Annotated in this window: 55 protein-coding genes and 2 rRNA genes (1 of these 57 cut by a window edge); 37 read left to right on the plus strand and 20 right to left on the minus strand. The window is 71.9% G+C overall.

Annotation, left to right across the window (positions count from 1 at the left end):
• The 13 genes from LV79_RS27740 to LV79_RS27800 form a co-directional block, all read left to right on the plus strand.
• A 23S ribosomal RNA gene (locus tag LV79_RS27740) occupies positions 1–110 on the plus strand; the annotation flags it as partial.
• Between the two features lie 115 nt (positions 111–225).
• Positions 226–342 (plus strand): 5S ribosomal RNA (gene rrf, locus LV79_RS27745).
• Positions 343–2,238: 1,896 nt separating this feature from the next.
• Positions 2,239–3,354, plus strand: a complete 1,116-nt coding sequence (locus LV79_RS27750) for a tetratricopeptide repeat protein (RefSeq protein WP_253841234.1) — start codon at positions 2,239–2,241, stop codon at positions 3,352–3,354.
• Positions 3,347–4,333: an HAD-IIA family hydrolase gene (locus LV79_RS27755; protein ID WP_253841235.1), complete on the plus strand. Its 987-nt coding sequence runs from the start codon at positions 3,347–3,349 to the stop codon at positions 4,331–4,333. Before LV79_RS27750 ends, LV79_RS27755 begins: the two co-directional genes overlap by 8 nt.
• A 294-nt stretch (positions 4,334–4,627) precedes the next feature.
• Complete coding sequence (locus LV79_RS27760) at positions 4,628–4,939, plus strand: hypothetical protein (RefSeq protein WP_253841897.1); 312 nt, start codon at positions 4,628–4,630, stop codon at positions 4,937–4,939.
• Between the two features lie 4 nt (positions 4,940–4,943).
• Positions 4,944–5,750, plus strand: coding sequence for a TlyA family RNA methyltransferase (locus tag LV79_RS27765; protein ID WP_253841236.1), 807 nt, complete (start codon positions 4,944–4,946; stop codon positions 5,748–5,750).
• Positions 5,747–6,670, plus strand: coding sequence for an NAD kinase (locus LV79_RS27770; protein WP_253841237.1), 924 nt, complete (start codon positions 5,747–5,749; stop codon positions 6,668–6,670). The genes LV79_RS27765 and LV79_RS27770 overlap by 4 nt, the downstream gene beginning before the upstream one ends.
• A gap of 43 nt (positions 6,671–6,713) precedes the next feature.
• Positions 6,714–8,519 (plus strand): DNA repair protein RecN, encoded by a 1,806-nt coding sequence (recN, locus tag LV79_RS27775; RefSeq protein WP_253841238.1) that lies wholly within the window; start codon positions 6,714–6,716, stop codon positions 8,517–8,519.
• 262 nt (positions 8,520–8,781) lie between these two features.
• A complete protein-coding gene (gene steA, locus LV79_RS27780) occupies positions 8,782–9,966 on the plus strand; it encodes a putative cytokinetic ring protein SteA (protein ID WP_253841239.1) in 1,185 nt (394 codons plus the stop codon).
• On the plus strand, positions 9,963–10,904 hold the full coding sequence (locus tag LV79_RS27785) for a copper transporter (protein ID WP_253841240.1): 942 nt from the start codon (positions 9,963–9,965) through the stop codon (positions 10,902–10,904). The genes steA and LV79_RS27785 overlap by 4 nt, the downstream gene beginning before the upstream one ends.
• A gap of 175 nt (positions 10,905–11,079) precedes the next feature.
• Positions 11,080–11,736: a hypothetical protein gene (locus LV79_RS27790; protein WP_253841241.1), complete on the plus strand. Its 657-nt coding sequence runs from the start codon at positions 11,080–11,082 to the stop codon at positions 11,734–11,736.
• A 166-nt stretch (positions 11,737–11,902) separates the two neighbouring features.
• Positions 11,903–13,600, plus strand: a complete 1,698-nt coding sequence (pyrG, locus tag LV79_RS27795) for a CTP synthase (RefSeq protein ID WP_253841242.1) — start codon at positions 11,903–11,905, stop codon at positions 13,598–13,600.
• Positions 13,597–14,232, plus strand: coding sequence for an NUDIX domain-containing protein (locus LV79_RS27800; protein WP_253841243.1), 636 nt, complete (start codon positions 13,597–13,599; stop codon positions 14,230–14,232). The genes pyrG and LV79_RS27800 overlap by 4 nt, the downstream gene beginning before the upstream one ends.
• A gap of 138 nt (positions 14,233–14,370) precedes the next feature.
• Here LV79_RS27800 and LV79_RS27805 read toward each other — a convergent pair whose 3' ends face one another.
• Complete coding sequence (locus LV79_RS27805) at positions 14,371–14,880, minus strand: DUF1707 domain-containing protein (RefSeq protein ID WP_285470383.1); 510 nt, start codon at positions 14,878–14,880, stop codon at positions 14,371–14,373.
• 58 nt (positions 14,881–14,938) lie between these two features.
• On the opposite strand from LV79_RS27805, the gene xerD reads away from it, so the two are divergent.
• The 10 genes from xerD (at position 14,939) to LV79_RS27855 (ending at position 22,507) form a co-directional block, all read left to right on the plus strand.
• Complete coding sequence (xerD, locus tag LV79_RS27810) at positions 14,939–15,874, plus strand: site-specific tyrosine recombinase XerD (RefSeq protein WP_253841244.1); 936 nt, start codon at positions 14,939–14,941, stop codon at positions 15,872–15,874.
• Positions 15,875–15,968: 94 nt separating this feature from the next.
• Positions 15,969–16,292 carry an ArsR/SmtB family transcription factor gene (locus tag LV79_RS27815; protein ID WP_372495490.1) on the plus strand — a complete coding sequence of 108 codons (324 nt, stop codon included), beginning with the start codon at positions 15,969–15,971 and terminating at the stop codon, positions 16,290–16,292.
• Between the two features lie 132 nt (positions 16,293–16,424).
• A complete protein-coding gene (locus tag LV79_RS27820) occupies positions 16,425–17,351 on the plus strand; it encodes a ParA family protein (RefSeq protein WP_253841245.1) in 927 nt (308 codons plus the stop codon).
• A complete protein-coding gene (locus tag LV79_RS27825; RefSeq protein ID WP_253841867.1) occupies positions 17,285–17,602 on the plus strand; it encodes a hypothetical protein in 318 nt (105 codons plus the stop codon). Before LV79_RS27820 ends, LV79_RS27825 begins: the two co-directional genes overlap by 67 nt.
• Positions 17,599–18,429, plus strand: a complete 831-nt coding sequence (locus LV79_RS27830) for a segregation and condensation protein A (RefSeq protein WP_253841246.1) — start codon at positions 17,599–17,601, stop codon at positions 18,427–18,429. The genes LV79_RS27825 and LV79_RS27830 overlap by 4 nt, the downstream gene beginning before the upstream one ends.
• The gene (scpB, locus tag LV79_RS27835) at positions 18,422–19,285 is read left to right on the plus strand and encodes an SMC-Scp complex subunit ScpB (RefSeq protein WP_253841247.1); all 864 of its coding nucleotides are present in this window, start codon (positions 18,422–18,424) and stop codon (positions 19,283–19,285) included. The genes LV79_RS27830 and scpB overlap by 8 nt, the downstream gene beginning before the upstream one ends.
• On the plus strand, positions 19,275–20,012 hold the full coding sequence (locus LV79_RS27840; RefSeq protein WP_253841248.1) for a pseudouridine synthase: 738 nt from the start codon (positions 19,275–19,277) through the stop codon (positions 20,010–20,012). The genes scpB and LV79_RS27840 overlap by 11 nt, the downstream gene beginning before the upstream one ends.
• Positions 20,013–20,229: 217 nt before the next feature.
• Positions 20,230–20,796: a DUF4240 domain-containing protein gene (locus LV79_RS27845; RefSeq protein WP_253841249.1), complete on the plus strand. Its 567-nt coding sequence runs from the start codon at positions 20,230–20,232 to the stop codon at positions 20,794–20,796.
• 38 nt (positions 20,797–20,834) lie between these two features.
• Positions 20,835–21,308, plus strand: a complete 474-nt coding sequence (locus LV79_RS27850) for a cation:proton antiporter regulatory subunit (protein WP_253841250.1) — start codon at positions 20,835–20,837, stop codon at positions 21,306–21,308.
• A gap of 14 nt (positions 21,309–21,322) precedes the next feature.
• Positions 21,323–22,507 carry a cation:proton antiporter gene (locus LV79_RS27855; RefSeq protein WP_253841251.1) on the plus strand — a complete coding sequence of 395 codons (1,185 nt, stop codon included), beginning with the start codon at positions 21,323–21,325 and terminating at the stop codon, positions 22,505–22,507.
• Between the two features lie 164 nt (positions 22,508–22,671).
• On the opposite strand, the gene LV79_RS27860 is transcribed toward LV79_RS27855, so the two are convergent.
• Genes LV79_RS27860 through LV79_RS27870 form a run of 3 tightly spaced genes read right to left on the minus strand, consistent with a single transcriptional unit; the run spans position 22,672 to position 24,949 of the window.
• Complete coding sequence (locus tag LV79_RS27860) at positions 22,672–23,832, minus strand: DUF1015 family protein (RefSeq protein WP_253841252.1); 1,161 nt, start codon at positions 23,830–23,832, stop codon at positions 22,672–22,674.
• 40 nt (positions 23,833–23,872) lie between these two features.
• Entirely contained in the window at positions 23,873–24,289 is a 417-nt protein-coding gene (locus LV79_RS27865; protein ID WP_253841253.1) for a hypothetical protein, read from the minus strand.
• Between the two features lie 36 nt (positions 24,290–24,325).
• Positions 24,326–24,949, minus strand: a complete 624-nt coding sequence (locus tag LV79_RS27870; protein ID WP_253841254.1) for a class I SAM-dependent methyltransferase — start codon at positions 24,947–24,949, stop codon at positions 24,326–24,328.
• 87 nt (positions 24,950–25,036) lie between these two features.
• On the opposite strand from LV79_RS27870, the gene LV79_RS27875 reads away from it, so the two are divergent.
• Positions 25,037–26,845: an NACHT domain-containing protein gene (locus LV79_RS27875; RefSeq protein WP_253841255.1), complete on the plus strand. Its 1,809-nt coding sequence runs from the start codon at positions 25,037–25,039 to the stop codon at positions 26,843–26,845.
• On the opposite strand, the gene LV79_RS27880 is transcribed toward LV79_RS27875, so the two are convergent.
• From LV79_RS27880 to LV79_RS27915, 8 genes are read right to left on the minus strand one after another with little or no spacing between them, the layout of a single operon-like run.
• A complete protein-coding gene (locus LV79_RS27880) occupies positions 26,846–27,943 on the minus strand; it encodes an acyl-CoA dehydrogenase family protein (RefSeq protein WP_253841256.1) in 1,098 nt (365 codons plus the stop codon).
• Positions 27,927–28,361 carry a RidA family protein gene (locus LV79_RS27885; RefSeq protein WP_253841257.1) on the minus strand — a complete coding sequence of 145 codons (435 nt, stop codon included), beginning with the start codon at positions 28,359–28,361 and terminating at the stop codon, positions 27,927–27,929. The genes LV79_RS27880 and LV79_RS27885 overlap by 17 nt, the downstream gene beginning before the upstream one ends.
• On the minus strand, positions 28,358–29,176 hold the full coding sequence (locus tag LV79_RS27890; RefSeq protein WP_253841258.1) for an enoyl-CoA hydratase family protein: 819 nt from the start codon (positions 29,174–29,176) through the stop codon (positions 28,358–28,360). Before LV79_RS27890 ends, LV79_RS27885 begins: the two co-directional genes overlap by 4 nt.
• 19 nt (positions 29,177–29,195) lie before the next feature.
• Complete coding sequence (locus LV79_RS27895) at positions 29,196–29,882, minus strand: SDR family NAD(P)-dependent oxidoreductase (protein ID WP_253841259.1); 687 nt, start codon at positions 29,880–29,882, stop codon at positions 29,196–29,198.
• Positions 29,879–31,405 (minus strand): benzoate-CoA ligase family protein, encoded by a 1,527-nt coding sequence (locus tag LV79_RS27900; RefSeq protein ID WP_253841260.1) that lies wholly within the window; start codon positions 31,403–31,405, stop codon positions 29,879–29,881. The genes LV79_RS27895 and LV79_RS27900 overlap by 4 nt, the downstream gene beginning before the upstream one ends.
• A gap of 10 nt (positions 31,406–31,415) precedes the next feature.
• Entirely contained in the window at positions 31,416–32,177 is a 762-nt protein-coding gene (locus LV79_RS27905; protein WP_253841261.1) for a creatininase family protein, read from the minus strand.
• On the minus strand, positions 32,174–34,099 hold the full coding sequence (locus LV79_RS27910; protein WP_253841262.1) for an FAD-dependent monooxygenase: 1,926 nt from the start codon (positions 34,097–34,099) through the stop codon (positions 32,174–32,176). Before LV79_RS27910 ends, LV79_RS27905 begins: the two co-directional genes overlap by 4 nt.
• The gene (locus LV79_RS27915; RefSeq protein WP_253841263.1) at positions 34,099–34,890 is read right to left on the minus strand and encodes an LLM class flavin-dependent oxidoreductase; all 792 of its coding nucleotides are present in this window, start codon (positions 34,888–34,890) and stop codon (positions 34,099–34,101) included. Before LV79_RS27915 ends, LV79_RS27910 begins: the two co-directional genes overlap by 1 nt.
• A gap of 80 nt (positions 34,891–34,970) precedes the next feature.
• Between LV79_RS27915 and LV79_RS27920 the strand changes: the two genes are divergently transcribed.
• The 4 genes from LV79_RS27920 to LV79_RS27935 are packed head-to-tail and all read left to right on the plus strand — an operon-like array spanning position 34,971 to position 38,859.
• Positions 34,971–35,771, plus strand: a complete 801-nt coding sequence (locus LV79_RS27920) for a PaaX family transcriptional regulator (protein ID WP_253841264.1) — start codon at positions 34,971–34,973, stop codon at positions 35,769–35,771.
• Positions 35,768–36,655 carry a tryptophan 2,3-dioxygenase gene (locus LV79_RS27925; protein ID WP_253841265.1) on the plus strand — a complete coding sequence of 296 codons (888 nt, stop codon included), beginning with the start codon at positions 35,768–35,770 and terminating at the stop codon, positions 36,653–36,655. The genes LV79_RS27920 and LV79_RS27925 overlap by 4 nt, the downstream gene beginning before the upstream one ends.
• On the plus strand, positions 36,652–37,806 hold the full coding sequence (locus LV79_RS27930) for an aminotransferase class V-fold PLP-dependent enzyme (protein WP_253841266.1): 1,155 nt from the start codon (positions 36,652–36,654) through the stop codon (positions 37,804–37,806). Before LV79_RS27925 ends, LV79_RS27930 begins: the two co-directional genes overlap by 4 nt.
• 33 nt (positions 37,807–37,839) lie before the next feature.
• Complete coding sequence (locus tag LV79_RS27935) at positions 37,840–38,859, plus strand: cation diffusion facilitator family transporter (RefSeq protein ID WP_253841267.1); 1,020 nt, start codon at positions 37,840–37,842, stop codon at positions 38,857–38,859.
• Between the two features lie 19 nt (positions 38,860–38,878).
• Here LV79_RS27935 and LV79_RS27940 read toward each other — a convergent pair whose 3' ends face one another.
• Together LV79_RS27940 and LV79_RS27945 are read right to left on the minus strand one after the other, a co-directional pair.
• Positions 38,879–39,271: an ATP-binding protein gene (locus LV79_RS27940; RefSeq protein WP_253841268.1), complete on the minus strand. Its 393-nt coding sequence runs from the start codon at positions 39,269–39,271 to the stop codon at positions 38,879–38,881.
• Between the two features lie 56 nt (positions 39,272–39,327).
• Entirely contained in the window at positions 39,328–40,233 is a 906-nt protein-coding gene (locus LV79_RS27945) for a Ppx/GppA phosphatase family protein (protein ID WP_253841269.1), read from the minus strand.
• Between the two features lie 170 nt (positions 40,234–40,403).
• On the opposite strand from LV79_RS27945, the gene LV79_RS27950 reads away from it, so the two are divergent.
• Positions 40,404–41,363, plus strand: coding sequence for a DNA polymerase domain-containing protein (locus LV79_RS27950; protein ID WP_253841270.1), 960 nt, complete (start codon positions 40,404–40,406; stop codon positions 41,361–41,363).
• Between the two features lie 47 nt (positions 41,364–41,410).
• A complete protein-coding gene (locus LV79_RS27955) occupies positions 41,411–42,796 on the plus strand; it encodes a PIN-like domain-containing protein (RefSeq protein ID WP_253841271.1) in 1,386 nt (461 codons plus the stop codon).
• Positions 42,797–42,886: 90 nt separating this feature from the next.
• On the opposite strand, the gene LV79_RS27960 is transcribed toward LV79_RS27955, so the two are convergent.
• From LV79_RS27960 to LV79_RS27970, 3 genes are all read right to left on the minus strand, one after another.
• Positions 42,887–43,207, minus strand: coding sequence for a hypothetical protein (locus LV79_RS27960; RefSeq protein ID WP_253841272.1), 321 nt, complete (start codon positions 43,205–43,207; stop codon positions 42,887–42,889).
• A 40-nt stretch (positions 43,208–43,247) separates the two neighbouring features.
• Entirely contained in the window at positions 43,248–44,600 is a 1,353-nt protein-coding gene (locus LV79_RS27965) for an acyltransferase (RefSeq protein WP_253841273.1), read from the minus strand.
• 132 nt (positions 44,601–44,732) lie between these two features.
• Entirely contained in the window at positions 44,733–46,037 is a 1,305-nt protein-coding gene (locus tag LV79_RS27970) for a glycoside hydrolase family 18 protein (RefSeq protein WP_253841274.1), read from the minus strand.
• Positions 46,038–46,266: 229 nt separating this feature from the next.
• On the opposite strand from LV79_RS27970, the gene LV79_RS27975 reads away from it, so the two are divergent.
• The 3 genes from LV79_RS27975 to LV79_RS27985 are packed head-to-tail and all read left to right on the plus strand — an operon-like array spanning position 46,267 to position 48,840.
• Positions 46,267–47,193: a hypothetical protein gene (locus LV79_RS27975; protein WP_253841275.1), complete on the plus strand. Its 927-nt coding sequence runs from the start codon at positions 46,267–46,269 to the stop codon at positions 47,191–47,193.
• Complete coding sequence (locus LV79_RS34665) at positions 47,168–48,193, plus strand: sensor histidine kinase (RefSeq protein WP_253841276.1); 1,026 nt, start codon at positions 47,168–47,170, stop codon at positions 48,191–48,193. The genes LV79_RS27975 and LV79_RS34665 overlap by 26 nt, the downstream gene beginning before the upstream one ends.
• On the plus strand, positions 48,190–48,840 hold the full coding sequence (locus LV79_RS27985; protein WP_253841277.1) for a response regulator: 651 nt from the start codon (positions 48,190–48,192) through the stop codon (positions 48,838–48,840). The genes LV79_RS34665 and LV79_RS27985 overlap by 4 nt, the downstream gene beginning before the upstream one ends.
• On the opposite strand, the gene pip is transcribed toward LV79_RS27985, so the two are convergent.
• The 3 genes from pip to LV79_RS28000 all read right to left on the minus strand — a co-directional run bounded on the left by pip (position 48,827) and on the right by LV79_RS28000 (position 51,889).
• Positions 48,827–49,777, minus strand: a complete 951-nt coding sequence (gene pip / locus LV79_RS27990; protein WP_253841278.1) for a prolyl aminopeptidase — start codon at positions 49,775–49,777, stop codon at positions 48,827–48,829. The genes LV79_RS27985 and pip overlap by 14 nt on opposite strands.
• Before the next feature lie 101 nt (positions 49,778–49,878).
• Complete coding sequence (locus tag LV79_RS27995; RefSeq protein ID WP_253841868.1) at positions 49,879–50,403, minus strand: methylated-DNA--[protein]-cysteine S-methyltransferase; 525 nt, start codon at positions 50,401–50,403, stop codon at positions 49,879–49,881.
• 16 nt (positions 50,404–50,419) lie between these two features.
• Positions 50,420–51,889 (minus strand): DNA-3-methyladenine glycosylase 2, encoded by a 1,470-nt coding sequence (locus LV79_RS28000; protein WP_253841279.1) that lies wholly within the window; start codon positions 51,887–51,889, stop codon positions 50,420–50,422.
• 300 nt (positions 51,890–52,189) lie between these two features.
• On the opposite strand from LV79_RS28000, the gene LV79_RS28005 reads away from it, so the two are divergent.
• The 4 genes from LV79_RS28005 to LV79_RS28020 form a co-directional block, all read left to right on the plus strand.
• On the plus strand, positions 52,190–53,497 hold the full coding sequence (locus LV79_RS28005; RefSeq protein ID WP_253841280.1) for a B12-binding domain-containing radical SAM protein: 1,308 nt from the start codon (positions 52,190–52,192) through the stop codon (positions 53,495–53,497).
• A gap of 12 nt (positions 53,498–53,509) precedes the next feature.
• Positions 53,510–55,741: an ATP-grasp domain-containing protein gene (locus LV79_RS28010; protein WP_253841281.1), complete on the plus strand. Its 2,232-nt coding sequence runs from the start codon at positions 53,510–53,512 to the stop codon at positions 55,739–55,741.
• Positions 55,742–55,746: 5 nt separating this feature from the next.
• Complete coding sequence (locus LV79_RS28015; RefSeq protein ID WP_253841282.1) at positions 55,747–56,292, plus strand: hypothetical protein; 546 nt, start codon at positions 55,747–55,749, stop codon at positions 56,290–56,292.
• 69 nt (positions 56,293–56,361) lie between these two features.
• A protein-coding gene (locus tag LV79_RS28020) for a GlxA family transcriptional regulator (RefSeq protein WP_253841283.1) crosses the window boundary here: on the plus strand, positions 56,362–57,091 show its 5' portion. The gene runs 239 nt beyond the window's last position; only the first 730 of its 969 coding nucleotides appear in the window; the start codon lies at positions 56,362–56,364; its stop codon lies beyond the right edge, outside the window.

Below are 57,091 nucleotides of genomic sequence, written 5' to 3' on the forward strand. Positions count from 1 at the left end.
ACCTTTGAGTGGTTAAGGCTCCCAGTAGACGACTGGGTTGATAGGCTGGAGATGGAAGCCTCGTGAGGGGTGGAGTCGACCGGTACTAATAGGCCGAGGGCTTACAACAAAGAAGCTACGCATCCACTGTACGGTGTCTGAGACACCAACCACTCCACGCCTGGGGTCGACCAGTATATGTCTGGGCGCCTGGTGTGGGTCGAGGTTGTGATTGTTTCATAGTGTTTCGGCGGTCATAGCGGTGGGGAAACGCCCGGTCCCATTCCGAACCCGGAAGCTAAGCCCACCTGCGCCGATGGTACTGCACTCGTGAGGGTGTGGGAGAGTAGGACGCCGCCGGACAATCATTCCCGAAAGGGCCTGTGGTGAGGCACGTGTAACGTGCGTCAGACCACGGGCCCTTTTCGGCATGTCGGAGCAAGGTGCGGGCAGCCCCGCAAGCGGGAGGATCAGGTGTCGGAGTTCGGTCGACGCAGCGGCGGGGACCGCAGCGACAACGAGTCAGGTCGTCGGCCCGAGGCAGGCGATACCCCCCGACGCGGCGCTGACCGCGGCGACAACCGCTCTGGTTCGGACCGCGGCGGCTACAACAAGACTGGCGGGTACAAGTCCGACCGCGGTGGGTACCGCGGCTCGGACCGGGACTCGCGCCCCAGCGGCGACCGTGGCGGCTACCGCTCCTCGGACTCCGACCGGGGTTCCCAGGACCGCGGCGGCTACCGAGCCAGCGGCAGCTCCGACCGTGGTGGTTACCGCCCGGGTGGCGGCTCCACCGGCGGCGGCTACCGCTCCAACGACTCCTCGCGTGGCGGCCCCCGGTCCGACGATCGCGGCGGCTTCCGCTCGGGCGGTTCGGATCGCGGCGGCTCCCGCTTCGGTTCCGACCGTGGCGGCTACAAGTCCGACGACCGTGGCGGATCCCGCCCCAGCGGCTCCGATCGCGGTGGTTACAAGTCCGACGATCGCGGCGGCTCGCGGTCCTCGGGTGGCTACCGCTCTGACGACCGGGGCGGCTCGCGCTCCAGCGGTTCCGATCGGGGCGGTTTCCGTTCCGATGACCGTGGTGGTTCCCGCTTCGGCAGTTCTGACCGTGGCGGTTCGCGCCCGACGAGTTCCGACCGTGGTGGCTATCGGTCGGACGACCGTGGCGGCTCCAAGTTCGGCGGTTCGGATCGCGGCGGCTACAAGAAGTCCTCCGACGATCGCGGGGGCTCGAAGTTCGGTGGTTCCGACCGGGGCGGCTACAAGCCCGCTGACCGGGGTTCGCGCCCGACGGGTTCTTCCGACCGGGGCGGTTACCGCTCTGACGACCGAGGCGGCTCCAGGCCCGGTAGCTCAGATCGCGGCGGCTACCGGTCCGATGATCGTGGCGGTTCCAAGTTCGGTGGCTCGGACCGCGGTGGGTACAAGCCCGCTGACCGGGGTTCCGACCGCGGGGGTTACCGGTCGGATGACCGTGGCGGCTCGAAGTTCGGCTCTGACCGCGGTGGCTACAAGTCGGACGACCGGGGCGGATCTCGCTCGGGTGGTTCGGACCGTGGTGGCTACCGGTCCGACGACCGCGGCTCGCGGCCCGGCGGCTCCGACCGTGGCGGTTCGCGTTCCGGCGGTTCGGATCGTGGTGGTTTCCGTTCGGGTGGTTCGGATCGCGGCGGTTACAAGTCCGACGACCGTGGCAGCTCGCGTCCCACGTTCCGCTCTGATGACCGCAAGTCTGACGACCGTGGCGGCTTCCGCTCCGGTGGGTCCGACCGTGGCGGTTACAAGTCGGACGACCGGGGCGGATCCCGCCCCAGCAGCTCCGATCGCGGCGGCTACCGGTCGGACGACCGTGGTAGCTCGCGTCCCAGCTTCCGTTCGGACGATCGCAAGTCCGATGACCGTGGCGGCTCGCGTCCGACGTTCCGTTCTGATGACCGCAAGTCTGACGACCGGGGTGGCTCGAAGTTCGGCAGCTCTGACCGTGGTGGCTACAAGTCCGGCGATCGCGGTGGATCGCGCTCGGACCGTGGTGGCTACCGGTCCGATGACCGTGGCAGCTCGCGTCCGACCTTCCGTTCCGATGACCGCAAGTCTGACGACCGGGGTAGCTCGCGTCCCACCTTCCGCTCGGACGACCGCAAGTCCGGTGACCGGCCGCAGCGCTCCGACGACCGGGGTCCCCGTGACGGCGAGCGTTCGGGGTTCCGGGCGTCGGGCCGTGGGCACTTCCGGGCCGACGACGTCGAGCCGGACCTCGTGTCGACCGAGACCCCGGGTGCCGCGCCGGAGCGCGCCGACCGGCCGGTCGAGCGCCGCGAGGACAGCAGGGACACCCGCTTCGCCGAGGTGACCGGGCGCCGGGACCGGCCGCAGCGGGACTCGGGCGACCGGGACGCCGCGCCGGTCGAGTACGGGCCCGCGCTGCCCGAGGGCGCGGACTACTCCGCGCTCGACGTGGAGGCCCGGGCCGGGCTGCGCAGCCTGCCCAAGTCGCTGGCCGAGCTGGTCGGCAAGCACCTGGTCGCCGCGGGCATGCTCGTGGACGAGGACCCGGAGCGGGCCCTGGTGCACGCCAGGTTCGCGCGGGAACGCGCCGCCCGGGTCGCCGTGGTCCGCGAGGCCGCCGGCCTGACCGCCTACCACGCGGGGGAGTGGGCCGAGGCCCTCTCCGAGCTGCGGGCCGTCCGCCGGATGAGCGGCGGCAACGCCTACATCGCCGTGATGGCCGACTGCGAGCGCGCGCTCGGCAGGCCGGAGCGGGCCCTGGAACTGGCCAAGGAGGCGGGCCGCGACCTGCCCGCCGACGTCGCGGTGGAGCTGCGGATCGTCAGCGCCGGTGCCCGTCGGGACATGGGCCAGCTCGAGGCGGCTGTGGTCAGCCTGCAGGGGCCGGACCTCGAGGCCAAGCGCCGGGACCCGTGGAGCGCCCGCCTGTTCTACGCCTACGCCGACAACCTGGCCGCCGCCGGGCGCACCGAGGAGGCCATCCGCTGGTTCCTCAACGCCGCCCAGGCCGATGACGACGAGGACACCGACGCCGCCGAGCGCGCGTTCGAGCTGGGTGCCGACGAGTCCGAGATCGCCGCCGCGCTGCCGGGCGAGACCGTCGAGGTCGAGGACGAGGGCGCCGAGCTGTCCGAAGTAGACGACGAGTCCGGTGACGACGAGGCCGATAGCGCTACCGACGCCGACGACACTGTCGACGACAAGAGCGCCGACGCCGACGAGAACACCGTCAGCGACAAGGACTCCGCGGACGACGTGGACGACACGGCTGCGGACGACGACAAGACTCCTGGCAGCGACAACACCCCCGGCGATGACAAGAGCGCTGTGGGTGACAAGAGCGGTAAGGACGCCGTGGATGGCTGATCGGCTGCTCGACGCCTACGACGCCTTGTTGTTCGACCTGGACGGCACCGTGTACCGCGGTGGCCAGGTCATCGACGGGGCGGCGGAGGCCGTCGCGGCGGCCAGGGCGGAGCGCACCACGGTGCGCTTCGTCACCAACAACGCCTCGCGCTCCCCGGACCAGGTCGCCGAGCACCTGACCCGGCTCGGGGTGTCCGCGACCGCCGACGAGGTCAGCACCAGCGCCCAAGCGGCCGCGGTCGTCCTCGCCGGACGGCTGGAGCAGGGTGACCACGTCCTGGTCCTGGGGACCTCCGCGCTCGCCGCCGAGATCACCGGGGTCGGTCTGGTCCCGGTGCGTACGGCCGACGGCGCGCGGGCGGTCGTGCAGGGTCTGTCGCCGGACCTCAGCTGGAACGACCTGGCCGAGGCTTCGGTCGCCATCCGCGCGGGCGCCCTGTGGGTCGCCTGCAACGTCGACCGCACGCTTCCGACCGAGCGCGGCCTGTTGCCCGGCAACGGGTCCCTCGTCGCGGCGCTGCGGCACGCGACCGAGCAGGAACCCGAGGTGGCGGGCAAACCGGCCACCCCGTTGATGGACGAGTCGGTCCGCGCCTCAGGGGCCCGGCACCCGCTCGTCGTCGGCGACCGGCTCGACACCGACATCGAGGGCGCCGTCGCCGCGGGCCTGGACTCGCTGCTGGTGCTCACCGGCGTGTCCACCGCCGCCGACGTCATCGCCGCCGGACCCGAGGCGCGCCCCACCTACATCGCCGCCGACCTGGGCGCGATCACCGCCCCCGCCGATGACCTGGCGATCGGCCCCAAGCCGGGCTGGGACCTGCGCAGCGGACCCGACGAGATCGCCGTCACCGGCGACGGCGACCCACTCGACCTGCTCCGCGCCCTCTGCGCCGCCAGTTGGGCCTTCCCCACGCCCCCACCCATCACCGGCGACCACCCCGCGCTCGCCACCCTTGGCCTCACCGCTCCCCGCTAACGCATATCGCGCTCGCCGTCAGAGCCGCCCGGCGCTCTCAACACCCCTTGTGGACCCGGCTCCGGACCAGATGTCCACAACCCCCCGAACCATCCACAGGCCACCCGCGGACCCCTTGACACCACCCCGGTTCCGATAGGCTCGAACGTGGGACCTCAGACCCCGGGAGGGTGGGCCCCACCACGCGAGTTGATCATGGTCGGCGCGGCGTCGGGGGGTTCGTGCCGCGGGTCTGGTCGCGGGCGGTTCGCGCTCGGCGAAGCAGTACCCATCGGCTAGCGTGGAGGAGTGCAGGTGGACCTCACCCCGACCCCGGGGCCCCGGATCCCCGGGTCCCCGGTGCCCGGACCCCCGAACCCCGGACCGCCGTCGCCGGGGCTGATGAGGCCTGGACCGCCGTCGTCCGGACCGGTGGCGCAGGCCCCGATGACGCCGGGCTCGATGGCGCCGGGGCCGCCGCGGGATCCGGTCCGCGACGAGGCGATCGCCGACGCGGTCGCCGGGCTCGACGGGTTGGACGCGCTGCCGGTCGCCGAGCACGTGGAGCGGTTCGACGCGGTGCACGTCGCGCTCACCGCCGCGCTCGCCAGCATCGACAAGGTCTGACGCGGTGCCCAGGAGGGCGCGGCTGGACGCCGAACTGGTCCGCAGGGGGCTGGCCCGCTCCCGCGACCACGCCAGTGAGCTCATCGCCGCGGGGCGGGTGACCATCCGCGGCACCGTCGCCAGCAAACCGGCCACCGGCGTGGAGACCGACGCCGCCGTGGTGGTCAAGGACCTCGACGACGACCCGGGCTGGGCCTCGCGCGGCGCGCACAAGCTGCTCGGCGCGCTCGACGCGTTCGCCGTCGCGGTCGAGGGCCGCCGCTGCCTCGACGCGGGTGCCTCCACCGGGGGGTTCACCGACGTCCTGCTCCGCCGCGGCGCCACCCAGGTCGTCGCCGCCGACGTGGGGCGCGGCCAGCTGGTGTGGCGGTTGCAGAACGACGCCCGCGTCGTGATCAAGGACCGCACCAACGCCCGCGCGATCACCCCCGACGACATCGGCGGCGAGGTCGACCTGGTCGTCGCCGACCTGTCGTTCATCTCCGCGCGCCTGGTCATGCCCGCGCTCAGCGGCTGCCTGCGCCCCGGCGGCGACCTGCTGCCGATGATCAAGCCGCAGTTCGAGGTCGGCAAGGAGCGCCTCGGCACCGGTGGTGTGGTGCGCGAGCCCGAGCTGCGGGTGGAGGTCGTCTCCCGGGTGCTCGTCGCCGCCGGTGAGCTCGGCCTGCGCGTGCACGGGGTGGTCGCCAGCCCGCTGCCCGGGCCGTCGGGCAACGTCGAGTACTTCGGCTGGCTGCGCCGCGGTGAGCCGCTGGCCGAGGCCGAGGTGGCGGACCTGGTGGCGACCGCCGTGCAGGAGGGACCGCAGTGACACAGGGCACCGGGCAGATCCGCGACACCGAGCGGCCGCCGCGCGAGATCCTGCTGGTCGTGCACACCGGCAGGCCGGAGAACCGGCGGGTGGCCGAGAAGGTCGCCAGCTGCTTCGCCGCGGCCGGGGTGCGGCTGCGGGTGGTCGACGAGGAGGCCCCCGACCTGGACCCGTCCTGCTACAGCCGGGTGGTGCCGGTCGGGCCGGAGGCCGCCGTGGGCACCGAGCTGGTGTTCGTCCTCGGTGGCGACGGGACGCTGCTGCGCGCCGCCGAGATGGCCCACCCCGCCGGGGTCCCGGTGCTCGGGGTCAACCTGGGCCGGGTCGGGTTCCTGGCCGAGGCGGAGTCCGACGCGCTCGCCGAGACGATCGAGCTGGTCGTCGAGCAGGGCTACCTGGTCGAGGACCGGATGACCGTCGACGTTCGGGCGTACCTCGGTGACGAGCTGCTCGCCGACACCTGGGCGCTCAACGAGGCCAGCGTGGAGAAGAGCAGCCGCGAGCGGATCCTGGACGTGCTGGTTGACGTGGACGGCCGCCCGGTGTCCTCCTTCGGCTGCGACGGCGTGCTGTGCGCCACCCCCACCGGCTCCACCGCGTACGCCTACTCCGCGGGCGGTCCCATCCTGTGGCCGGACGTGCGGGCCATGCTGGTGGTCCCCAGCAACGCGCACGCCATGTTCGCCCGGCCGCTGGCGGTGTCGTCCAAGTCGGTCGTCGGCATCGAGATCGACCCCGACGGTCAGCCCGCTGTGCTGTGCTGCGACGGCAGGCGCACCTTCGACATCCCGCCGGGAGCCCGCATCGAGGTGCGCGGCGGTCGGCAGCCGATCCGGCTGGCCCGGTTGCGTGACGAGACGTTCACCGAGCGCTTGGTCGACAAGTTCGACCTGCCCGTGCACGGCTGGCGGACGCGGTGAACCTGTGGGCGGGCGGTTACCGCGATCACCGGGAGCCGCTAGGGTGCGCCCTGTGCTAGCCGAGATGCGCATCCAGGACCTCGGCGTGATCGACGAGGCCACGCTCGAGCTCCACCCGGGGTTCACCGTCGTGACGGGGGAGACCGGCGCGGGCAAGACGATGGTCGTGACCGGCCTGCACCTGCTCTCCGGTGGCCGGGGCGAGGCGTCGCGGGTCCGCAGCGGGAAGCCCAAGGCCGTGGTCGAGGGCCGCTTCGAGGGGCTCGAGGGCACGCCTGCGGCGGCCGTGGCCACCGAGGCGGGCGCCGAACCCGAGGACGACGGCAGCCTCATCACGCTGCGCAGCGTCAGCACCGACGGCCGCTCCCGCGCCCACGTCGGGGGCCGCTCGGTCCCGGTCGGGGTGCTGCAGGACCTGGCCGAGCAGCTGATCGCGGTGCACGGGCAGAACGACCAGCTGCGGTTGCTGCGCCCGGCCGAGCAGCGCGGGGTGATCGACCGGTTCGCCGGTGCCGAGATCGCCGACGTGCTCACCGAGTACCGGTCCGTGCGGGAGCAGTGGCTCGCGGTCACCGCCGAGCTCGACGACCGGACCCGCCGCGCCAAGGAGCTGGCCCGCGAGGCCGAGATCCTGCGGATGGGCCTGGAGGAGATCACCGCGGTCGACCCGCAGCCGGGTGAGGACACCGAGCTGGTGGACCGCGCCCGCAGGCTCGCCGACGCCGACCAGCTGCGCGAGGCCGCGACCGGCGCCAGCTACGCCGTCTCCGGTGCCGCCGACGGTGACCCGGACGCCCCCGGCGCCCTCGGGCTGATCGGCGAGGCCCAGCGCCGCGTCGCCGGGTCCGACGACCCGAGGCTGCGCGAGCTCGAACCCCGCCTCGCCGAGGCCGCCGTGCTGCTCACCGACGTGGGCGCCGAGCTGACCGCGTACCTCGACAGCCTCGACGCCGACCCGGCCGTGCTGGAGCAGGTGCTGGCCAGGCAGGCCGAGCTCAAGGCACTGACCCGCAAGTACGCCGCCGACGTCGACGGCGTGCTGACCTGGGCCCGCGACGCGGTCGACAAGCTCTCCGGGCTCGACACCTCCGAGGAGGCCCTCGGCGAACTGGCCGCGCGCAAGGCCGCCCTGGCCACCGAACTCGGCGCGCTGGCCGCCACCCTGACCCAGGCCCGCTCGGTCGCCGCCGACGCGCTGGCCAAGGCCGTCACCGACGAACTCGGCGGCCTGGCGATGACCCACTCCAGCGTGCAGATCTCCGTCCGCCCCCGGCCCGCCGAGGCGAACGACCCGCTCGCCCTGACCGTCGGCGGAGTCGACCTGCACGCGGGCGCCGACGGCGTCGACGACGTCGAACTCCTCCTGGTCGCCCACGACGGCGCCCAGCCACTCCCGGTGCACAAGGGCGCCTCCGGCGGCGAACTCTCCCGGGTCATGCTGGCCATCGAGGTCGTCCTCGCCCACACCGACCCGGTCCCGACCCTTGTCTTCGACGAGGTCGACGCGGGCGTCGGCGGCCGCGCGGCCGTGGAGATCGGCCGCAGGCTGGCCAGGCTCTCCCGCAGCCACCAGGTGATCGTCGTGACCCACCTGGCCCAAGTGGCCGCCTTCGCCGACCGCCACCTCATCGTCGACAAGGGCATCCACGGCGGCGTAACCCGCAGCGACGTCCGCACCCTCGACGACAGCGAACGCGTCGTCGAACTCGCCAGAATGCTCGCGGGCATGGACTCCACCGAAACCGGCCGCGCCCACGCCGAAGAACTCCTAGGCGTAGCCGAAGGCGAAAAACACGACTGGAAGCTCAGCGGCAAACCCCGCCCCACCCGCAAGAAGCGCCAGTCCTAGCCCTAAAGCACCCGCCACCGACGTTGGCCGACACGCGCTCCACGAAGGCGCTGGTGCCAGGCCGGCTCGATGGGGTGGACTTGTTTGTGTGGGGGGACGGCGTCTACCGTAGCGACGCGAAGGCACGAGAGCCGGACTTCCTCCAGCCCCCCGCCCACCCGCAGCGAGAGCGGCGAAGCCTACCGCCACACTTCATGCTCCGTTCAGACCAGTGCGGCGTGGCGAACGGACTAATCCCGCTCGGTTTGTCACCATCGGTCGCATGAGATTCTCGGGTTTGCTCAGCCGCTCACAGCCGCCGCGCCCCGGGATCACCGGGCCCGCCCGGGTCGACCGGCGCACCGGTGACCTGCTGCGCAGGCTCGACCCCGGCGACGTCGTCGTCCTCGACCACCTCGACCTGGACCGCGCCACCGCGGACGCCCTGCTGCGCGCGGAGGTCGCGGGCGTGGTCAACGCCTCGCCGTCGATCTCCGGGCGGTTCCCGAATCTGGGGCCGGAACTGCTGGTGAACGCGGGCATCCCGTTGATCGACGGTGTCGGCCAGGAGGCGCTGCGCACCATCAAGGAGGGCAGCAAGGTCCGGCTGCACGAGGGCGCGGTCTACGTCGGCGACCGGGAGGTGGCCAGCGGGACGCGGCAGACCGCGGAGACCATCGCCGACCAGATGATCGAGGCCAAGGCCGGGATGTCGGCGCAGCTGGAAGCGTTCTCCGCCAACACCATCGAGTTCCTCCGCCGCGAGCGCACCATGATCCTCGACGGCATCGGCGTGCCCCAGGTCCCGGTGCTGATGCGCGGCAGGCAGGTCGTCGTGGTCGCCCCCGGGCTCGACCACGTGGCCGACCTGCGCGGCCTGCGCCGCTACATCGCCGAGCACCGCCCGGTGCTCATCGGCGTCGAGTCCGGCGCGGACGCGTTGCGCGCGGCGGGCCACCGGCCGGACGTGATCGTCGGCGACCCCGACGGCTTCGCCACCGAGACACTGCGCAGCGGCGCCCGGGTCGTGGTGCCCGCCTACGTCGACGGGCACGCGCCCGGCCTTGGTCGCGTGCAGGACCTGGGCATCGAGGCGGTCACCTTCCCGGCGTCGGGCAACGCCGAGGACCTGGCGCTGCTGCTGGCCGACGCGCACGAGGCGACGCTGGTCGTCGCGGTCGGTTTCCAGGCCACGTTGCGCGAATTCCTCGACCGGGGCCGCTCCGGGTCCAACCCGTCGACCTTCCTGACCCGGCTCAAGCTCGGTGCCAAGATCGTCGACGGCAAGGCCGTTGCCACGTTGCACCGCAGCCGGGTCTCCGCGGCCGCGGTGGCCGTCATGGTCGGTGCCGCGCTGCTGGCCATCACCGCCGCCATCGCGGTGTCCGGGGTCGGCTCCGCCTACGGGGAGTGGTTCACCGACACCTGGTCCGCGGCGTTCTCCTGGGTGAAGGGGCTGTTCTCGTGATCACCTTGCGCTACCACATCACCTCCATCGCCGCGGTCTTCCTGGCCATCGCCGTCGGCGTGGTGCTGGGCTCGACGACGCTGAGCCGGTCGCTGCTCTCCGGGCTCAACACGGAGAACTCCGACCTGGGCACCCAGGTCGCCCAGCTCGAGCAGGACCGCAACGCGCTCAACGCGCGGCTGGCCGACGGCGACTCGTTCGCGGGCGCGATCGGCCCGCTCGCGGTGCGCGGCGTGCTGGACAAGCGCACCGTCGTGCTGATCACCACCGCGGACGCGCGCCCGGCCGACCGCGACGCGGTGAAGGCGCTGGTGACCGCCGGGGGTGGCAGCGTCACCAGCGAGCTGCAACTCACCGACGCGTTCGCCGACCCGGCCAAGGCCGACCAGCTCAAGGAGATCGTGATCCGGTTGCTCCCGGCGGGCGTGCAGCTGCCGACCGCGACGGACCCGGGCACGCTCGCGGGTGGGCTGCTCGGTCCGCTGCTGCTGATCAGCAAGGCGGACAACAAGGAGCAGGCCTCCCCGGAGGAGGCCGCCGCCGCGGTCGTCGGGCTCACCGAGGGCGGGTTCCTCGCCGCCGCGCCGGAGGTCAAGCCCGCGCAGCTGGCCGTGGTGCTGACCGGTGGTTCGTCCACAGGGGACGACGCGGGGGACAAGGCCGCGACGATCGCCCGGTTCGCCACCCAGGTGGACCGCTCCGGCGCGGGCGCGGTGCTGGCCGGGGGAGCGGGCTCGGCCGAGGGTTCCGGTGCCATCGGCGTGGTCAGGGCCGACACCGCGGCGACCTCGATCGTGTCCACAGTGGACAATGTGGACACGCCTGCGGGCCGGGTGGTCGTGGTGCTGGCGCTGGCCGAGCAGGTGGCCGAGCGGGCGGGCCGCTACGGCAGCGCGGGCAACGCCCAGGCCGCCGCGCCCGGCGCCCCCTCCGAGTAAAGCCGTCGCCCGGGCGGGTGACGTCGTCGCGCGCGGTCATGAGCATCCCTCACCAACGAGCGAATGGGGCTCCCGGACGGGTAAGGATCATGATCAGCTGGTCATTTTCCGACCGTCGAAACCGATGACGCCCGTGGTGGAAGTCCGTTCCGCCACGGGAGGTCAAGGAGCAATGATGGGGCACATCACCAAGGCGCGGCTCGCGTTCACCGCGGCAGCCGCGTTCACCGCGTTGATCGCGACCGGCACCCCGGCGCTGGCCGTCGCCGCGCCGGGCACGGCGCACATCGGGTCGGCCACGCTGGTCCGGCTGGGCGTCCCCACGACCCTGCAGCCCATCGCCCAGTGCTCGGTCACGGGCCAGGCCACGGGGTCCTCCGGCGTCGTCAGCGCCGCCGGGGTGAAGTTCGGTGGTGGCACCTCGTCGTGCACCACCAGAGTCGTCGACGCCGACGAGGGCCTGACCGAGACCAAGTCCGAGGCCACCGGCTCGAACTTCGAGCTGTCCGCGCTGGTGCTGCTCGGCGGCCCGCGCATCAAGATCAGCACCTGGAAGGTCAGCTGCGTCGGCGACAACGAGGGCTCCACCGCGGGCTGGTCCTTCGGCGGGCTCACCGGTCTGACCGCGCTGCCCAACCCGCTGCCGACCAACTACGTGCGCGAGCTCAAGGGCGCGCTCAACGAGACCCTGGCGACGATCACCTTCAAGGAGGTGACCACGCCGTCGGACGGCAGCATCACGCTGAACGTGGCGCACATCCGGTTCCAGCCGCCGTCGGGCATCTCCGGCGACGTCCTGATCGGCGCGACGACCTGCTCGCCGACCCCCTGACCCGATCCGCGGCCCCGCCACCGCCCCCGGGCGACACGGCGGGGCCGCGCGCTGTGCGGACCTGCGCGCGGCTGGTGTTAGCATGAAACCCCGTGGACCGGCGCGGTCATTGAGCCGCGGCCAGCGCGACACCGCCACCGCGATCTAGACCACGGGAGCCCTCTTGGTGCAGCACGCTCGGACGACCAAGCACGTCTTCGTCACCGGAGGCGTCGCCTCCTCGCTCGGCAAGGGCCTCACCGCCTCCAGCCTCGGTCAACTGCTGACCGCGCGGGGCCTGCGGGTGACGATGCAGAAGCTCGACCCCTACCTCAACGTGGACCCGGGGACGATGAACCCGTTCCAGCACGGTGAGGTGTTCGTCACCGAGGACGGCGCCGAGACCGACCTGGACATCGGCCACTACGAGCGGTTCCTCGACCGCGACCTGGCGGGCACCGCCAACGTGACCACCGGCCAGGTGTACTCGGCGGTCATCGCCAAGGAGCGGCGCGGCGAGTACCTCGGTGACACCGTGCAGGTCATCCCGCACATCACCGACGAGATCAAGGCCAGGATCCGGGCGATGGCCGAGCCAGACGAGCAGGACCGGGCGCCGGACGTGGTGATCACCGAGGTCGGTGGCACGGTCGGCGACATCGAGTCGCTGCCGTTCCTGGAGGCCTGCCGCCAGGTCCGCCACGACGTGGGCCGCGACAACGTGTTCTTCCTGCACGTGTCGCTGGTGCCCTACCTGGCGCCCTCCGGTGAGCTCAAGACCAAGCCGACGCAGCACTCCGTCGCCGCGCTGCGCAACATCGGCATCCAGCCGGACGCGATCGTCTGCCGCGCCGACCGGGAGATCCCGGCCGGGCTCAAGCGCAAGATCGCGCTCATGTGCGATGTGGACACCGACGCGGTCGTGGCCGCGCCGGACGCCCCGTCCATCTACGACATCCCGCGGGTGCTGCACGGCGAGGGCCTCGACGCCTACGTGGTGCGCCGCCTCGGGCTGCCCTTCCGCGACGTCGACTGGACGGTGTGGGGCAACCTGCTCGACCGGGTGCACAAGCCGACCGAGACGGTGCGGATCGCGTTGGTGGGCAAGTACGTCGACCTGCCCGACGCGTACCTGTCGGTGACCGAGGCGTTGCGCGCCGGGGGGTTCGCGCACCGCGCCAAGGTCGAGGTCGTGTGGGTCCCGTCGGACGCCTGCGAGACGCCCGCCGGTGCCGCGGCCGCGCTGTCCGGGGTGGACGGTGTACTGGTGCCCGGCGGGTTCGGGGTGCGCGGCATCGAGGGCAAGGTCGGCGCCATCACCCACGCCCGCACGCACCGCGTGCCGATCCTGGGGCTGTGCCTCGGCCTGCAGTGCATGGTGATCGAGACCGCGCGCAACCTGGCCGGGATCGCGGGCGCCAACTCCGCGGAGTTCGCCGACGACACGACCGAGCCGGTGATCAGCACCATGGCCGACCAGCAGGACGTCGTGTCCGGCGAGCGGGACATGGGCGGCACCATGCGGTTGGGGTCGTACCCGGCGGCGCTGGCGGCCGGGTCGGTGGTGGCGGGTGTCTACGGTGAGCGCGAGATCACCGAGCGGCACCGGCACCGCTACGAGGTCAACAACGCCTACCGCGAGCGGCTCACCCAGGCCGGGGTGCTGTTCTCCGGCACCTCGCCGGACGGGCGGCTGGTGGAGTTCGTCGAACTGCCCGCCGAGACGCACCCGTTCTTCGTCGGCACCCAGGCGCACCCGGAGCTCAAGAGCCGCCCGACCCGCCCGCACCCGCTGTTCGCCGGGTTCGTCGGCGCCGCGCTGACCTACCTGCGCGCCGAGCGGCTCCCGGTCGACCTGGACGAGCCGGTGGCGGTGGACGCGTGAGCGCGGGCGAGCCCGAGGCCGGGACGCACGTGTTCGACGTGGTGTCCACACGCGACATCCACGTCGGCCGGATCCTGGCGCTGCGCCTGGACGAGGTCGCCATGCCGGGCGGGACGACCGCCAACCGCGAGGTCGTCGAGCACCTCGGCGCGGTCGCCGTGGTGGCGGTGGACGACGACGGCGCGGTGGCGCTGATCCACCAGTACCGGCACCCGGTCGGCGCCCGGTTGTGGGAACTGCCCGCCGGGTTGATCGACCACGCCGACGAGGACCCGCTGGAGGCGGCCCGCCGGGAACTGGTCGAGGAGGTCGGACTCGCCGCCGCGACCTGGTCGGTGCTGGTCGACATCGCGGTCTCGCCTGGTTTCACCGACGAGGTCGTGCGCGTCTACCTGGCGACCGGCTTGTCCACCGTGGACCGCGTGCTCCTCGGCGAGGAGGAAGCCGACCTGGTCATCGCCCGGGTCCCCCTCCCCGAAGCCGTCCGCCGCGTCCTGGCCGGAGAGATCACCAACGCCGCGGCGGTGGCCGGACTGCTGGCGGCCCAGGCCGTCACCACCGGCGTCGTCGAGGCCCGCCCGGCGGACGCCCCCTGGTCAGGCAGACCAACCGCCTTCGAACGCCGGACCTAGAGCCGATCACGGACGGCGGGGGTCAGTCGCACAAGCGACGACCCCCGCCGCCGTTCGGTATTTCACAGGTCCGAACGCCGGGCCTAGAGCCGATCGCGGCCGGTGTGCGAACGCCGGAGCAAGTGCGGGGTGTGGACCTCAGTCGCGCAGGCGGCGGCCTTCGCCGTCGCGGCCGCCGTTGGCGAGCAGGATGATGCCGTCGACGATGCACCAGATCCAGAGGCCGCCGCAGGTCAGCAGTTGCAGGACGGCGATGGCGTAGTGGCCGGTGTAGAAGCGGCCCGCGCCGAAGGGGAGCAGGATCTGCAGGAGGCCCGCGACGGTCTTGGACCTGTCCGACATCACCTCGTCGTACGGGGAGACGCGGCCGTACATCGGGTTCGGCGGCGGGTAGTACGGCAGCGCCGGTGGTGGGGTCGGGGCGGCCCAGGTCGGTGGCACGAGGAACGGCGGGTGCGGTGCGGGCAGGTCGGTGAACAGGGCCCGCAGGTCGGCCCGGGTCACCGCTTCCGCGGCCGCGCCGACGCGCTGTTCGTACTCGGCGATGGGCAGCCTGCCCTGGGCGAAGTGCTCCCCGAGTGCGCGCATGGAGTCCTCGCGCTCGGTGGTGCCCACGCGCACGGCGTCGGGGCCATCGGGGACGGTCACACCGAACACGATACGTGATCACCATCGCCCGTTCGGCTGGTCCGGCTAGGCTCGCGCCATGGATCGGGGCGGCGGGGGCACGGTGGTGTCCGCGCTGCGCACCTACCTCGACCACCTCGCCGTCGAGCGCGGGACCGCCACCAACACCCTCGACGGGTACACCCGGGACCTCAACCGCTACCTCGACCACCTCGCCGGGCACGGCGTCCGGGACCTGGTGGACGTGGGGGAGCGGCACGTCACGTCCTTCCTGGTGCTGCTGCGCGAGGGCGACGCCGACCACCCGCCGCTGGCCGCCTCCTCGGCGGCACGGGCCGTGGTCGCGGTGCGCGGGCTGCACCGGTTCGCGGTCCGGGAAGGACTCGTCGAGCACGACGTCGCCCGCGCCGTGAAACCGCCGACCCCGCCGCGACGGCTCCCCAAAGCGCTGCCGGTGGACGACGTGCTGCGGTTGCTCGAAGCGCCCTCCGGGGACACCCCCGGCGAACTGCGGGACCGCGCGCTCCTGGAAGTCCTCTACTCCACCGGCGCCCGCATCTCCGAGGTCGTCGGCCTCGACCGCGACGACATCGACGCCACCGAGCGCACGGTCCTGCTCGACGGCAAGGGCGGCAAGCAGCGGCTGGTCCCAATCGGACGACCCGCGCTGGAGGCGCTCGACGCGTACTTCGTGCGCGCGCGCCCCGGGTTCGCCGCCGCCGGGCGCGGTACCGCCGCGGTGTTCCTCAACCGCCGGGGTGGGCGGCTGTCGCGGCAGAGCGCGTGGAACGTGCTCAAGGCCGCCGCCGAGCACGCCGGGATCGCCGTCCCGGTGTCCCCGCACACCCTGCGGCACTGCTTCGCCACCCACCTGCTCGAGGGCGGCGCCGACGTCCGGGTGGTGCAGGAGCTGCTCGGGCACGCCTCGGTGACCACGACGCAGATCTACACGCTGGTCACCGTGACCACCCTGCGTGAGGTCTACGCCACGGCGCACCCGAGGGCGATCGGCTAGTCGGGAGCACCGCGTGCGCGGTTGAGGTGAAAACTCCCGAAGTCAACCTGTTTTCGATGATCCTTCCCCTACTCTGTTCCGCCGGAGGTGCGCGATGGGCGCGATGGGCGAGGTGGACGAACCGGGGATGGAGCGGCTGACCCTGCCGGAGGTGCTGCACGCGCTCAGCGACCCGACCAGGCTGGCCGTGGTGACCCAGCTCTCGGACGCGGGTGAGCTGTCGTGCGGGCACCTGGAGGTCTCGGTGGCCAAGTCGACGCTGTCGCAGCACCTGCGGGTGCTGCGCGAGGCGGGGGTGACCCACACCCGCCGCGACGGCAACCAGCGCTGGCTCTCGCTGCGCCGCGACGAGCTGGACCGCCGGTTCCCCGGGCTGCTGGAGTCGGTGCTCGGCGCCGTCGTGCGGGCCGAGGGCTGAGGGAACCAGCCGGTGCGGCTTGACAACCGGCTCGACAGGTGCGACCCGCACCGGCGAGCCGCGTTGGTGGCTGACCGGCACCCCCTTACGCTGCGCGTGAGAGCAACGCAGGCGACAAGGAGCTAGATCGCCATGTCGACACTTCCGCACGGGGGTGCCGTGGAGCTGAGTATCGCGCCGCGCGCAGCCTCCGACGCTGACGACGACGGCCCGGAGGAGGTGAGCGGTACCGGGATCGGCCCGACCGGTCGGCCGAGGCGGCACATCCCCGAACCGGCGCTGCTCGACCACCACGGTCCGGCGCGCGTGCTGGCCATGTGCAACCAGAAGGGCGGCGTCGGCAAGACGACGTCGACGATAAACCTGGGTGCCGCGCTGACCGAGTTCGGCCGCCGCGTGCTGCTGGTGGACTTCGACCCGCAGGGCGCGCTGTCGGTCGGCCTGGGCATCCCCGCCCACCAGCTCGACCGCACCATCTACAACGTGCTCATCGAGCGCTCGGTCGGCATCGAGGACGTCGTGCTGCGCACCGGCGTCGAGAACATGGACCTGCTGCCCAGCAACATCGACCTGTCCGCCGCCGAGGTGCAGCTGGTCTCCGAGGTCGGCCGCGAGCACTCGCTGCTGCGCACCATCCGGCCGGTGCTCGACTCCTACGACTACATCCTGGTCGACTGCCAGCCCTCGCTCGGCCTGCTCACCGTCAACGCGCTGGCCGCCGCCGACGGCGTGCTCATCCCGCTGGAGTGCGAGTTCTTCAGCCTGCGCGGGGTGGCGCTGCTCATCGACACCATCGAGAAGGTGCGCGAGCGGCTCAACCCGAAGCTGGAGATCACCGGCATCCTGGCCACCATGTTCGACCCGCGCACGCTGCACTCGCGCGAGGTGATGGCCCGCGTCGTGGAGGCGTTCAAGGACACCGTGTTCGACACCGTCATCAACCGCACCGTGCGGTTCCCGGAGACGACCGTGGCCGGTGAGCCGATCACCACCTGGGCGCCGCGCTCGGCGGGGGCCAAGGCCTACCGCCAGCTCGCCCGCGAGGTGATCGCCCGGTGACCAACCCGCTCGACCCGGTCCCCCGCGGCACCCCGCGCCAGAAGCACAGCTCGAAGATCACCGTCTACGTCTCCGACGAGGAGCTGCTCGCCCTCGAGCAGGCCAGGCTGACCCTGCGCGCCGGGTTCGGCGTCGCCGTCGACCGGGGCCGGGTGGTGCGCGAGGCGGTCGCCACCGCGCTGGCCGACCTCGCCGAGAACGGCGCGGACTCGGTGCTGGTGCGCAAGCTGCGCCAGGACGGCGGCCAGTGACCGAGGAGGAACCCGCGGTCGCGGTGAGCGGTCGGTTCACCGTGCGGCTGTCGAACTTCGAGGGCCCGTTCGACCTGCTGCTGCAGCTGATCTCCCAGCACCAGATGGACGTCACCGAGGTGGCGCTGCACCGGGTCACCGACGACTTCATCGCCCACATCCGCTCGCTCGGCGACGACTGGAGCCTGGACGAGACCACCGAGTTCCTGGTCGTCGCCGCCACCCTGCTCGACCTCAAGGCCGCCCGGCTGCTGCCCGCCGGTGACGTCGAGGACGAGGAGGACCTGGCGCTGCTGGAGGCCCGCGACCTGCTCTTCGCCCGGCTGCTGCAGTACCGGGCCTACAAGCAGGTCGCCGCGCTGTTCAGCGAGCTGGAGGCCGGGGCGCTGCGCCGCTACCCGAGGTCGGTGGCGCTGGAGGACCGCTTCCAGGAGCTGCTGCCGGAGGTCATGATCGGCGTCGACCCGCAGCGCTTCGCCGCCATCGCGGTCGCGGTGTTCCGGCCCAAGCCGCCGCCGGTGGTCTCGCTCGACCACCTGCACATGGGGCGGGTGTCGGTCCGCGAGACCGCGGCGCTGCTGCGGGTCCGGCTGGCGGAACTGGGCAAGGCGAGCTTCGCCGAGCTGGTCGCCGACTGCGAGCACACCATCGAGGTGGTGGCCCGGTTCCTGGCGCTGCTGGAGCTCTACCGCGAGGCGACCGTGCTCTTCGAACAGGTCGACCCGCTGGGGGAACTGCACGTGGAGTGGACCGGTGGGCCGCTGACCGAGGCTGAGGCCGGGGTCGAGGCGGCGCCGGTGGGCACCGAGGACGAGGACTATGGCTGACGACCTGGCTGACGACAACTTGGCTGGCACTGACCTGGGCACGACCGCTCCCGACCCGGCGGCCGACGGGGCACCTGGTGACGTGACCCGTGACGGCGATGACGCGGCTCCGGGTGCTGAGCCGCTCGACGGTGATGTGGAGCCGTTGGGGGGTGGCGCGGGCGCGGTGGACGACGGCGTCGACGCGGCCGGGACCGACGCCGCCGGTGTGACCGTGGACTCAGCCGACGGCGCCGCTGTGGTCGCCGCCGAGGCCGCCGCCGAGCCGGACACCGACGACCTGGTGCAGACCGGGACCGGGTTCCCCGACCTCACCGAGGACGCCGACCTCGACGCCGCGCTGGAGGCCGTGCTGCTCGTCGTCGACTCGCCCGCAGAGACGGAACTGCTGGCCACAGCGACCGACCAGCCCGTCCGGCGGGTGCGGGAGGCACTGCGGCGGATCGCGGCCCGCTACACCGAGCAGGGCAGCGGGATCGACCTGCGCCGGGTCGGGGAGGGGTGGCGGCTGTTCACCCGCGACCGGTTCGCGCCGGTCGTGGAGAAGCTGTTGCTCGACGGGCAACGGGCCAAGCTCACCAGGGCCGCTTTGGAGACACTGGCCGTCATCGCCTACCGTCAGCCAGTGACCCGGTCCCGGGTCGCCGCGGTGCGCGGGGTGAACGTCGACGGCGTCATCCGCACCCTGGTGGTGCGCGGGCTGATCGAGGAGACCGGGACCGATCCCGAGACCGGTGGGATCCTGTACCGCACGACCGAGTTGTTCCTGGAGCGGTTGGGGCTGTCCTCGCTGGAGGACCTGCCCCCGATCGCCCCGTTGCTGCCAGAAGTGGATGCGATCGACGATGTCAACTAGCCCCCAGGGCATCCGGCTCCAGAAGGTCCTCTCCAGCGCCGGTATCGCCTCCCGCCGCGCCGCCGAGGACCTCATCGACCAGGGGCGGGTCAGCGTCGACGGCGAGATCGTGCGCGAGCAGGGCAAGCGCGTGGACCCCGACGCCGTGGTCATCCACGTCGACGGCGTGCGCGTCGTGGTCCGCGAGGACCGCGTCTACCTCGCCCTGAACAAGCCGAGCGGTGTGCACAGCACCATGGAGGACGACCGCCGCCGCCCGTGCGTCGGCGACTACATCCGCGACCGCGCCGACCGCCTCTTCCACGTCGGCAGGCTCGACGCCGACACCGAGGGCCTGCTGCTGTTCACCAACGACGGCGACCTCGCGCACCGCCTCATGCACCCGTCGTTCCAGGTCCTCAAGACCTACCTCGCCGAGGTCCACGGCCCCGTCGCCCGCGACGTCGGCAGGCGCCTGCGCGACGGCGTCACCCTCGACGACGGCCCCGCCCGCGCCGACTCCTTCCGCCTGGTCGACAGCTACGCGGGCAAGGCCCTCGTCGAGGTCGTCCTGCACGAGGGCCGCAAGCACATCGTCCGCCGCATGCTCGAGGAGGTCGGCCACCCCGTCCTCAAACTCGTCCGCACCCAGATCGCCGACGTCCGCCTCGGCAACCAGCGCCCCGGCTCCATGCGCGCCCTCAACCGCACCGAGGTAGGCGCCCTCTACACCGCCGTGGACATGTAGGTCTCCTGCACTGGTCCACGGCCCGCCTTGCGTTTGGTTCACCTCGCGCTTGGCCCACGCCGTGTTCGGCAGGTTCCACGGTCGTGACCAGAGTTCGATGCGCTCGGCCCGCACCGTGTTCCGCGCGCGAGCGCTCGGGGCGTGCTGTGGTCGGGTGGTGACGGACGGTGTGGGAACGGTGTCGGGGTGTCGGTGGGGCACGGCATGATCTCCGGGTATGACCGACGAGGCGTTCTGGCAGTTGATCGGGCGGGCGGTGGAGCAGCCTGGGGACCGGGATGAGCGCGCGGAGTGGGTGACCGAGGAGTTGACGCGGTTGCCGGTGGCCGGGGTGGTGGAGTTCGCGCGGCGGTTGGCTGTGGTGTGCGGGGCGGCGGACACGTGGACGATGTGGGCCGCGGCTCGGGTGGTGGCGGACGGGTGTTCTGCTGAGGGGTTCCGGTCGTTCCAGCTGTGGTTGTTGACGTTGGGGCGGGTGGTGTTCGAGCGGGCGGTGGTGGACCCGGACAGCCTGGCCGAGGTGGCGCAGGTGCGGGCGTTGGCGGCCAGGCCGATGCGGGAGTGGTCCGATCAGGACTGGCCGGAGTGGGAGAGCCTGGACTTCGCCGCGCACGAGGCGCACCAGGAGGTGACCGGCGAGGAGTTCGGGCTGGAGCGGCTCGGGTTGGCCGTCGCGGCGTCGCGGCCGGGGGCCGATGCGTGGGACATCGCCGACGAGGACGAGGTGGCGGTGCGGCTGCCGCGACTGTCCGCGCTGTTCGCCGACCGGCACGCGACCGCCTGAGGGAACGAAACGGGCAGCGGACTTGTTACCGTGGTGTGGTGAACGTCGAGGTGACCCCGCTGCCGGGGATCGGAACCCGCCATGACTTCGTGTCCAGGACCGGGCGCCGGATCGGTGTGATCACGCACCGGGACGGCCACTTCGACCTGGTCGTGTCCCGCCACGACGACCCGGACTCCTGCGTGGCCTCCATCCCGCTGACCGTGGAGGAGTCCGCCGCGCTGGCGAACCTGCTCGGCGCGCCGAACCTGGTCGCCCAGCTGCGCGACCAGGCGCCCGGGGTGAGCACCCGGCAGCTGCCGATCGCGCCGAACTCGCCGTACGACGGCCGCACCCTCGGGGACACCGCGCTGCGCACCAGGACCGCCGTGTCGGTGGTCGCGGTGGTGCGCGCGGGCACCGTGCACCCGTCGCCGCAGCCCGACTTCGCGCTCGGCGGTGGTGACTTGTTAGTCACGGTCGGCACGGCGGATGGCCTGGCCAAGGCCACCGAAGTCCTCGAACGCGGCTGAGCGGGGCAAGGCACTTGCACGATTCCTCCATCTCGTTGATCGAGCTGGGCGCTGTCTTCTTCGGGCTGGGTGTGCTCGGACGGCTGGCCTGGCGCATCGGTGTGTCCCCGATCCCGCTCTACCTCATCGGCGGCCTGGCCTTCGGCGCGGGCGGGTTGGTGCCTTTAGAAGGCATCGAGGGGTTCACCGAGATCTCCAGCGAGATCGGCGTGGTGCTGCTGTTGCTGCTGCTCGGCCTGGAGTACTCGGCCGCGGAGCTGGTGACGGGGCTGAAGCGGTCGTGGGTGGCCGGTCTCGTGGACATCGCGCTCAACGCGCTGCCCGGCGCCGCGGTCGCGCTGTGGCTCGGGTGGGGCCCGGTCGGCGCGCTGGCGATGGCCGGGGTCACCTACATCTCGTCGTCGGGCATCGTGGCGAAGGTGCTCAACGACCTGGGTCGGCTGGGCAACCGGGAGACCCCGGTCGTGCTGTCGATCCTGGTCTTCGAGGACCTGGCGATGGCCGTCTACCTGCCGATCCTGACCGCGCTGCTGGCGGGCGCGACGCTGCTCGGCGGGCTCACCGCGGTCGGCGTCGCCTTGGTCGCGGTCACCGTCGTCCTCGTGGTCGCGCTGCGCTTCGGCCGCTACGTCTCGGTGCTCGTGGACAGTCCCGAGCCCGAGGTGTTCCTGTTGCGAGTGCTGGGTGCGGCGTTGCTCGTCGCCGGGCTCGCGTCGCAACTGCAGGTGTCCGCCGCCGTCGGTGCGTTCCTGTTGGGCATCGCCATCTCGGGGTCGACCGCGGAGAACGCCACCAAGCTGCTCGAACCGCTGCGCGACCTGTTCGCCGCGATGTTCTTCGTGGTGTTCGGCCTCAACACCGACCCGCGCAGCATCCCGCCGGTGCTGGGCTTCGCGGTGGCGCTGGCCGTGGTGACCACGGCGACCAAGATCGGCACCGGCTGGTTCGCCGCGAGCAGGCAGGGCATCGCCACCCTGGGCAAGGCGCGGGCGGGCGCCGCGCTGGTGGCCAGGGGCGAGTTCTCCATCGTCATCGCCGGGCTGGCGGTCAGCGCGGGCGCCGTCGACAGCCAACTCGCGGCCCTGGCCACCGCCTACGTGCTGCTGATGGCCATCCTCGGCCCCGTCGCCGCGCGCGTCGTCGAGCCGGTCACCCGGCTGTTCCTGCCCAAGCCCAAGCCCAAGCCCGCCGCGGCCTAGGCGCTGTCCTGCAAGTCCGGCACGCGCTATCCGCGCCCGCGCGGCCCCTGGCCGCACGGCCGGAAAACCCGAGTACAACCCGGTACGGGCGGCTTCCCGTCCGCGCACCCAGGAACCACGCGGATCACGAATCCCACCCACCGGACTTACAGGACAGCGCCTAGTCACCGGTCCAGGTCCGCCAGGAGCAGCCCGCTGCGCGGCTTCGGTGTGAAGTAGGTGCTCTTGCGCGGCATCCGCCCACCGGCGGCGTGCACGGCGAGCACCTGTGCGAGCGGAACCGGCGCCAATCGCAACACAGCGTCCACTTCGACATCGGGCGCGCGACCGTCGGGCAGCGGTCGCACGTGGGTCCCCTCCGGATCAAGCCGCAGCGCGTCGTGCAACAGCAGCGTCTCGACCTGCGCGTGGTCGATGGCGGTCGACGGCGGCAACTCCACGCACAGGGTCCGGCCGTGCGTCTCGACGACCACCGATCCCGGGTGCTCCGGCGGGGTCGCGGCTGGCACCTCGCGCACGTCGAGACCGACCGCGCGCCAAGCGGTGGCCAGGGAGTCGGCGTCGTGCCCGGTGCCGGTGATGACCCGGTGGTAGCCGCCGATGCGCAGCCCAGGACCGGCGGTGACGAGCGCCAGCAACCCGCCCAGGTCCGCGGCGGCGGCCGCGGCGACCCGGTGGTTGCCGTCGGCGACCATCAACGGCCGCGCCGCGATCACCGCCAGCACGGCGTCCTGGACCGGGCCGGGACCGAGCAGCCACACCCGGTGCCTGCGCCCCGCGCTGTCCACTGTGGAGATCGCGGGCGCCCCGGCCGCCGCGATGGCCTGGTCGACGGTGTCGGTGAGCACCTGCCCGTCGACGACCGGGATCAGCAGCGCGGCACTGGTGGCGCACCCGAGTCCGGTGAGGACGGCGGCGCGCTCGGCCACGACCTCCGGGTAGACCTGTTCGCTGTGGCGGACCCACGACACGCCGTCCGCGCCCACCGCCGCCGGGTCGACCAGGCAGAGCACCCCGGTGGCCGACCCGTCCGGACCGTCCACCCGGTAGGGCGCGATCACGTCGGCCACCGGCCGGTACGCGGTGCGGGTCAGCTCCCGCAGGGTCCGGCGCGCGTCAGCGAGGACGTCGAGCAGGTCCCGGTTCGCGGCCAGCGCGGCGGGCGTGCGGTGCGGGTGCTGCACGGCCAGCAGCGATCCCCGGGTCCCCGGCCGCGCCAGGGCCGCCACCACCCGGTCGGCGTCCGCGAACTCGTCGACGTCCGGCCCGGGCACCTCGCCGCGGACCACCCACCCCCGCCTGATCGGGCGGACCCATTCGGTCATGCCCGCTATCGTGCCCCACGGTTGATCAGCTCCGCCAAGGTCACGCCGCCTGGACCAGGATGTAGACCACGGTCGCACCACCCTCGGTGACGAACCGGACAGAACGCCGCACGTCGGTGTCCTGCGGGGACACCCCGGTCGCGGGATCCGGGTGCCAATCCGCGTCGGCGTCACTGGCTGGGTTGCGGAACGCCCCTTGCACGGCCGTGGGCTCGCCCAACCCGTTGTCCCGCCGGAACCGCTCCTCCGACCCAACCCGCACCCGGGCGGAGAGGTGCCACTCCTGGAAGTACGAGTACCACCCCGCCACCAACTCATCGCCCGCCGCGAACCCCAGATCCGACACCTTGGCAACCTCATCCAACGACACCGCACGCGGCGGATCACCCAGCGTCACCCGCTCACCGGCCCCACACCCGGCCACCAGCACCACGACGACCACCCACCACATCCGCATACCCGGTGGGACACCCCCACACGGTGGTCGGTTCCCTCACCCACCTCGGAAGACGGGCTTACTCCCCACAACCCCGTGCACAAGCGGCCCGAACCGGATCACCTCGACCTCGCCGAAGCCCGCGTCCGCTAGAGCCATCGCGACCGTGCTGATGTTGTTCGCCGCCAAGCCAACCGCGCCCGGTCCGCGCCCCAGGTAACCCAGGTTCGGGCGCAACTCGACGATGAGGACCTTGCCGCCGGGACGCAACGTAGTGAAGGCCCGCTTGAGGATCTCCGGGCGGTGGGCGCTGGGGAAGTCGTAGTAGGCGAGGCACGAGACCACCGCGTCGACGGAGCCCGCTGGCGCCTGGTACTCCTCGGCGGCAGCGACGACGAACCTGCAGTTCGCCCCCGCCTGGCTCGCCGCGTGCCGAACCATGGCGGGGGAGGTGTCGACCCCGACCGCGTGGCCGCCCGGCCCGCACACCTCACCGGCGAGCGCGGTCAGGATTCCCGGGCCGCACCCCAGGTCGAGAACCGCGTGCCCGGGCCGCACTCCGGCGACATCCAGCATCGACCGGTAGCAGCGTCGGCGGCGACCGAGGAACACCGCCGCGGAGAAGAATCGGTACACCTCCGGATAGGCGTAGGGGTCCACTACCCACCGCTTCACGACCACGCGCTGATCTCCGTTGCCCTCGGGTGCTCCCGCGCCGATGGTAAGATCATTCCCGCTGGCGACCACTGGTCCTGGAGGCACACCTGCGTGAGAACCGCACAACGCCGCCGGATCGCTCTCGGGCTCGTCGTGGTGGGCACCATCGCCCTTGTCTACGCCGGGTACATGCTGACCGGCGGCAGGATGGATGTCGGCGACAAGACGTCGAGCATCGTCGGCGCGGTGATGGGGTTCTTGTCACTGGCGCTCGGTCTCATCTCACTCATCCTCCAAATGCGGGCCGTTCCGCCGCTGGACGAGACTCTCGCGGCTGTCGCAGGCGATACCGCCCGCCGGTGGCGCGATGAGTTGACCACCCGCGGTATCGACCGGCCGCTCATGACCCGGTGGTCGACCGTGGGTGCGGGCACCGTTGAGGGGCGCGTGCTGCGGGACCGGGGCAGCGGCGACATCACCGAGGTCGAAAGCCGGTGGCGGGAGCTCAAGCACCCGCTCCTGGTCGTCGTGGGCGCGCCCGGTGCGGGCAAGACATCGCTGCTCATGGTCTTGGTGGAGGCGTTGGCCCGCAACCACAGCCCCGGCGACCCCGTGCCCGTCATGCTCGACCTCTCCGCGTGGCCCAACAGCAACCTGCCCAAGTGGATCGTCGGGGAGGTCGCGAAGCAGTGGGGCGTGTCCGCCAAGACCGCGGCGGTGTTGTTCGACCGAGGCAAGGTCTTGCCGGTGCTCGATGGTTTGGACGAACTGCAACCCAAGCGGCACAAGACCGCTGTGGAAACAATCTCCCAGTGGTCGGGTGGGGTTCGGCCCTGCGTCGTCGCGTGCCGTGTCAAGGAGTACCTGGAAGCGGTCGCCGCCTACGGCGAACAGATGGTGGGCGCCACCGTGGTGGAGGTGCAGCCGCTGGAGACCAAGGATGTCGCGGTCTACCTCAGCAGCAGCGCGTTGCCATCGAACCGGTGGAGTGCGGTCGTCGAACACTGCGTCGAGGATCCCGAGGGTGATCTCGCCAAGGTCCTCCGCAGGCCGCTGATGGCCTACTTGGCCCGCAACGCCTACCGCGATCCGTCGACCGACCCGACTGAACTGACCACGTTCTCGTCGAAAGCCGCGATAGAAAAGCATCTACTCAGCCGCTACATCCCCAGTATGTACGACGAACGCCTGTGGTCGCACACCACATCCCGCTACACGACGGCGCAGGCCCTCAAGTGGCTGACCCCGCTGGCGGTCGACTCCCAGTACCACAGCTTGACGAACCGGAACCTCCCCGCGATCGGTTGGCACACCGCCGTCGGAGCATCGGCGATCGCGGGGCTGATCGGCTGGGCATCTCGCGGCCTGCTGCCGCCGACCGCGTTGACCGCGTTCGCGTTGGCCGCGACCTTTCTCGTGACCCTCGTCTGCGTTGGCGCGTTGATGGGCAAGGTGTCCTGGGGTATGGCTCTGTTTACCGGCTTCCCCGGCGTTGCTGTGATTGTCGGGTCGATGACGTGGTGGCACATCCCTGTGGCCGTAGCGACTCTTGTTGGTCTGGTCGCGGTGGGTGGCATCAGCGCGCGGGCCGGTCCTGAAACGGTGCGGAAGGCGCGATGGATCTATCCGGCTCTGGCTGTCGCTGTCGTGATAGCCGCACCGGTGGTGCTTCTGGTGTTGGCGTCGAACAGTGTCGAGGTCCTGATCGGGTACGCGGCCATGGGGGCCGTGGTTTTGCTGGTCATCTTCCTGCTACCGCTCCTGCGTTACCTCAACTACGCCATGGCTGCGCTGCTCGGGCGTGTGCCGTGGCGGCCTGAGGAGTTCCTCCGCGACGCGCATCGGCGAGGGGTGTTGCGCAAGACGGGCGATGGCTACCGGTTCCGGCACGAGTACCTGCGTGACTACCTGGCCCCGTGATCAGCGGCGGAAGAGGCTGCGGGCGATGATTTCGCGTTGGATTTCTGAGGTGCCTTCGTAGATGCGGGGGGCGCGGACTTCTCGGTAGAGGTGTTCGAGGAGGTGGCCGCGTTCCAGGGCTTGGGCGCCGTGGACCTGGATGGCCAGGTCTACGGCTTGTTGGGCTGTTTCGGTTGCGAAGAGCTTGGCCATGGCGGAGCGGGCGGCGGTGGTGCCGGGGGCGGCGTCGTAGGCGGTGGCGGCGTCGTGGACTAGGAGGCGGGCGGCGTGCAGGCGGGTGGCGACGTCGGCCAGTTGGTGGGTGATGCCCTGGAAGGCGGACAGGGGTTTGCCGAAGGCCTCGCGGTGGGTGGCGTGGGTGACGGCGGCGTCGAGGGCGGCCTGGGCCATGCCGACGGCGAAGGCGCCGACGCTGGGGCGGAACATGTCCAGGGTGCGCATGGCCACGGTCCAGCCGCCGTCGAGGTCGCCGAGGATGTTGGCGCGGGGGACGCGGGCGTCGGTGAAGCGCAGGCGGCCGATGGCGTGGGGCGAGATCAGGTCCAGCGGGTCGCCGTCGAGTCCCGGGGTGTCGCGGGGGACGGCGAACGCGGTGATGCCCTTGGCGCCGGTGTCGCTGGTGCGGGCGAACACGGAGTAGACGTCGGCCTCGGGGGCGTGCGAGATGTAGGTTTTCTCGCCGGTCAGCAGGAAGTCGTCGCCGTCGGGGACGGCGCGCAGGCTCAGGTGGGCCGCGTCGGAGCCCGCTCCCGGCTCGGTCAGGGCGAACCCGACAGCAGCGTCACCGGCGGCGATCCGGGGGATCCACGCGTCAACCAATTCCTGACTGCCCGCCAGCACGATCGGATACGCGCCCAACCCCTGCAACGCGAACGCCGTCTCCGCTTCCGTGCAGTGCCGGGCGAGCGCCTCCCGGATCGCGCACAGCACCACCGCTTTGGCGGGCCGGTCGAAGATCTCCGCCAGCACACCGTGTTCAGCCAACGCCTTGAGCAGCCCCCGGTTCAACCGCCCCGGCGTACCGCTCTCCGCCGCTGTCCTCAGTGGACCTTGAGCCAGCTCCGCGCACCGCGCGCCCAGCTCATCCAGCTCGGTCATCAGGGGCACCTTCCGCGGCGGGGATGACGGCGGTCGCGACCAGTTCGATCATCGCTTCGTCGTCGAAGAGTTGGGTCACGCCGAGCAGCGCCACCGCTGGGTAGTGACGGCCGAAGTGCTTGCGCCACAACGGCCCCAGCTCCGGCAGCGCTGCCTTGTACGCGGCGACATCGGTGACGTAGATGATGAACGACACCAGGTGCTCGGCCCGGGACCCCGCGGCCTCCAACGCCAGCACGACATTGCCCGCGGCTTGGTCGAACTGAGCGGCCATGCCCGAGCCGACGATCGCGCCCGTGCTGTCCTGCGCCGTCTGACCACCGAGGTGAACGGTGCTCCCCGGCGCGGCGACGACGGCGTGGGCGAAGCCGACCGGCGGCGCCAGGTCGGGGGCGGTGACGATCCTGTGTGGAGTCATCGGCCCCGCCACACCGGCTTGCGCCCAGCCGACCAGGCCGCGTAGAACTCGGCGTGGTCGGTGGACTTCATCAGCAGGGCCTGGCTGATCGCCTCCAGTTCGATCGACGACGCGAGGTCCAGGTCCTGCTCGCGCGTCAACAGAACCTTCGTCATCGAGTACGCCAACGCCGGCCCCTCCGAGAGCCTGCGCGCCAGGGACGCGGCAGCGGCGGGCAAGTCGTCCACGACCGTCCCCAAGCCCAACTGCTCGGCCCGGGCCGCGTCGACCTTCTCGCCCAGGATCAGCAACTCCGTCGCCCGACCGAGGCCGATCAGGCGCGGCAGCAGGTAGGCCGATCCCATGTCCGCCCCGGCGAGCCCGACCTTGGTGAACAGGAACGCGAACGTCGCCTCCTTCGCCAGCAACCGGAAATCCGCCGCCAGCGCCAGCACCGACCCCGCGCCCGCAGCGACCCCGTTCACCGCCGCGATCACCGGCATCGGGCACTCCCGCAGCGCGCGCACGACCGCGCCGGTCATCCGGGTGAACTCCAGCAGCTCGGCCGCCGCCATCGACTGGAGCTCGCCGATGATCTCCTCGACGTCGCCGCCCGAGCAGAAGCCGCGCCCGGTTCCCTGGAGCACCAACACCTTCGCGTCACCGCGGTGCGGCAGCTCGGCCACCAGGTCGCGCAGGTCCGCGTAGACGTCGAAGGTCAGCGCGTTCAGCTTCTCCGGTCGGTCCAGGGTCACCGTCGCGACCCCGTCCACCACGGTGAACCCGAAGTGGCCCCACTCGCCGGTCACCCCAGGCGACGCCCGGAACGGGCTCATCGAATCCCTCCAACACCGGTCACTGGACTCCTCCTCCGTCGAGCACGAGCGACTGCCCGTTGACCGCGCCCGCGTGCGGCGCGGCCAGGAACTCCACCGCGAACGCCACCTCGTCCGGCTCCAGCAGCCGCCCCAGTGGCGACGCCGACGCCAGCGCGGCCTCCGCGTCGCCCGGGGTGCGGCCGGTGCGGTCGACGATGGTGCGCACCGCCTCGGCGGCGATGTCGGTGCGGGTGAACGTCGGGCAGACCGCGTTCGACGTCACCCCTGTCCCGGCGACCTCGGCGGCGACCGCGCGCATCAGCCCGATCGCGGCGTGCTTGGCCGACGAGTACGCGGCGGTGTAGCGCTGGCCGACCTTGCCCGCCGTCGACGCCACGAACACGACCCGGCCGCTGTCGCGCTCCAGCATCCCCGGTAACACCGCCCGCGTGCACAAGAACCCGCCCAGCGCGTTCACGTCGTGCTGCGTGCGCCACTGCGCCACCGTGGTCTTGCCCAGCGGCGCGCTCGACGCGATCCCGGCGTTGTTCACCAGCACGTCGACCGGTCCCAGGTCGGCGAACAGCGCCGTCACCGCCGCCTCGTCGGTGATGTCGCAGTCGGCTCGCCCCAGTGCGAACACCTCGTCGCCCGCGGCGCGGAACCGGGCGGCCACGGCCGCGCCGATGCCCCGGGTACCGCCGGTGACCACGACCCGTCTCATAGGGACACATCCAACGCGCGCAACGCCCTGCGGTCGAGCTTGCCGTTCGTGGTACGCGGGAGAGTGTCCACAAAGACCACTCGTTCGGGGGTCTTGTGCGGTGACAACCGCTCCCGGACGTACAGCCGCAGGTCTTCCTCGGTGGCCTCCCCGGTGACCACCACGAACGCGTACGGCCGGATCAACCCGTCGCGGTTGTGCCCGAGGACGGCGCACTCCACGACGTCCGGGTGCCCGATCAGGCAGTGCTCGATCTCGCTCGGGGCGACCCAGATCCCGCTGACCTTCAACAGGTCGTCCGCGCGCCCCCGGTAGTGGAACTCGCCGTCAGGGTCCCGCGAAACCAAGTCTCCCGTGTGGACGGTGTCGCCACCGGGGAAGGTGACGGCCGACTTCGCGGGATCGCCGACGTACCCGGACGCCACGGTGGCCCCGGTGATCTCCAGGGTCCCCACCTCGCCGTCGGGGACGTCGCTCCCGTCCGGGTCGACCACCCGGGCCGTGTAGCCGGGCACCAGCGAGCCGATGCTGCCCGACCGCGCCGTGCCCGGCCGGTTGGAGATGTAGATGTGGTACGCCTCCGACGAGCCGATCCCGTCGATCACCTCGACGCCGAAGGTGTTGTCCCACTTGCGGTGCAGCTCGGGCGGCAGCGCCTCGCCCGCCGATGTGCACAGCCGCAGGCAGCTCAGGTCCTGGTCGGCGGCCAGCGGGTGCGCGATCATCGCGGCCATCATCGTCGGCACGTTGACCAGCACGGTCGGCCGGTGCTCGGCGATCAACGCGAACACCCGCTCCGGCGTGGTGCGTTCCGGGAACACGATCCCGGCCCCGCCGACACCGAACGGGAACAGCGCGGTCAGGTCGCGTGCGTAGCCGAAGAAGAGCTTCGGCACCGGCAACACGATGTCGTCCTCGGTCAGCCCCAGCACGCCGCGTGCGTACCACTCGTGGCTGTTGAGCGGACTCTGGAACCCGTGCGGGCAGGCTTTCGGCGCCCCGGTGCTCCCCGTGGTGAACTTCCACAACACCACGTCGTCAGCACCGCGCGGCACCACATCCAAAGTGGACTCGGCTCCGGCGGCCAGGGCATCGAGGTCGTGTTCGTTGTCGCGTAACTCCTGTCCGCCGACCACCAGCACGACCCGGTCGGCGATCCCCGCCTCGCGCAGGCGATCGAGCGTCAACGAGTCCGCGATCACCACCGTGGCCTCGGTGTACCCGAGGAAGTACGCGTAGTCCTTGGCCGTCAAGAACGTGTAGACCTCGGCGGTGACGGCACCGACCTTCTGCGCCGCGTACCAGGAGGCGACGAACTCCACGCCGTCGGACAGGGCTAGTAGCACCCGATCCCCTGGCCGGACCCCGAACGAGAGCAGCACGTTGCCGATCCGGTTGGTGAGCCCGGCGAGGTCGGCGTACGAGGTGGGGCCGGTCGGGCCGAGCAGGGCTGGGCGGTCCGACCGGCCGAGGTCGAGGTTGCGGTCCAGGAAGTGGTCGGCGAGGTTGAGCTGGGTGGGCACCGGGCTCCTCTCAACGCACGTGGTCGTGGCAGGCGGCCCGGATGGCCTCGACCAGCAGGTCGGTCAGCCGGGCGAACGTGTCGTGCCCCTCGGCGGCGCTGGCCTCCGCCGGGGCGCCGCAGTAGGCGTCGGTCATGCCCATCTCGTGGAAGCCGTGCGCCCCAGCACCCATCGCGGCGGGCATGTCGACCCGCACCGGCGGAAGGCTTGCCATGGCTGCGGTATCGACCAGGTGTGGGTGGTCGGCGAGCACGAGCGAGGTCTCGTAGCGGCCCGCGTGGCAGGACCCGGACTGGAACTCCTCGGTCAACCGGGCGACGGCCGCGCGGCGCAGCAGGTCGAGATAGGACGTCTGGATTTCCTTGTCGGCCAGGGTCTTCACCGCTGTCCGCAGCGCGCTCACGTGGCCGGGCTCGAAGTGGTTGTTGACGATGACCACCCGGGGGAAGCCCTGGGCGGCCAATGACGAGCAGATCTCGACCACCAGCGCGTGCAGCGTCTCCGCGCTGATCCCGACCGCTCCCGCGAACGCCGACCCGAACTCGGTCACCCCGTAAGAGAGCGTGGGCAGGATCTTCACCGTGATCGCCGGGTCGTCGGCGAACAGGTCCGCCGCCCGCGCGCACATGCCTGCGGAGATGATCGGGTCGGTGTCCAGTGGCGCGTGCGGACCGTGTGGTTCCACCGCGCCGACCGGCAGCAGCAGAACGGTCGTGTTCTCCCGCAGTGCGGCGGCTTGTGGTGAGGTGAGGTCGGCGAACTGGTGGCTCACGGCGCCTCCGTGAGCACGCACAGGTCAGCCCTGCCCGCCGCGACGACCGTGTTGACCTCGTCGAGCGTGGTCAGGTATCCGCCGACGAGCGTCGGGATGCCCGCCTCGTTGCGCACCCGGTCCGACAGCGTCGTCAGGTACCCGCGCCGGTACTCCGGGCGGAAGTCCGGCGTCGTGTGGCCCGCGCGGACGTGCACCAGGTCCGTGCCGTGCGCGTGCAACTGCCGGGCGAACGCGATCCCGTCGGCCACGCTCGTCCCGCGCGGCGCCCAGTCCGTCACCGCCAGCCGGACGGACAAGGTCCGGGGGAAGGCCGCCCGAACGGCGTCCAGCACCGACAGCGGGAACTTGTGCCGGTCGCCCCACTCGTCGGTGCGCTTGTTCGTCAACGGTGAGAGGAACCCGGCGAGCAGGTGTCCCTCCGCCATGTCCAGTTCCAGCAAGGCGAACCCGGCCTCGGCCGCCTGCGCGGCGTGGTCGGCAAACGCTTGCCTGACCGCGTCCAGGTCCGCCAGCTCTACCGGCACCGGCGCGCCAGGGCCGTAGGGGATAGGGGACGCGGCGGCCGGGGGAGTGGCTGCTGCCCGAGCGCCCGCGTGCGTGAGCCGAACCCCCAGTGGCGCATCGATCCCTTGCCACGCGGGCAAAGGAAGGGAGTCCGCCAGCCGCCCCTGGTCTGTTACCGCGACAGGCCCGGTCAGGACGAGCCCGTACCCGTCGGCGGCCTTGCGTGCCGCATCGTCCGGTGTGGACGCTTCGGCCACCAACCGGTTGGCGAACCCGCCGAACGGGGCGAACACCGGCGGCGGCGCGATGGCCCGGCCCGCGATCCACGAGTCGACCCGCCGCACCAGCCGGGGATCCCGTTGCGCCAGGTTGGCGTGGGAGACGCGACCGCTGCGCGTGAGCAGGTTGACCGCGAACTGGACCGGTTCGAACGACGTGTAGTTGGCCGTCCGCCCGAAGTACGCCGCGCTCTCCGCCGCCGCCTGCTGGAACCGTTCGACGGCGGGCTGTCGTTCGAGTTCGTAGTCGGTGAGCGCGGCCTCCAGCGACGGCGTCCGCTCCAACGAGTTCGCCAGCGCGATCGCGTCCTCCATCGCCAGCTTCGTGCCGGACCCGATGGAGAAGTGCGCGGTGTGCGCGGCGTCGCCCAGCAGCACCAGGTTCCCCTTGTGCCAGCTCCCGCACCGGATCAACGGGAAGTCCAGCCACTGCGAGCGGTTCGAGCGCAGCCGCGACCCGGCCAGGTCGTCGGCGAAGAGGCGCTCGCAGAACGCGATGCTCTCCGCCTCCGACGCGGTGTCGAGCCCCGCGCGCCGCCACACCGGTTCCGCGCACTCCACGATCCAGGTGCTGGTGTGCTCGTCGAACGGGTACGCGTGCGCCTGGAACAGGCCGAACTCGGTCTCCCGGAAGGCGAAGGTGAACGCGTCGAGCACCAGGTCGGTGCCGAACCACACGTACTTGCCGCCCTGGGTGGACACCGAGGCCCGGAAGTGGCGTTGCCGGGTCTTGCTGTTGGCCCCGTCGGCCGCGACCCGCAGGTCGGCGGCAGGCGGTTCGTCCACTTCGGACTCGAACCGCAGGTCCGCACCCAGCTCGGTGGCCCTGGCCTGCAGGATCGCCAGCAGGTGCCGCCGGGCGATCGCGGTGAACGAGTGGCCGGTGGAGCGCACGACCTCGCCCCGGTGCCGGATGTCGATGGTCGACCAGCGGGCGAACGAGTCGGTGATCTCCAGGTGCGTCGGCGGGTCGGCCTCGCGCAGCGCCCCCAGCGTCTCCTCGGAGAACACCACGCCCCACCCGAAGGTCGCGTCCGGCGCGTTGCGCTCGTGCACGGTGACCCCGTGGCCCGCTTTGCGAAGCAGGATCGCCAGGTAGAGCCCGGCGGGCCCGGCGCCGAGGATCGAGACGTCCATCAGAGCGCCTCGGCCAGTCGGTCGATGTCGGCGACGTCGAGCGTGGTCGGGAACAGGATCAGCTCGTCGCAGCCCGCGTCGGCGTAGCCCCGGATGTAGTCCTTGATCGCCCGCACGCTGGTCAACGCCCCCGCCGCGATCTTGTCGGCGAACGGCCCGGTGAAGGCGTAGTAGTCACTGAGGTAGTCCCGGCCGCGATCCGGGTCGCTCACCGCGAGGTAACCCTGGCCCCACAGCGCGGGATCGCCGGACCGGCCGTGGTCGTACCAGGCGGCCCGTGCCTTGGTCGCGGCGGAGGCGAACGCGCGGGGCGGACCGCCCCCGTGGGCGTATCCGTCGGCGTAGCGCGCCATCCGGGCCAGCGCCGAGCCGGAACTGCCGCCCACCAGGATGTCCATTTCGGACCCGCGCAGGTGCGCGAGCTGCGACGACAAGGTCGCCCCACGGGTGGACGGGTCGACCCCGGCCGCCTCGTAGTCGTCTTGCCTGGCGCCGATGCCCAACCCGAGGGTGAACCGCCCGCCGGAGATCTCGTGCACCGACTGGGCCTGCTTGGCCAGCACACCGGCCGGGCGCAGCGGGCCGATCGCGATCATCGTGGCCAGCTTGATCCGCTCCGTCACCGCACCGGCGGCGGTCAACGCGATGAACGGGTCGACGCTGTCGTAGCGCAGCCGGTCGAGCACCGCGAGCGTGCTGAGCCCGGCGGCCTCGGCGCGCCTGGCCCAGTCGAGCACCGTCGTGCCGTCCCGCGCGGGGACCGTGTTGGGGAGTCCGATACCGACCTTCACCAGCGTCACACCCTTGTGGCCGGGGTCACTGGCGAAAACGTTACGGTTGACCCCGCTCAGGTGTCAACTAAGCTCGCCCCATGTTCGACGCCGCGCCGCAGGACCTCGTGCTGACCATCCTCGGCGCGCACCTGCGCCCCCGCGACCGCACCACCGTGTGGTCCGGCGGCCTGGTCGCGCTGCTCGGGGAGTTCGGCTCCACCCCCGGCGCCGCCCGGGTCGCGCTGACCCGGCTCGTGCGCCGTGACCTGCTCGAACGCGTCCGCGACGGCCGGATGGTGCACTACCGGATCACCCCGCGCGCCGCCGCCGTGCTCGCCGAGGGCGACCGCCGGATCTTCAGCCTCGGCAGCCGCGGCGGCGAGGCGGGCCAGTGGACGGTGCTCTGGCACGCCATCCCCGAGGACCAGCGGGTGGCCAGGGCGCGACTCGTGCGCAGGCTGCGCTTCCTCGGCTTCGGTTCGGTCCAGGACGGCACCTGGCTGGCCCCGCACGACCGCGCCGCCGAGGTCGCCGCGCTGCTGGCCGACCTGGGGGTCGCCGCGCACGCCGGCGTCTTGGTCGGCGCGCCCGCCGCGGTGCCCGACTTCGCCGAGTTCGTCACCCGGGTGTGGGACCTCGACGCGCTGGAACGGCGCTACCGCGACTTCGTCACCGAGTTCACCGACCGCGACCCGGACCCCGACCCGGCCACCGCCTTCGGCTTACGCGTGCGGCTGACCCACGCCTACCGCCAGTTCGCCCTGCTCGACCCCGAGCTACCCGAGGGCATCGCCCCGCCACCTCCGCACCGGCGGGCCGCGGTCGCGCTGTTCCACGACACCTACCCCGCGCTGGCCGAGCAGGCCCAGCGCCACTTCGACGGAGCGATGACCCCGTGACCGAGACCGGCACCAGCCCCGCGGACACCAGCCCGACCGACAGCGACCTCGCTGGCGCCTGCCCCGCCGATACTGGACCCGCCGATACTGGACCCGCTGATACAGCGGCGGCCCTCACCTACACGTCCTACCTCGCCCTCGACGAGGTCCTCGACGCCCAGCACCCGCGCTCCGACGAGCACGACGAGCTGCTGTTCATCGTCATCCACCAGGTCTACGAGCTGTGGTTCAAGCAGCTGCTGCACGAGCTGACCCACCTGCAGGCCGTGCTGGTCAAGGGCGACACCGCGCACGCCACCCGGGTGCTGCGCCGGGTGCTGACCATCCTCAAGGTGATCGTCGCCCAGATCGACGTGCTGGAGACGATGACCCCGCGCCAGTTCACCAGCTTCCGCGCCCGCCTCGACGCCTCCAGCGGCTTCCAGTCCGCCCAGTTCCGGGAGCTGGAGGCCGTTCTCGGGCGCCGCGACCGCCGGGCGTTCGCGCACTACCTGGAGGGCGGCGAGCAGCGCGCCCGCATCGCTGGCGCCATGTCCCGGCCCTCGCTGTTCGACTCGTTCCTCACCTACCTCGGCACGCACGGGTACACCGTCCCCGCCGAGGTGCTCGACCGCGACGTCAGCCAGCCCGTGGCGCCCTCCGAGGAGCTGCAGCGGGTCCTGCTGGCCGTCTACGCCGACGACGGCGGGCCGTCCACCGTCGCCGAATACCTCGTCGACCTCGACGAAGGTCTCCAGGAGTGGAGGTACCGGCACGTGAAGATGGTCGAGCGCACCATCGGCACCAAGAAGGGCACCGGCGGGTCGGCAGGCGCGGCGTACCTGCGCGGCACCCTGTTCGACCCCGCGTTCCCCGACCTGTGGGCCGTGCGGAGCGAGCTGTGAGCGACCTCGCCGCGCACTACACCCGGTTCCGCGTGGCGGACCGGCTGCTGCTGACCGGGCACTCGCACCAGGCGTGGCCCGATGTCGCGCTGGAGGGCCAGATCGAGGCCTTCGACGACGCCGCGCTGGAGGTCGACGAGAAGTGGGGGCGGGCGTTCGCCAAGGCGGACCGGCTGCGGGCCGCCTACGGTGAGCTGCTTGGCGATCCCGGCGGGGACATCGCGCTCGGGCAGAACACCCACGAGCTGGTGGTGCGGTTCCTGTCCGCGATCGACATCACCGGTCGCCCCAGGCTGATCACCACCGACGGCGAGTTCCACACGCTGCGCAGGCAGCTGGGCAGGCTGGCCGAGGAGTTCGTCCGGATCGTCCGGGTCCCCGCCGAACCGGCCGACACCCTGGCCGAGCGGCTGGCGTCCGAAGTGGACGACCGGACGGCCGCGGTGCTGGTGTCGGGCGTGCTGTTCGAGACGTCCCGGATCGTGCCCGGACTCGGTGCGGTCGCGTCCGCCTGTGAACGGCATGGCGCAGAACTGCTTGTCGACGCGTACCACGCCCTCGGCGTTGTGCCGTTCGACATCGACGGGCTGGCGGACGCGTGGATCGTCGGTGGCGGCTACAAGTACCTGCAACTGGGGGAGGGCAACTGCTTCCTGCGGCTGCCCGCGCACGCGCAGCAGACCCGCCCGGTGATCACCGGCTGGTTCGCCGAGTTCGACGCCTTGGCCGACGAGCGCGACCCCACGCTGGTCGCCTACGGGCCCGGCGCGACCAGGTTCGCCGGGTCCACCTACGACCCGACCAGCCACTACCGGGCCGCGCGGGTGCTGGACTTCTTCGTCGAGCAGGACCTCACGCCCGCCCGGCTGCGGGAGGTCTCGCTGCACCAACGCGGCGTGCTGGCCTCGGCGTTCGACGACCTGGGGCTGGCCGACGAGGTCATCACCCGGGATCGGGAGACCCCGAGTGGGCGATTTGCCGGGTTCCTGTCGCTGGTCTCCCCGCGCGCGTCGGAATTCCAACGCGCGTTGGCCGAACGCGGCGTGCTGACCGACAGCCGGGGCGAGCACCTGCGGTTCGGACCGGCGCCCTACCTGCGCGACGACCAGCTGCGGTCGGCCATCGGGGCACTGGGGGAGATCGCGACCTGAGCGGGTCGCCGTGCGGCGACCTAGGATCGCCGCGTGGCACAGGAGAAGGAGGAGAGCACCCTCACCGTGGTGCTCGCCGGGTCGGTCAACCTGCTGATCGCGGTGCTGAAGCTGGTCGCGGGCCTGGTCACCGGCTCGGCGGCGATGCTGTCGGAGGCCGTGCACTCCTTCGCCGACACCATCACCGAGGTGCTGCTGCTGACCGCGCTGCGCGTCTCGCGGCGCCCGGCCGACCGCGCGCACCCGTTCGGCTACGGCAAGGCCCGCTACTTCTGGTCGCTGCTCGCCGCCGTGTCGATCTTCGCGTCCGGGGCGATGTTCGCGCTGTACGAGGGCTTCTCGACGGTCTTCGGCGAGGCGGAGGAGCAGACCTCGCCGCTGGTGGCGTACCTGGTGCTGGCCGGGGCGTTCGTGCTGGAGACGGTGTCGTGGGCCCAGGCGCTGCGGCAAGTGCGGCGGGACGCGGCCGAACAGGGGCGGACGTTCCGGCACCAGCTGCGCTACAGCGACGACCCCACGGCGACGACGGTGTTCTACGAGGACACGGCCGCGTTGTCCGGCTTGCTGCTCGCGTTCGCCGGGGTCGGGCTGCACCAGCTCACCGGCTCGTCGGTGTGGGACGGGGCGGCGTCCATCGCCATCGGGGTCCTGCTCGCCGGGGTCGCGTTCCTGCTCGGCCGAGCCAACGCGGCGCTGCTGATCGGGCGCCAGGCGGCACCGGACCTGGTGTTCGGGGTGCGCGACCACCTGTCAGCGGCCCCGGAGGTCGACGCGGTGGTGGACCTGCAAACCATGCTCATCGGCACCGACAGCGTCCTGGTCTGCGCCCGCGTTGACTTCGACGACACCCTGACGGCGGGTGACCTCGAACGCGTCTGCGTCCGCCTCGCAGGCGAACTGCAGTCCGCGCACAACGACGTCACCGAGGTCTTCATCGAACCCGTCCCCCGCACCAACACCGACCTCCGCGCCGCCGTGCTGGCCCGCTACGGCGAACGCCCAGGGGTTTCCACAATGGATGACGGTCGAGCGGATTCGTCCACAACGGACTGATCGTGTCCGCGTCGGCGGGTCAGGCGCGGGTGAACCAGGCGGTGAAGGTGGTGCGGCCGTCGGTGACGGCGAGGTTCACCTCTTCGGCCAAGGCGCGGACGATGGCCATGCCTCTGCCTGCCAAGACGACGCCGGAGGCGGGGACGCGCCAGCCTGCCTCGTCGACCACGGTCACCACGACGACGTCGTCGTCCACGTGGGCGCTGACGCCGAGCACCGTGGTGCTCCGGTCCGCCTGGCCGCCGTTGGCGATGGCGTTGCTCATCGCCTCGTCGGCCGACCAGACGGCGTCGTCACACGTGTTCTCGCCGACGCCGAACCCGGTCAGCCAGTCGCGCAGCGCGTGCCGCGCCAGGTGCAACTGGCCGGGTTCGGCCGGGACCGCCACCGACCACACCGCCATCTCCGTCATGCACCGGGAATACCTCGGTTGTCGAGGGTGAAACGCCGCGGCCCGGGATGAACCCGTCAGGCGGCGTCGGTGCGGACCAGTTCCGAGCGGTGCTCGCGCAGCGCCAGCAGCAGCCCCTCGGTGGTCGACCAGGGGCTGACGGCGACCGCGTCGTGCCCGGTCACCTCCATCAGCGCCCGCGCCGCGACCGCACCGGCCAGCGACTGGTTCGCGCGGTGCCGGGAGATGCCCGGCAGCTTCGCCCGCCTGCGCGCCGAGAGCGCCGCCAGCCGGGGGATCCAGCGGTCCAGGTCGGTCACCCGCACCGTGTGGTGGCCCGCGAGCTTGGCCAGCCCGCCGAACACCTTCGAGCAACCCACCGCCCGGCCCCGGTGCAACGCGGCCAGGTCGCGGTCGGTCAGCGCGTCGCGGATCAGGTCCTCGACCAGGTCCTCGCGGTGCGCCAGGCCCAGCGTGGTCAGCGCCCTGGCCCCGTAGGGCAGCGACGTGGCGACCTGGGGCTGGTCGGCCGACCCGGTGGCCAGCTCCACGGTCCCGCCGCCGACGTCGAGCATGGTGAGCCTGCCCTGCTGCCCCGACCACCGCCGCGCCGCCAGGTACGCCAGCTCGGCCTCTTGGGCGCCGGTGAACGTGCGCAGCGTCATGCCGGTGCGGCGCTCGACCTCGCGCACCACCTCGTCGGCGTTGCCCGCGTCGCGCACCGAGGACGTCGCGAACGGCACGAACCGGCCGACCGGCAGCCCGGCCCGCCGGATCCGCCTGCGCACGGAGGTGATGGCCGCCGTGATCGCGTCGACCCCTTCCTCCGTCAGGCACCCGTTCGCGTCGTACGAGCGGTCCAGCCGCAACCGGACCTTGTCGGAGTGCACGGGGCACAGCGGGGCGCCCGACTTGCCCGCCACGACGACCAGGTGCGCGCTGAAGCAACCGACGTCGAGCACCCCGACGGTGTCTTCGCGCATGGCCTCGGTCCTCTGCTGGATGGCGTCACCAGGTGAATCAGTCTCGCATCGGCAATTGTTACCCGATCCCAGTATCCGGCAAACCTCCGTTCCCGGCCAAAACCGAGTGGGTGACATCGAACCGGTATACAGGGGTTTGCCCAGGTCACCCGTGTGGCACAGTGAACCGGGTGACGAACGAGGAAATCCGCGACGGGGTGTCGCTGACGAACCTGGACCAGCCCCTGTTCGACGGTGCCGAGGCCACCAAGCGCACCCTGGTGGACTACCTGGCCGCCGTCGCGGACCGGATGCTGCCGGGCCTGCGTGACCGCCCGCTGTCGGTCGTGCGGATCCGGCCGGGGCAGCCGCCGTTCATGCAGAAGAACACCCCGAAGTACACGCCCGAGTGGGTGCGCACGACCCCGGTGTGGGCCGAGACCAGCAAACGCGAGATCAACTACGTGGTCTGCGACGACCACCGCACCCTGCTCTGGCTCGCCAACCAACGCGCTGTCGAGTACCACGTGCCCCTGTTCCGCCTGGGGGAGTCGGTGCAGACCCACCTGGTGCTCGACCTGGACCCGCCACCGGAGGCCGGGTTCGAGTCCGTCGTCGCCACGGCCCTGCTGGTGCGCCGCGCGCTCGCCAACGACGGGCTGACGGGCGCGGTGAAGACCAGCGGCTCGAAGGGCGTCCACATCCTGGTGCCCTTGGTCGCCACCTCAGCCGACGACATCGCCGCCGCCACCCGCGCCCTCGCCGCCCGCACCGAGCGGTTGAACCCGTCCATCGCGACCACGGCGTATATCAAGGAAGACCGGCAGGGGAAGGTCTTCCTGGACTCGACGCGCGCTTACGGGGCGACGATTGCTGCGCCTTACAGCCCGCGCATCCGACCGGGGGTGACCGTGTCGTACCCGGTGACGTGGGACGCGCTGGAAACCGTTACACCGCAGGACTTCACCATCCGGACAGCCTTGGACCTGTTGGGGGACGGGGATCCTTGGGTCGACCTGATGCCAGAGGCGCAGGCGTTGCCGGAGGACTTGGTGGCGGAGGGCCGAACCATTCCCGTCGCGCGGGTGGTTGCCATGCACGAGGGCAAGCGCCGCGCCCGCGCCCGGGAAGCCGCTGAGGGCAAGGAGTAACGCTGCCCGCCCCCGATGCGATCTTCGGACCGACGAGGGGGCGCGCAGTGGGAACGGACGGCACTTCACCGCACAGAGGCGTCTTCGACGGGTTCGAGGAGTACCGAACACCGAGAACCGGGGACTACCAGCAGGCGCTGACCGAGGGCTTGGTGGTCCTCGATGCCAACGTCCTGCTCAACCTCTACCGCTACAACAAGAGCGCCCGCGACGACCTGCTGTCGGTGATGGGCCGAATCGGCGACCGCCTGTGGGTCCCACACCAGGCGATGCGGGAGTTCTGGCGCAACCGCGAATCCACCCTCGGCGCCCTTCGCGGAGCGGCCAACGAGGCCGTCACGGCCCTGGAGAAGGCACACCGCTCGTCCGAGAGCGCGATCTCCGCTTGGACAAAGAAAGCCGCCTTGCCTGACAGGCTGCGCGACGACCTTAATTCCCGGCTGGAGAGCGCCTATGCCGAGGTGCGCCAAGCGATCGAAGCGCAGGCTGACATCGACGCCTCCGCACACACGTACGACACCAACGAAGACCATGTGCTGTCCCGGTTGGCCACGGTCCTCAAACGGCGGGTTGGGCACCCGTTGACAGTCGAGGACCACGCCAAGGCGGTTGTGGAAGCCGAAGATCGCATCAAGCACCAGCGCCCACCCGGCTATCTGGACAAGGACAAGGAACCGGATCTCCGCATCGGCGACTACCTCGTCTGGGAACAGCTCCTCCGCGAGGCGGAAACCCGAACACTGGACACACTATTCATCACCAGCGACACCAAGGACGATTGGTGGACCCGGTCCCGAGACCACCTGCGTGGGCCCCGGCGCGAACTGGCCACCGAGTTCCACGAACGGACCGGGTGCAGGCTGTACATGCTGCAGCCACAGGACTTGCTCGACCACGCCAGCTCACTGGACGTGCAGATCGAACCCGGTTCCGCAGAGGAAGTCGCCCGGGTGAGCCAATCCCGCGAACCAAGCCCGCCACCTCGAATGGAGATGTCGCAGGCAACGGGCATGGTCGATATCGGCGACGGCGAGATGGCGGTGAGCCCGGCTGATTACTTCCAGGGCATGGAGGATCGCGTACGGGCGGCGGTAGCGATCCTCCAGGCGGTGTGCGGGCCGGGGTGGATGATTGAACCGCGCTCGCTGCGCGCGAACCCGCTGGGCTGTCGTGTCACCAACGGTCGGGTGAAGCGGGATGTGTTCTGGGGCCCATTCGCGCAGATCAACAGCCTGCTCTTCCGAGCGGCCAACTCGACTCACTTCACGCCTGCGCTGGGTGCTCATCCGATTCTCGCTGTCGTGCTGGACGACAACGATGTCCTGTCGGATGACATCCGACTCGGTCTTGTTCGGACGGCAGGCGAGTTCAACGTAGAACTGCACTTCCTGAACGGCTCGTTCACCCTCATCCCGGGTGCGCGGGAGGTGTAGGCGCGGGTTTGCGGCGGGGTGGGCGGGGGTGGTCGGTGCGGGTGGGGGGTCTGGAGGTGTAGGGCGGCAAGGTGTGGGGCGGGGGCGTGGTCAGGTGGACCATTCCCGGTCTGTGGGGGAGTGGTAGGTGCGGTGGAAGGTGTGGGGGTCCAGCACGTGCAGGCCCCGGTGGCTCAGGACCAGGAAGGCCTTGAGGGGCAGCGGGTGGGTGCCGGTGGGGTCGGTGAGCAGGCCGGTGGGAGGGTCGTCCGTGGTGATGGTGAAGGTGACCTCCGGGGCGACCTTCCCCTGTTGGCGCAGGGCGGTGACCCAGTGGCTGATGTCGGACAACACTGTCGAGTCGGTGTAGTGCGCTGCCTGGACGGGGGCGGGCCAGGGTTGGTAGTACCTGGCCACCGTGGAGCGTCTCACGGGGACAGCGTAGCAGAGTGTTCGAACATGTGTTCGAACGTCAGGCGAGTTTGCGGACCTCCCCGGCCAGCGCGGGCAGCTCCTCGGCGGGGTCGCGGTAGCGGTGCAGGGCTGCTCGGCCCGCGGGGCCGCGCAGGGCGGTGGCCAGGCGGGCGGGGACGGCGATGGTGAACAGGAGGCCGCGGTTGTCGAAGCCCTCCACGATCCACGAGACCCAGGGCAGTTGCAGGTTCGACGTCGGGCTGAAGAACACCGGTTGCTTGCCGCCGAAGGTGACCTCGTAGATGCCGAAGCGGCTCCAGTTGGTGATGGTGAACGTGCGGCGGTCCGGGTCGAAGCCGACCGGGACGCACTCGCGCAGGCGGGAGCGGCCGATCGACTCCAGGAACGCGCGGTTGGCCCGCAGGTTGAGCTGCGCGCGCGGGAAGTCGTCGACGGCGGCGCGGATCTGGGTGGCGATCGCCGCGGCGGAGGCGTTCGGTGGGCAGGTCACGTACATCTCGCCGACCAGGTTGCCGATGACCCCCGCGTCCAGCCCCAGGAACCGCCGGACGTTGACCGGCATGGCGATCGAGCGCTCGTCCTCGGTGTCCCCGGCCAGCGTCCGCACCACCGAGGTCATGTGCCCGCACAGCACGTCGTTGACCGACAACCGCTGCCCCGCCGCCGCGCTGACGTCCTCGCGCAGCGCCGCGATCTCCGCGTCGGTGAAGTACACCTGCACCGTCCGGTTCGCGCGCACCGCGCCCTCGAACTCCGCGCCGAGGCGCTCGGCCTGCTCCGGGGTCGGCAGCCGGAACCCGGGCCGCCCCGAGTCGGTCGGCGGCAGCACCGAGTCCAGGAACGCGTCCGGATCGGTCAACAGCGTGATCTCCGGGGCGGTCGTGCCCTCGGTGGCCGCCGACCAGGCCCGGACCAGGAACATGAAGCTCGACAGGTCGCCGACCGAGTGGTGGAACGAGCAGCCCAGCGCCGAGGTGCCGTCCGAGAGGTGGGTCAACCGGACGGTCAGCAGCGGTAGGCCGCCCTGGCGCGCGGCCGGTGCCTGCACGTGGTCGACGAAGTCGGCGCCCGGCAGGGTGACCCGGCCGATCGCCTTGGGCAGCGTCTCGTCCAGGTCGTAGGTGTCGAACGGGATGCCCGAGTCGTCGCAGACGATCTCCAGCACGTCGCCGGTGGTGCGCAGCCTGCCCGCGAACCCGGGGACCGCCGCGAGCGCGGTCGCCAGCCCCTCGGCCAACCGGTCCTCGTCGAGCGGGTGGCCGAAGAAGAACACCACCGAGACCGGGACGTCGGCGATCACCGTGTCGGTCACCCCGCAGGTGACCACCGTCCCGGGCGCGAACCCGGCCCGCACGGTCCGCGACGAACGCAGGTGGGGCCATCCGCTCATGGCACAGGTTCCTTTCCCCGGTGGGTTGGGGGAACCGTAGATCAGCTCGCGGCCCGCCGACAGACTCCATTCGCCCTACACGAGAAGGGTCCCCGGCGGGCAACCGCCGGGGACCCCGTTACGCCACTCGTCCTAACAGGACAGTTCCTTGTGCAGCGCCTTGATCAGCTCGCCGTCGCTGGTGTCCGCGTCGAGCGACCAGATCATCGCCCCCGCCAGGCCCTGGCTCTCGATGTAGCGGGCCTTGCGGCGGATCTCGATCGGGTCGTCGTAGGTCCAGAACGTGGTGCCGTCGAAGAGCCAGGCGTGCCCGGCCTTCTCGTCGCGGTACACCTTGTACGCGCCGACCTTGGTCTTGAGGACCTTGTAGTCCTCGCCGCCCGCCTCCCAGGTGCCGGGGGCCGGGCCGGTGGCCTTCTGGTACAGGCCGTTGTTGGCGTTGGTCACCCCGGTCCACCCGCGACCGAAGAACGGCACGCCGAGCACGAGCTTGTCCCGGGGAGCGCCGCGCGAGACCCACGCGTCGACCACGACCTGGCTGCTGTAGCCGGGGGCCGGGGTCGGGTCGCCCTTGGCGGTGCGCAGCGCCGACTGCTGGTTGGTGGTCGGGTCCCAGCCACCGTGGTAGTCGTAGCCCTGCAGGTTGCCGAAGGTCAGGTAGCGCAAGACCTTGCTGACCTCGAAGCCCGCGTTGATCTCACGCGTGTTGGCCGGGAGGTACGCGGTCAGGTCCCGCTTGCCGCGCGGCAGCGTGTCGAGCTGGGTGCGGTACTCCTTGAGCAGCGCGGTGTAGTTGACCTTGTCCTCGGGCCGGACGATGTTGTTGGGCTCGCCCGCGGTGCTGCCGGGCCACTCCCAGTCCACATCGATGCCGTCGAAGATGCCCGCCGCGACGCCGGGACCCGCGATGTCACCCTTGATCCACTGGTTGATGCAGGAAGTCACGTGCGCCTTGCGGGACTCCGCGGTGAGCGCGGCGTTCGAGAAGTACTTCGAACCCGACCACCCGCCGAGGGAGATGTAGACCTTCAGCTTCGGGTACTTCTTCTTCAGCTTGCGCAGCTGGTTGAGGTTTCCCGACAGCGGCTGGCCCGCGACGTCGGCGACCCCGTCGACGCTCTGCTCGGCGGCGAAGGGCTTCTGGTAGTCGGCCCACGCGTCGGCGCTGACGCAGCCGCCCTGCTCGTTGAGGAAGCCGAACGCGTAGTTCAGGTGCGTCAGCCTCGCCGCCGAGCCGTTGTCGACGAGGTTGCGGATGGTGAAGTTGCGGGCGTAGATGCCCCACTGGGTGAAGTAGCCGATCACCTTGGCCTCGGCGCGGCCGTGGCCGTGACCGTGGTCTGGCTGGTGGGCCTGCGCGGCGGGCGCCGTGGCGACCGTCGCGGCGACGGCCGCTCCGGTCAGCAGCGCCGCGACGCGCCATTTACTCGCGGACATGGTCCTCCTCGATGTCGGGCGGTCTAGCCACCCTTTGGTCTGGACCAAACTATGCGGTGGTCTAAACCACAGCTACGGCCGAACGGCGCAATTCGGGCGATCACCTGTCGATCCACTGTGGACCCTGAGGGTGATCTCAGGGTGGCCCTACCCCACCGGGGGGACGAGCCGGACCCGGGTCCGACCTAGCGTCGACGCCATGGCAGGCAGGGGATCTGGTGGGGGAAGCGTGGAGACGTTGGTGGGGCGCGTGGCCGGGATGGCCAAGCACGTGTGGTGGGCGACGCGACCGGTCGGTGCGGCGCAGGTGTTGCTGTGGTGGTGCGGCGCGCTGCTGCTCGCCTCCGCCGCGGTGCACGGTGTGGTGGCGCTGGTCGACGGTGGACCCTGGCTCGGATCGGTGACCTGGCGCAAGCCCGTGGTCTTCGGCGCCTCGTTCGGACTGGTGACCTGGTCCTCGGTCTGGGTCATGCGCCAACTGCCCCGGCGGTGGTTCAGCTGGCCGTTCGCGCTGGTGTTCGGGCTGTCCTCGCTGATCGAGGTCGGGTTGATCACCCTGCAGAAGTGGCGCGGGGCGCCGTCGCACTTCAACTCGGCCACCCCGTTCGACGAGGCCGTGTTCAGCGGCATGGGGATCACCGTACTGCTGGTCGCCGCCGCGACGGGATTCCTTCTGGTGTGGGCGGTCCTGGACTTCCGGGGCACGGCGGTGTCGCGGGTGGCCGCGCTGGCCGGGTTGCTGGCGCTCGCGGTCGCGGGCTACGTCGGCACCGACCTGATCGCCGCCGGTGACCAGGTGTACGCGACCACCGGGCACGTGCCGGAGGACCTGGTGTTCGGCGCGGCGGGCAGCGCGAAGCTCGCGCACGCCATCGGCATCCACGGCATCCAGGTGCTCATCGTGCTGGCGGTCCTGCTCGAGGGTGCCGCCATGGCGACAAGGACGCGGTTGTGGACGATGCTGGTGGGGACCGCGGGCTACGCGGCGGTGTACACCGCGGTCACCGTGACCGCGTACGCGGGCCGCGCCTGGACGGACCCGGTCCTGCCGGTGGCGGTCCTTGGCCTGGTCGGTGTCGTCGGAGTGGGTGTGGGCTTCTGGCAGGCCCTCGTGGCTAGGGGTGTGGCTGATGACCGTTCCGCGGTGGCTGTCTGACCGTCGGGTCTGGCTGTTCGACGGTGCCCTGGGGGTCATGGCGTTCGTGTCCATGGCCCTGGTGAGCCCCGGTCCGCTCTGGCTCGCCGCCGGGGTGTCGATCGGGCTGGCGCTGCGCACCCGCGCGCCGCTGGGCGGGTACCTGCTGGGGACCGCGGCGCTGATGGCGGGTGGCCTGCTCGGGGTCGCCGACCCGGTCGCCCCGTACGCCAACGTGATCGGGATCCACGCGCTGGGCGCCTACACCTCGGTGCGGCGCTCGCTGTTCGGCCCGCTGCTCGTGGTGCCCGGGGTGGTCGCCTACAACGCGCAGCTGCCCGGCTCGGCGGTGGCCATCGCCGGGAACGTGTTCTTCTGGTTGCTGGCCTGGGCGGTGGGGTTCGCGACCGCCAGGGCCAGGGAGCGCTCGGCGCTGCTCAACCGCGCCGCGGTGGCCGAGGAGCGGACCAGGATGGCGCGGGAGCTGCACGACCTGGTGGGGCACACGGTGAACGTGATGCTGGTGCAGGCGGGGGCGAGCCGGGTGGTGCTGGACTCGGACCCGGCCAAGGCGAAGGAGTTGCTGATCGCTGTGGAGCGGACCGGCCGCGACGCGCTCGACGAACTCGACCGCGTGCTCTCGGCGCTGCGACCCGACGACCCGGACCTGACCCGGCTGGCGTCGCGGATGACCGAGGCGGGCATGGCGGTCGACCTGCGGGTCGAGGTCGGTGGGCTGCCGGGGCCGGTGGAGTTCGCGGTGTACCGGATAGTGCAAGAGGCGCTGACGAACGCGTTGACCCACGGGCACGCCAGGTCGGCGTCCGTGTCCGTGCTGTCGGCTGGGGAGGGTGTCGCGGTGGAGGTCGCCGACCAGGGGCGTGGACCCCGGCCGGGGTACCGGGTCGGGCGCGGGCTGACCGGGATCGCCGAGCGGGCCGAGGTGCTCGGCGGCTCCGTGGTGCACGGGGGAGGTGACGGGGGCGGGTTCCGGCTGCGGGTCGTGCTCCCGCTCACGTGATCCGGGTCGTGCTCGCCGACGACGACTCGCTGCTGCTGGCCGGGGTGCGGGTGGTGCTCGGCACGGCGGGCGACATCGAGGTCGTCGGGGACGCCGGTGACGGGCTGGCCGCTGTCGCCGCCGCCGTGGAGCTCCGGCCGGACGTGCTGCTGATGGACGTCCGGATGCCCGGGGTCGACGGCGTGGAGGCGACCAAGCGGGTGCTGGCCGCGTGCCCGGACGTCGCGGTGCTCGTCCTGACCACCTTCCGCCACGACGAGTACGTCTGGGGCGCGCTGCGGGCCGGTGCACGCGGGTTCCTGCTCAAGCGCGCCTCCCCGGAGCGGCTGATCGACGCGGTGCGCACGGTCGCCGCGGGGGAGAGCGTGCTCGACCCGGCCGTGACCGGCGACCTCGTCGACCGGTTCGTCCGGCAGCTGCCGACCCCGGTGTCGGACCCCAGGCTGGCGCGGCTGACCGACCGCGAGACGCAGGTGCTGCGGCTCATCGCGCACGGCAACAGCAACGCCGAGATCGCCGAGGTGCTGGTGATCGCGGAGTCGACCGCCAAGACGCACGTGAAGCGGGTGCTGGCCAAGATCGGCGTCCGCGACCGCGCGCAGGCGGTGGTGGTGGCCTACCGGACCGGGCTCGTCACGCCGGGGTGAGCGCGTAGCGGTCGAGTGCTTGCTGCTTGAGGCGGTCGAACTCGTCGCTGCCGGTGTGCCCGGAGTCCTCCACGACGACCAACTCCGCGTCCGGCCACGCCTTGGCCAGCGTCCACGCCACCTCCACCGGCCCGCCGATGTCGTGGCGGCCGTGCAGGATCGTGCCCGGGATCCCGGAGAGGCGGTGGGCGTCGCGCAGGAGTTGACCGTCTCCCAGCCACGCGTCGTGCGCCCAGTAGTGGGTCACCAGGCGGACGAGCGTGTGCAGCGCCGGGTCCGGTCGACTGCTGTAGGGCGCGGAACCGCCGTTGGGCTCCAGGGACACGACGGTGTCCTCCCAGGCGGTCCAGTCCCTGGCGGCCTTGTCGCGCACGGCGGGGTCGGGGTGCGCCATCAACGCGTTGTAGGCGGCGATCACGTTCTCCGCCCCGCCCGCCCCGGCCCGGAACCGCTCCAGCGCCTCGGGGAAGAACCGACCCACGCCGCAGGTGATCCACTCGTGGTCGGCGTGCCGGGACAGCGTGGCCGCGCTGAGCACGATCTCACTCACCCGATCGGCGTGCTTCTGCGCGTACGCCAGGGTGAGGGTCGAGCCCCAGGAGCCACCGGAGAGCAACCACCGCTGGACCCCCAGGTGTTCCCGCAACACCTCCATGTCCGCCACCAGGTGATGGGTCGTGTTGTGCGCCAACCCGGTCGTGGGATCTCCGGCGTTGGGCAGGCTCCGCCCACACCCCCGCTGGTCGAACAGGATGACCCGGTACCGCTCCGGGTCGAAGTACTCCCTGCTCCGCCGGTTGCTCCCGGACCCGGGCCCACCGTGGACAACCAGCGCGGGCTTGCCTTCCGGGTTGCCGGACTCTTCCCAGTAGACCTGGTTCCCCTGCCCGACCTCAAGCAGACCGGACGCGCGGGGATCACCGTGTGAGTAGGGCACCGGGTCAATGTAACAGCACTGTTGTATCCAGGGGAGCCCTTGCCGTTCCCACCCGAACTGATGTGCTGCCGCGGGTGAGACCTTGGCCTGCCCGACTGGGGTCACATCAGGGTGGAGCCCTCCAGGGTGAGGAGGTGGCGCTTGGCGGGGAGGCCGCCGCCGTAGCCGACCAGGGAGCCGTCGGCGCCGATTACTCGGTGGCAGGGGATGACGATGGAGATGGGGTTGCGGCCGTTGGCCATGCCGACGGCTCGGGAGGCGGTGGGGGTGCGGCCGAGTTGGTGGGCCAGGTGGCCGTAGGTGGTCGTGTGGCCCCAGGGGATGGTGGTCAGGGCGGTCCACACCTCGCGTTGGAACGGGGTGCCGCGGGGGGCGAGGGGGAGGGTGAACTCGCGCAGTTCGCCTGCGAAGTAGGCGGCGAGTTGGGCCTTGGCCTCGGTGAACGGGGACGCCTCCGGCACCCAGTCGGGGCCGATGCCCGCGAAGTGGCGGTGTTCGACGCCCATGTACAGGCCGGTCAGCGCGGTGCCGTCGCCGGTGAGCAGGAGTTCGCCGACGGGGGTGTCGACGGTGGTGTAGCGGGTCGGGCCGTCCAGCGCCTCGGCGAGCGTGGTCGGGGCTAGCAGTGACACCAGGGGTCTCCTACGGCGAGTCGGTGGGCAGGTGGTTGATCGGGTGGCTGCCGGTCGCCCACAGGTACTGCACCGCGTACGAGCGCCAGGGGCGCCAGGCGGCGGAGTGGGCGATCAGCGCGGCCGGGGCGGTGGGCAGGCCGAGTTCCCGCGCCGCGATCCGGATGCCCAGGTCGCTGGCGACGAACGCGTCCGGGTCGCCGAGGGCGCGCATCGCGATGGTCTCGACCGTCCACGGCCCGATGCCCGGTAGTGCCGCGAGATCTTCCCGCGCCGCCCGCCAGTCGCCGCCGGGGGTCAGGTCGATGCGCGGCAGCGCGGCCACCAGACCCAGCAACGTGGCCCGCCGGGAGCGCGGGAACGCCAGGGTCTCCGGGTCGATCTCGGCCAGCGCGGTCACGTCCGGGAACAGGTGCGTCAGGCCGCCGCCCGGGTCGGAGATCGGCTCGCCGTGCGCGATGACCAGCCGGGCGGCGTGGGTGCGGGCGGCCTGGGTCGAGACCTGCTGGCCGAGCACCGCGCGCACCGCCATCTCGTCGCCGTCGACCGTGCGCGGCACCCGCCTGCCCGGTGTCGCGCGCACCAGCGGCGCCAGCAGCGGGTCGGCCGCCAGCAGCTCGTCGACGGCCACCGGGTCGGCGTCGAGGTCGAGCAGGCGCCTGCACCGGCTGATCGCCACCGGCACGTCGCGCAGGTCGGTCAACGCCAGGTCGCAGCGCACGTGGTCGGGCTGCGGCCGCAGGCTCACCACCCCGGGGCCGTTGGGCAGCCGCACGGTCCGCCGGTAGGCGCCGTCGCGCCACTCCTCCACCCCGGGGACCGCCGTCGCGGCGAGGTGGCCGAAGACGTTGCTCGGGCTGAACGGTGCCCGGAACGGCAGTTTCACCGTCAGCCCGCCGGAGACCGGCCGCGCCCGGCCGTTGGCGCGCCTGCGCAGGTCGGTCGGCGAGAGCGCGAACACCTCGCGGACCGTGTCGTTGAACGTGCGGATGCTGCCGAACCCCGAGGCCATCGCCACCTCGGTCATCGGCAGCAGGCTGGTCTCGATCAACACCCTGGCCGTCTGCGCCCGCCGCGCCCTGGCCAGCGCCAGCGGCCCGGCGCCGAGCTCGGCGCGCAGCTGCCGCTCCACCTGCCGCACGCTGTAGCCGAGCCGGGCGGCCAGCGCGGGCACCCCGCCGGTGTCGACCACCCCGTCGGCGATCAGGCGCATCGCCCGGCCGACCAGGTCGGCGCGCTCGTTCCACTGCGGCGAGCCGGGGGAGGCGTCGGGCAGGCACCGCTTGCACGCCCGGAACCCGGCCTGCTGGGCGGCGGCCGCGCTCGGGTAGAAGCGCATGTTGCGGGCCTTGGGCGGCAGCACCGGGCAGCTGGGTCGGCAGTAGATCCCGGTGGTGAGCACGGCGGTGAAGAACCAGCCGTCGAACCGCGCGTCCCGCGACTGCACGGCGCGGACGCACCGCTCGGTGTCGGAGTGCATGGCGCCAAGCATCGCGGGTCCGCGCCACCGACTCCAGCGGGAAAACGACATCACGCTCGGCCCGGTTGCGCCGCCCGGGTGGTGTGACCGGCGGAAAAACCCATTCGGCCCAGCGCGACGCCATTTCCGACTACCGAACGTGCGGGATTTCGGCCCGTTCTTGGAATTCCCCAACTGCTTTGTCAGTGGTGCACTGGGAAACGGTCAGTACGCGTTGTCGCTGGATCGTGTCGTGGTCGCGGGAATGGGTAACGGGGTCTGGATCGACCACGATGCCCGGCTCGAACGGAAGGAGACGCGGTGACCAGACGACAGGTGCTGCTGGTGCACCCGGGGATCTACGACGACCGCAATCCCCTCGCGTTCCCGCCGTGGGGCGCGCTCACCATCGGCCATGCCCTGCGCGCGGCTGGCCACGGCGTCACGGTGCTCGACCTCAACGGCGCCGACCCCGCCGCAGGCCTGGACGCCGCGCTCGCCGACCTCACCCCGGAGGTCGTCGGGGTGACCGCAAAGCAGGGCGTCGGCGCCCGCCGGTTCCGGGCCGTCGTCGACCACCTGGCGGTCGTCGCCCCGGGGGTGCCTGTGGTCGCCGGTGGCCCGCTGGTCAGCACCTTCCCCGATCCGGACGCGCTGATCTGGCGGGGCGTGCACACCCTGGTGCTCGGCGACGGCGAGCAGGCGATGGTGGCCTGGCTGACCGACCGGCCGCGCCGCGGCGGGCTGGTGCACGGGGTCGAACCCCCGGACCTGGACGCGGTCGGCGTGCCGTCGTGGTGGCCGGCGCTGGCCGACTACGTGCACCCGGCGCGCAGTTGGCCGAACATGGCGGTGCCCGGTATCCACGTCGCTTCCGCGCGCGGCTGCACCCGCCGCTGCACTTTCTGCTACCTCAACGCCCAGTACCCGCACGCGCGGTTCCGCTACGTCACCGCCGGGAAACTGCACGAGGACCTGCGAGAACTGAACTCGGTCACCGGTGCGCGCGGATTCTACTTCGTCGACGACTGTTTCATCGACGCCAGACAACGGCGGGTTCGCGACTTCTGCGCGCGCGCCATCGCCGACGGCAGCCCATTCCGCTACGGCTGCGACGTCCAGTTGTCCGATCTCGACCGGTACCCGGACCTGCTCGCGCTCATGCACCGCGCAGGGTTCCGCGCGCTCTACGTCGGGGTGGAGTCGGCCTCGGCGGAGACCCGCAGGCGGCTGGCCAAGGGCACGCTGCGCGGCCGGGTCGCCGACGTGCTCAACCGGGCGATCGACATGGGCTACGTCCTGCGCGCCTCCATCGGCATCGGCTGGCCGGGCGAGGGCACGGCCGACGCGCGGGCGACGCTCGACCTGATCGACTCGGTGCCCGCGCTCGCCTTCGACGCCTACCGCTACTACCCGCTGCCGCACACCCCGCTCGGCGAGCGCTCGCACTGGGCGTCGGCGCGGGCCCGGCTCACCCCCGCGGAGCTGTCGGCCACGGCGTTCCAGGACTACTCCGACCACAACGACAACCACTCCGCGATCCCCACCCGCGACTACGACGCGCTGTGGACCCAGTTGCGCCACCGCGAGGACCAGCGACTCGCCGCCTACTTCGCCACCGAGCACTGAAGGGGGACGCCGGTGTCCACCACCCCCACCGTCGTGCTGTCCGGCGTGCACTCCGGCCCGAACCCGTCACCGGGGCTCGGGCTGGCCAGGTCGCTGCGGTTGGCCTGGCCCCGGTTGCGGCTGGAGGCGCTGGACTACTCGCCGCGCTCGACCGGGCTCAGCGCCTCGGAGTTCGACCGGGTGCACGTGCGGCCCGGGTGGCACGCCGCCGACCTGGACGCGCTGTGCGCTGGCCTGGTGTCGATCGTCGAGTCGGCGAGCGCGGTGTTCCTGCCGGGGCTGGACCTGGAGGCCGCGCTGCTGGCCGACCGCAGCCCAGGCCACGCCGCGTTGCTGCTGCCGCCGAGCGCCGCGTTCGACGCCGTGGCGAAGCCGGGGGAGACGGCGGCAGCGCTGCTGGGGCTCGCGATCCCGGAGTACCGCTTCGCCGAGGGAGTCGAGGACGGCGCCGACTTCGCCGTCCGGCACGGCTGGCGGGTCTGGGTGAAGGGGCCGCGCTACCAGGCCATCGCCACCGGCTCGCGCGCCGAACTGGCCGCCGCGATCGCCCGGCTGCGCGAGACCTGGGGCGGGGAGAGCCTGCTGCAGCGGCACGTCGACGGCACGGAGGAGTCGGTGGTGTTCGCCGCGCTCGACGGCGAGCTGCTCGGCGCGTGCGCGATGCGCAAGACGATGGTGACCGCCGAGGGCAAGACCTGGGCCGGGTCGGTCGACCTGCTCGACCCGCCCACCAGGGCGCGGCTGGTGGACCTGGTCCGGGTCACCCGGTGGACCGGCGGTGGGGAGGTCGAGATCGTCCGCGAGGCCGAGACCGGCGTGCCGTACCTGCTGGAGGTCAACCCGCGCTTCCCGGCGTGGATCCACGGCGCCACCCTGGCCGGGGTCAACCTGCCCGCCCGGCTCGTCGCGGCCGCCACCGGGATCCCCCGCCAGGAGCGGGAACGGGCCCAGTCCAGCGCGTTCGTGCGGGTGGTCGAGGAGATCCCCGCCGGGCCGCACGCCACCGGTGCCGTCCCGCTCGCCCACCGCGCCCTGCCCGCGCCGCCGGGCAAGCACCCGTCAGGCATGCCGGTGCTCTCGCGCAGGCTCGCCCCGCCGCGCCCGCGGCAGCGCACGGCGGACCTGGACCACCAGCGGGCCGCCGACATCGCCGACGCGCTGGTGGTCGACCCCTACGAGTCGCCCGCGCGGGTCTACTTCGGCGGCGTGCTCGACCGGGGGCTCGACCGGCTCGCCGGGGTGTGCCGCGACGTCGAGGACGCCACCGGGGTGCCGACCCGGTTCGCCTACTCGGTCAAGACCAACCCGGACCCCCGGGTGCTCGGCGCGGTGCTGCGCCGGGGCGCGCTGGTCGAGGTGATCTCCCAGGCCGAGGCCCGCCGGTGCGCCGAGGCGGGCTTCCCCGGTGACCGGGTCGTGCTGGGCGGTCCGGCCAAGTGGTGGCGCTTCGACGGCGGCCCGGCCAAGTTCGGCGCGGTGTTCTGCGACTCGGTCAGCGACCTGGAGCGGACCCTGGCGCTGATCGCGGGCGGTGGCGTCTACGCGGACGTGCTGGGCCTGCGGCTCGCCCCGCCCGGGGTGCCGTCGCGCTTCGGCATCGACGTGACCTGCCCGCGCGCCTACCGCCGGGTCGCCGACGCGCTGCGCGGTGCCCCGGTCGCCCGGCTGGGCCTGCAGTTCCACCACGCGGCCAGCCAGATCGGGCTGCGCGCCTGGCTGCGCGAGTTCGCCGCGGCGGTCACCGTGGCCGCCGACCTGCTCACCCGCGTCGACGTGCGCGCCAGGTGCGTCGACCTCGGCGGCGGCTGGCCACCCGGGCTCGGCCGCGCGGAGCTGGGCGGCCAGCTGGTGCGGGCCACCCGGACCGCGGTGCGCGAACTCGGCCCGATCGACCAGGTGCTGTTCGAGCCGGGCAAGTACCTGGTCGAACCGGCGATGGCGGTGTTCACCACCGTGCTCGACGTGCGCGACGGACCGCACGGGCGGGCCGCGGTGGTGGACGCGTCGATCGCCGAGCTGCCGGACTGGGGCTCGCACCCGCACCCGGTGCTGTGGCGGGCACCCGGGGCGCCGTGGCGCAGGCTGCGGCCCGGTGACGAGTCCGTGCTGGGTCGGCTGTGCATGGAGCACGACCGGCCGCGCGCGGGCCTCGCGCTGCCCGACGGCATCGCCGAGGGCGACCACCTGCTGTTCCTCGACGCGGGCGCCTACGACGCCAGCATGAGCTTCCGGTTCGGAGTGTGATCACCGTGCCCGTCACGTCCACCCCCGGTGTCCCGGTCTCGGTGCCCGACCACCCGCCCTCGGCGCTGACCGAGCACGCGGACTGCCTGGCCTGCGCGGACACCCGGTCCTGGCTGCTCGCCCACGACCGCGCCGAGGCCACCCCCGCGCGCGAGTGGGACACCACGACCTTCGGCCTGGGCTGGCTGTTCCGCTACTTCCGGTGGGGCCCGACCCGGTGGCCGTTCGCGTGGTGCGACGTGCCCACCGCCGAGCACCTGGACTGCGGTGTGCTGGCCTGCGTCGCGGGCATGGTGCTCGCCGCGCGCGGCCTGCGGGTGGAACGGGTCCAACTGGTGGAACGGGCGGCGGTGGAGGAGACCGTGCTGTGGCGCGGCCGCTGGCTGGCCGCCGGGTGCCGCCCCGACTGGATCCTGTCCGACCGCGAGGTCTACCACGAGGTTCTGCTGGTGCACGCCGACACCGGACCGGTGCTGTTCGACCCCACCGAGCTGCGCCAGGTCGGCCAGGGCCGCGACCGTCCACTGTGGATGCGGCAGTGGGCGCGGTGATCGTCGTGGCGTGAAAGGTGGGGTGCCCGTCGTTGACGCCCTCCGTGCGCGGCGAACACCATGGGAGGTGTGCACAACGTCCTGCTGATGCTCTACGACGGCGTCAAGGGCCTCGACGTGGTCGGGCCCGCGGAGGTCTTCTCCTCCGCCAACGACGTCCTCGCCGAGCACGGCAGGGCCCCCGCGTACACCATCACCACCGGCAGCCTCGGCGCGGCGGCAGTGCGCACCTCCGCGCGGTTGCGGCTGGCCCCGGACATCGACCTCGACGGCGCGCCCGCACCGGACACGCTCGTCGCGCCGGGCGGGTGCGTGCCCGCGACGCTGGACCTGTCGCTGGTGTCGTGGTTGCGCGCCAACGGACCGCGGGCCGGGCGGCTGGTGTCGGTGTGCACCGGCGCGTTCGTGCTGGCGGCGGCCGGGTTCCTGGCCGGGCGCCGCGCCACGACGCACTGGCAGTACTGCGCCGACCTCGCCGAACTGCACCCCGATGTCACCGTCGACGCCGAGCCGATCTTCGTCCGCGACGGCAACATCGCCACCTCGGCCGGGGTGACCGCCGGGATCGACCTGGCGCTGGCCCTGGTGGAGGACGACCTCGGCCGGGACGTGGCGCTCGCGGTCGCCAGGCACCTGGTGGTGTTCCTGCGCCGACCGGGCAACCAGGCCCAGTTCAGCGCGCAGATGTCGGCGCAGCTGGCGCACCGCGCGCCGTTGCGCGACTTGCAGCGCTGGATCGCCGAGCACCCCGAGGCCGACCTCTCGGTCACCGCGCTCGCCGCCAGGGCGGGTCTCTCGC

Source organism: Actinokineospora globicatena, from assembly GCF_024171945.1.
Lineage (GTDB): Bacteria > Actinomycetota > Actinomycetes > Mycobacteriales > Pseudonocardiaceae > Actinokineospora > Actinokineospora globicatena.

Coding starts and splice junctions, on each gene's coding strand:
- LV79_RS27755 (WP_253841235.1), top strand. CDS start 3,347: ATGGCTGATCGGCTGCTCGACGCCTACGACGCCTTGTTGTTCGACCTG.
- steA (WP_253841239.1), top strand. CDS start 8,782: ATGAGATTCTCGGGTTTGCTCAGCCGCTCACAGCCGCCGCGCCCCGGG.
- LV79_RS27790 (WP_253841241.1), top strand. CDS start 11,080: ATGGGGCACATCACCAAGGCGCGGCTCGCGTTCACCGCGGCAGCCGCG.
- xerD (WP_253841244.1), top strand. CDS start 14,939: ATGGATCGGGGCGGCGGGGGCACGGTGGTGTCCGCGCTGCGCACCTAC.
- LV79_RS27815 (WP_372495490.1), top strand. CDS start 15,969: ATGGGCGCGATGGGCGAGGTGGACGAACCGGGGATGGAGCGGCTGACC.
- LV79_RS27820 (WP_253841245.1), top strand. CDS start 16,425: ATGTCGACACTTCCGCACGGGGGTGCCGTGGAGCTGAGTATCGCGCCG.
- scpB (WP_253841247.1), top strand. CDS start 18,422: ATGGCTGACGACCTGGCTGACGACAACTTGGCTGGCACTGACCTGGGC.
- LV79_RS27840 (WP_253841248.1), top strand. CDS start 19,275: ATGTCAACTAGCCCCCAGGGCATCCGGCTCCAGAAGGTCCTCTCCAGC.
- LV79_RS27845 (WP_253841249.1), top strand. CDS start 20,230: ATGACCGACGAGGCGTTCTGGCAGTTGATCGGGCGGGCGGTGGAGCAG.
- LV79_RS27860 (WP_253841252.1), bottom strand. CDS start 23,832: ATGACCGAATGGGTCCGCCCGATCAGGCGGGGGTGGGTGGTCCGCGGC.
- LV79_RS27865 (WP_253841253.1), bottom strand. CDS start 24,289: ATGCGGATGTGGTGGGTGGTCGTCGTGGTGCTGGTGGCCGGGTGTGGG.
- LV79_RS27880 (WP_253841256.1), bottom strand. CDS start 27,943: ATGACCGAGCTGGATGAGCTGGGCGCGCGGTGCGCGGAGCTGGCTCAA.
- LV79_RS27885 (WP_253841257.1), bottom strand. CDS start 28,361: ATGACTCCACACAGGATCGTCACCGCCCCCGACCTGGCGCCGCCGGTC.
- LV79_RS27890 (WP_253841258.1), bottom strand. CDS start 29,176: ATGAGCCCGTTCCGGGCGTCGCCTGGGGTGACCGGCGAGTGGGGCCAC.
- LV79_RS27895 (WP_253841259.1), bottom strand. CDS start 29,882: ATGAGACGGGTCGTGGTCACCGGCGGTACCCGGGGCATCGGCGCGGCC.
- LV79_RS27910 (WP_253841262.1), bottom strand. CDS start 34,099: ATGGACGTCTCGATCCTCGGCGCCGGGCCCGCCGGGCTCTACCTGGCG.
- LV79_RS27920 (WP_253841264.1), top strand. CDS start 34,971: ATGTTCGACGCCGCGCCGCAGGACCTCGTGCTGACCATCCTCGGCGCG.
- LV79_RS27940 (WP_253841268.1), bottom strand. CDS start 39,271: ATGACGGAGATGGCGGTGTGGTCGGTGGCGGTCCCGGCCGAACCCGGC.
- LV79_RS27945 (WP_253841269.1), bottom strand. CDS start 40,233: ATGCGCGAAGACACCGTCGGGGTGCTCGACGTCGGTTGCTTCAGCGCG.
- LV79_RS27965 (WP_253841273.1), bottom strand. CDS start 44,600: ATGAGCGGATGGCCCCACCTGCGTTCGTCGCGGACCGTGCGGGCCGGG.
- LV79_RS27970 (WP_253841274.1), bottom strand. CDS start 46,037: ATGTCCGCGAGTAAATGGCGCGTCGCGGCGCTGCTGACCGGAGCGGCC.
- LV79_RS34665 (WP_253841276.1), top strand. CDS start 47,168: ATGACCGTTCCGCGGTGGCTGTCTGACCGTCGGGTCTGGCTGTTCGAC.
- LV79_RS28000 (WP_253841279.1), bottom strand. CDS start 51,889: ATGCACTCCGACACCGAGCGGTGCGTCCGCGCCGTGCAGTCGCGGGAC.